This window comes from Achromobacter sp. 46006, from assembly GCF_059761975.1.
Genome location: NZ_JCBANN010000049.1, coordinates 1 through 41798, shown reverse-complemented (window position 1 = coordinate 41798; position 41798 = coordinate 1). Strand labels below are relative to the sequence as shown.

At 68.1% G+C, this 41798-nt stretch carries 41 protein-coding genes; 16 read left to right on the top strand and 25 right to left on the bottom strand.

Going from position 1 to position 41798, the window contains the following annotated elements:
* A partial coding sequence (locus AC6LKG_RS20095; protein ID WP_498167327.1) for a phosphate acyltransferase occupies positions 1 to 245 on the top strand: 245 nt, incomplete at its 5' end.
* Positions 246 to 388: 143 nt separating this feature from the next.
* Here AC6LKG_RS20095 and AC6LKG_RS20090 read toward each other — a convergent pair.
* From AC6LKG_RS20090 to AC6LKG_RS20080, 3 genes are all read right to left on the bottom strand, one after another.
* Positions 389 to 763 (bottom strand): hypothetical protein, encoded by a 375-nt coding sequence (locus AC6LKG_RS20090; protein ID WP_498167324.1) that lies wholly within the window; start codon positions 761 to 763, stop codon positions 389 to 391.
* A gap of 196 nt (positions 764 to 959) precedes the next feature.
* Entirely contained in the window at positions 960 to 1319 is a 360-nt protein-coding gene (locus AC6LKG_RS20085; protein ID WP_498167321.1) for a DUF4148 domain-containing protein, read from the bottom strand.
* Between the two features lie 331 nt (positions 1320 to 1650).
* Positions 1651 to 1866 (bottom strand): SlyX family protein, encoded by a 216-nt coding sequence (locus tag AC6LKG_RS20080; protein ID WP_006391018.1) that lies wholly within the window; start codon positions 1864 to 1866, stop codon positions 1651 to 1653.
* A 102-nt stretch (positions 1867 to 1968) separates the two neighbouring features.
* Here AC6LKG_RS20080 and AC6LKG_RS20075 point away from each other — a divergent pair, with 102 nt between their 5' ends.
* The 3 genes from AC6LKG_RS20075 (at position 1969) to AC6LKG_RS20065 (ending at position 6622) form a co-directional block, all read left to right on the top strand.
* Entirely contained in the window at positions 1969 to 4020 is a 2052-nt protein-coding gene (locus AC6LKG_RS20075; protein WP_498167331.1) for a TonB-dependent receptor domain-containing protein, read from the top strand.
* Positions 4021 to 4146: 126 nt separating this feature from the next.
* Positions 4147 to 5271, top strand: a complete 1125-nt coding sequence (locus tag AC6LKG_RS20070) for a hypothetical protein (RefSeq protein WP_498167320.1) — start codon at positions 4147 to 4149, stop codon at positions 5269 to 5271.
* A 196-nt stretch (positions 5272 to 5467) separates the two neighbouring features.
* Positions 5468 to 6622 (top strand): hypothetical protein, encoded by a 1155-nt coding sequence (locus tag AC6LKG_RS20065; RefSeq protein WP_498167317.1) that lies wholly within the window; start codon positions 5468 to 5470, stop codon positions 6620 to 6622.
* A 42-nt stretch (positions 6623 to 6664) separates the two neighbouring features.
* Here AC6LKG_RS20065 and AC6LKG_RS20060 read toward each other — a convergent pair whose 3' ends face one another.
* Complete coding sequence (locus AC6LKG_RS20060; RefSeq protein ID WP_498167314.1) at positions 6665 to 7273, bottom strand: nitrogen fixation protein NifQ; 609 nt, start codon at positions 7271 to 7273, stop codon at positions 6665 to 6667.
* A 181-nt stretch (positions 7274 to 7454) separates the two neighbouring features.
* Between AC6LKG_RS20060 and AC6LKG_RS20055 the strand changes: the two genes are divergently transcribed.
* Positions 7455 to 9992 carry an ankyrin repeat domain-containing protein gene (locus tag AC6LKG_RS20055; RefSeq protein ID WP_498167312.1) on the top strand — a complete coding sequence of 846 codons (2538 nt, stop codon included), beginning with the start codon at positions 7455 to 7457 and terminating at the stop codon, positions 9990 to 9992.
* 208 nt (positions 9993 to 10200) lie between these two features.
* On the opposite strand, the gene cyoD is transcribed toward AC6LKG_RS20055, so the two are convergent.
* From cyoD to AC6LKG_RS19995, 12 genes are all read right to left on the bottom strand, one after another.
* Entirely contained in the window at positions 10201 to 10551 is a 351-nt protein-coding gene (cyoD, locus tag AC6LKG_RS20050; protein ID WP_498167309.1) for a cytochrome o ubiquinol oxidase subunit IV, read from the bottom strand.
* Positions 10551 to 11165 (bottom strand): cytochrome o ubiquinol oxidase subunit III, encoded by a 615-nt coding sequence (gene cyoC / locus AC6LKG_RS20045; RefSeq protein ID WP_006387443.1) that lies wholly within the window; start codon positions 11163 to 11165, stop codon positions 10551 to 10553. Before cyoC ends, cyoD begins: the two co-directional genes overlap by 1 nt.
* Before the next feature lie 3 nt (positions 11166 to 11168).
* Entirely contained in the window at positions 11169 to 13145 is a 1977-nt protein-coding gene (cyoB, locus tag AC6LKG_RS20040; RefSeq protein WP_498167308.1) for a cytochrome o ubiquinol oxidase subunit I, read from the bottom strand.
* Entirely contained in the window at positions 13145 to 14056 is a 912-nt protein-coding gene (gene cyoA / locus AC6LKG_RS20035) for a ubiquinol oxidase subunit II (RefSeq protein WP_498167306.1), read from the bottom strand. Before cyoA ends, cyoB begins: the two co-directional genes overlap by 1 nt.
* 258 nt (positions 14057 to 14314) lie before the next feature.
* Entirely contained in the window at positions 14315 to 14869 is a 555-nt protein-coding gene (locus AC6LKG_RS20030; RefSeq protein WP_369815877.1) for a response regulator transcription factor, read from the bottom strand.
* A 1-nt stretch (position 14870) separates the two neighbouring features.
* Positions 14871 to 16073, bottom strand: coding sequence for an ATP-binding protein (locus AC6LKG_RS20025; RefSeq protein WP_498167303.1), 1203 nt, complete (start codon positions 16071 to 16073; stop codon positions 14871 to 14873).
* A 183-nt stretch (positions 16074 to 16256) separates the two neighbouring features.
* Complete coding sequence (locus tag AC6LKG_RS20020; RefSeq protein ID WP_498167301.1) at positions 16257 to 16640, bottom strand: DUF4148 domain-containing protein; 384 nt, start codon at positions 16638 to 16640, stop codon at positions 16257 to 16259.
* Between the two features lie 240 nt (positions 16641 to 16880).
* Complete coding sequence (locus tag AC6LKG_RS20015; RefSeq protein ID WP_498167298.1) at positions 16881 to 17372, bottom strand: copper chaperone PCu(A)C; 492 nt, start codon at positions 17370 to 17372, stop codon at positions 16881 to 16883.
* 28 nt (positions 17373 to 17400) lie between these two features.
* Entirely contained in the window at positions 17401 to 18018 is a 618-nt protein-coding gene (locus tag AC6LKG_RS20010; protein WP_498167295.1) for an SCO family protein, read from the bottom strand.
* Positions 18019 to 18077: 59 nt separating this feature from the next.
* Positions 18078 to 18509 (bottom strand): DUF2946 family protein, encoded by a 432-nt coding sequence (locus AC6LKG_RS20005; RefSeq protein ID WP_498167292.1) that lies wholly within the window; start codon positions 18507 to 18509, stop codon positions 18078 to 18080.
* A gap of 35 nt (positions 18510 to 18544) precedes the next feature.
* Entirely contained in the window at positions 18545 to 20062 is a 1518-nt protein-coding gene (locus tag AC6LKG_RS20000; RefSeq protein ID WP_498167289.1) for an acyl-CoA-binding protein, read from the bottom strand.
* A complete protein-coding gene (locus AC6LKG_RS19995; RefSeq protein ID WP_498167286.1) occupies positions 20052 to 21335 on the bottom strand; it encodes an MASE1 domain-containing protein in 1284 nt (427 codons plus the stop codon). Before AC6LKG_RS19995 ends, AC6LKG_RS20000 begins: the two co-directional genes overlap by 11 nt.
* Positions 21336 to 21608: 273 nt before the next feature.
* Here AC6LKG_RS19995 and AC6LKG_RS19990 point away from each other — a divergent pair, with 273 nt between their 5' ends.
* On the top strand, positions 21609 to 22292 hold the full coding sequence (locus tag AC6LKG_RS19990; RefSeq protein ID WP_498167284.1) for a peptidoglycan DD-metalloendopeptidase family protein: 684 nt from the start codon (positions 21609 to 21611) through the stop codon (positions 22290 to 22292).
* 132 nt (positions 22293 to 22424) lie between these two features.
* On the opposite strand, the gene AC6LKG_RS19985 is transcribed toward AC6LKG_RS19990, so the two are convergent.
* From AC6LKG_RS19985 to AC6LKG_RS19975, 3 genes are all read right to left on the bottom strand, one after another.
* Positions 22425 to 23186: an amino acid ABC transporter ATP-binding protein gene (locus tag AC6LKG_RS19985; protein ID WP_498167281.1), complete on the bottom strand. Its 762-nt coding sequence runs from the start codon at positions 23184 to 23186 to the stop codon at positions 22425 to 22427.
* Positions 23183 to 23863 (bottom strand): ABC transporter permease subunit, encoded by a 681-nt coding sequence (locus AC6LKG_RS19980; RefSeq protein WP_054429229.1) that lies wholly within the window; start codon positions 23861 to 23863, stop codon positions 23183 to 23185. Before AC6LKG_RS19980 ends, AC6LKG_RS19985 begins: the two co-directional genes overlap by 4 nt.
* 81 nt (positions 23864 to 23944) lie before the next feature.
* Positions 23945 to 24730 carry an amino acid ABC transporter substrate-binding protein gene (locus AC6LKG_RS19975; protein WP_498167278.1) on the bottom strand — a complete coding sequence of 262 codons (786 nt, stop codon included), beginning with the start codon at positions 24728 to 24730 and terminating at the stop codon, positions 23945 to 23947.
* A gap of 192 nt (positions 24731 to 24922) precedes the next feature.
* Here AC6LKG_RS19975 and AC6LKG_RS19970 point away from each other — a divergent pair, with 192 nt between their 5' ends.
* Together AC6LKG_RS19970 and trhA are read left to right on the top strand one after the other, a co-directional pair.
* The gene (locus AC6LKG_RS19970) at positions 24923 to 26011 is read left to right on the top strand and encodes a P1 family peptidase (RefSeq protein ID WP_498167275.1); all 1089 of its coding nucleotides are present in this window, start codon (positions 24923 to 24925) and stop codon (positions 26009 to 26011) included.
* A gap of 169 nt (positions 26012 to 26180) precedes the next feature.
* Positions 26181 to 26804 carry a PAQR family membrane homeostasis protein TrhA gene (gene trhA / locus AC6LKG_RS19965; protein WP_498167272.1) on the top strand — a complete coding sequence of 208 codons (624 nt, stop codon included), beginning with the start codon at positions 26181 to 26183 and terminating at the stop codon, positions 26802 to 26804.
* A 10-nt stretch (positions 26805 to 26814) separates the two neighbouring features.
* On the opposite strand, the gene AC6LKG_RS19960 is transcribed toward trhA, so the two are convergent.
* Positions 26815 to 27288: an Lrp/AsnC family transcriptional regulator gene (locus tag AC6LKG_RS19960; protein WP_498167269.1), complete on the bottom strand. Its 474-nt coding sequence runs from the start codon at positions 27286 to 27288 to the stop codon at positions 26815 to 26817.
* 138 nt (positions 27289 to 27426) lie between these two features.
* On the opposite strand from AC6LKG_RS19960, the gene kynU reads away from it, so the two are divergent.
* The gene (kynU, locus tag AC6LKG_RS19955) at positions 27427 to 28677 is read left to right on the top strand and encodes a kynureninase (protein ID WP_498167266.1); all 1251 of its coding nucleotides are present in this window, start codon (positions 27427 to 27429) and stop codon (positions 28675 to 28677) included.
* Between the two features lie 58 nt (positions 28678 to 28735).
* Positions 28736 to 30157 (top strand): amino acid permease, encoded by a 1422-nt coding sequence (locus tag AC6LKG_RS19950; protein ID WP_498167263.1) that lies wholly within the window; start codon positions 28736 to 28738, stop codon positions 30155 to 30157.
* On the opposite strand, the gene AC6LKG_RS19945 is transcribed toward AC6LKG_RS19950, so the two are convergent.
* A complete protein-coding gene (locus tag AC6LKG_RS19945; RefSeq protein WP_498167261.1) occupies positions 30152 to 31072 on the bottom strand; it encodes a LysR substrate-binding domain-containing protein in 921 nt (306 codons plus the stop codon). The two genes, AC6LKG_RS19950 and AC6LKG_RS19945, sit on opposite strands and share 6 nt — an antisense overlap.
* Before the next feature lie 109 nt (positions 31073 to 31181).
* Here AC6LKG_RS19945 and AC6LKG_RS19940 point away from each other — a divergent pair, with 109 nt between their 5' ends.
* Complete coding sequence (locus AC6LKG_RS19940) at positions 31182 to 32492, top strand: SLC13 family permease (RefSeq protein WP_498167259.1); 1311 nt, start codon at positions 31182 to 31184, stop codon at positions 32490 to 32492.
* Here the strand turns inward: AC6LKG_RS19940 and AC6LKG_RS19935 are convergent.
* The 4 genes from AC6LKG_RS19935 to AC6LKG_RS19920 form a co-directional block, all read right to left on the bottom strand.
* Positions 32464 to 32886, bottom strand: coding sequence for a VOC family protein (locus AC6LKG_RS19935; RefSeq protein ID WP_498167257.1), 423 nt, complete (start codon positions 32884 to 32886; stop codon positions 32464 to 32466). The genes AC6LKG_RS19940 and AC6LKG_RS19935 overlap by 29 nt on opposite strands.
* Positions 32887 to 32985: 99 nt before the next feature.
* The gene (locus tag AC6LKG_RS19930) at positions 32986 to 33678 is read right to left on the bottom strand and encodes a helix-turn-helix transcriptional regulator (protein ID WP_498167256.1); all 693 of its coding nucleotides are present in this window, start codon (positions 33676 to 33678) and stop codon (positions 32986 to 32988) included.
* Positions 33679 to 33858: 180 nt separating this feature from the next.
* The gene (locus AC6LKG_RS19925) at positions 33859 to 34722 is read right to left on the bottom strand and encodes a hypothetical protein (RefSeq protein ID WP_498167254.1); all 864 of its coding nucleotides are present in this window, start codon (positions 34720 to 34722) and stop codon (positions 33859 to 33861) included.
* Positions 34723 to 34922: 200 nt separating this feature from the next.
* Positions 34923 to 35390: a CopD family protein gene (locus AC6LKG_RS19920; protein ID WP_498167252.1), complete on the bottom strand. Its 468-nt coding sequence runs from the start codon at positions 35388 to 35390 to the stop codon at positions 34923 to 34925.
* Positions 35391 to 35557: 167 nt separating this feature from the next.
* On the opposite strand from AC6LKG_RS19920, the gene AC6LKG_RS19915 reads away from it, so the two are divergent.
* From AC6LKG_RS19915 to AC6LKG_RS19895, 5 genes are all read left to right on the top strand, one after another.
* A complete protein-coding gene (locus AC6LKG_RS19915) occupies positions 35558 to 36067 on the top strand; it encodes a sigma-70 family RNA polymerase sigma factor (RefSeq protein ID WP_498167250.1) in 510 nt (169 codons plus the stop codon).
* Positions 36046 to 37044: a FecR domain-containing protein gene (locus AC6LKG_RS19910; protein ID WP_498167248.1), complete on the top strand. Its 999-nt coding sequence runs from the start codon at positions 36046 to 36048 to the stop codon at positions 37042 to 37044. Before AC6LKG_RS19915 ends, AC6LKG_RS19910 begins: the two co-directional genes overlap by 22 nt.
* A gap of 112 nt (positions 37045 to 37156) precedes the next feature.
* Positions 37157 to 39775: a TonB-dependent hemoglobin/transferrin/lactoferrin family receptor gene (locus tag AC6LKG_RS19905; protein WP_498167246.1), complete on the top strand. Its 2619-nt coding sequence runs from the start codon at positions 37157 to 37159 to the stop codon at positions 39773 to 39775.
* An 80-nt stretch (positions 39776 to 39855) separates the two neighbouring features.
* Positions 39856 to 40902 carry a hemin-degrading factor gene (locus tag AC6LKG_RS19900; protein ID WP_498167329.1) on the top strand — a complete coding sequence of 349 codons (1047 nt, stop codon included), beginning with the start codon at positions 39856 to 39858 and terminating at the stop codon, positions 40900 to 40902.
* 10 nt (positions 40903 to 40912) lie between these two features.
* Positions 40913 to 41743 (top strand): heme/hemin ABC transporter substrate-binding protein, encoded by an 831-nt coding sequence (locus tag AC6LKG_RS19895; protein ID WP_498167243.1) that lies wholly within the window; start codon positions 40913 to 40915, stop codon positions 41741 to 41743.
* The last annotated feature ends 55 nt before the right edge of the window (positions 41744 to 41798 follow it).

The window sequence follows — 41798 nt, the reverse complement described above, 5'->3', positions numbered from 1 at the left end:
GCCTGCGCATCCTGCCGTCCTCCACGCTCAAGGGCGAGGCCAACCTGCTGGTGTGCCCGAACGTGGACGCGGGCAACATCGCCTACAACCTGCTCAAGACGGCGGCCGGCGGCAACGTGGCGGTCGGCCCGATCCTGCTGGGCGCCAACGCGCCGGTGCACATCCTGACCTCCAGCTCGACCGTGCGCCGCATCATCAACATGACGGCCATGACGGTGCTGGACGCCAACCGCGTCGAAGGCTGATGGCGCCTGCGGCTGGCGCCCCGGGGCGCCGGCCAGGTGACCAACCGGGGGCAAGCCGCACGGCGAGCCTCATGGCAAAACGCCCGTTTCATCCGAAGATGAAGCGGGCGTTTTTCATTGGCGGCCAGGGCCGGCGGCGAAGCTCAGTTCGCGCTGGCCTTCCAGGTGCCGTCGGGCTGCTTGCAGAACCAGAACTTCCAGGTTTCGGTGGTGCTGGTGCGGGCGAAATCGCCTTCCAGCAGGCGACAGGTGCGGTCGCCGGTGGTGCTGGTCTGCAGCGGCGTGATCTTGGCGGTGATCGGCGCGGCCTTGCGCTTGGGCGTGCTGGACCAGTTGACGCTCTGGCCGTCGGCGGTGTTGTTCAGCGCGTCCGCCACGGCCTGCCGGAACGCGGGTTTGTCGGCCTTGGAAATCTGGGTGATGAGGGCATTGTTCAGCATCACGGCGGGGGCCGCCAGGGCCGGTCCGGAAGCGGCGCCGGCGACGAGTGCGAATGCGATGAGGCGGATGGTTTTCATTGCGGGGTCCCTCGTTGTTGTCGGGGCTGCGCGGGCAGCCTTTTGATGGTCAGGTACCGATGGTACGCGAAGCCCCCGCGTCTTGTCTTGACCAGCCGGCGGCACACGCCGGCGCGTTTGCGCGCGCACAAAAAAAAGCCGCCCGGAGGGCGGCCAAGGTACAACAAGGGGAGGGGTAAATCAGTGCGGCGGGCGCTCAGTTGGCGCTGTGGTAGACGCCGGCGAACGGCATGTCGTTGGGCTCGACGCCCGAGACCAGGCCGGCGGTCTTGGCGGCGGCCAGGTCGGCGCGCACCTGGGCGCGCGTCAGGCCGGATTGGGGGGCGCCATACACGCCCTGGAAGGGCATGTCGTTGGGTTCGACGTCCGAGACCAGGCCGGCGGCCCTGGCGGCTGCCAGCTCGGCCTGCACTTGGGCGCGGGTCGGGCCGTCATAGGGAGTGCCATAGACGCCCTGGAAGGGCATGTCGTTGGGTTCGACGTCCTGTGCGGCGTAAGCGCCGGCGCTCAGGGCGGCCAGGGACAGCAGCAGAGCAGAGGCAAGGGTCTTTTTCATGGTGAATCTCCGATTTCAGAAGGCTGGGCGCGAATCCGGCGGCCTGTCCGTCGTGGTTCGTTGTTGTTTCCCGATGGCTCAATAGTGCGCGCAATCGGAATACGTATAAACCCTGATATCGGTAAAAGATTTTTCCATGAATGGAAAGAAGTTGAGATTAATCGAAATTAGCCTCAGCCTATGGAATTAATAGTCGCGCCTGGCCTGATGGCATCGTTGCCGGCAAAGTCCGGCCATCCCCGCCAAAGCGACGTCCATGCGCGCCGGCCGCGATTCCCCGGGCCGGTCGGCCTGGATTGCGTCGTGAGCTTGTCCCGATGCGGGACCCGGTTCAATAATGCGGCGGCAGTTCGTCGCGCAGGCTGCGGAACGGCGCCGCGCCCTCGGGGGCCTGCTGGCGCAGGTCGGCCACCTCGCGCTGCAGCCGGTCGATCTGCTGCTGCTGGCGCACGATGATCTGGTTGAGTTGTTCCAGCAGGTCGTCGGCGAAACTGGCCTTGACCTCCAGGTCGAGCAAGCGGCGTTCGATGTCTTGCGAATTTTCCATGCGGGTATTAGAACCCATTCCCCGGGCAAGGAGTCCTGAGTGAGCGACCAACGACCACGCCGCGCGCCCTTGGCCCGCCCCCTTCTGCGCAGCCTGCTCGGCATGGCGCCGGCGGTGGCGGCGTTGGCGCAGCCGGAGCCGTCGCCATTGGCGCCAGTGGTGGTGAGCGGCACCCGCGTCGGCATGCCGGTGCTGGAGACGCCGGCCTCGGTGGACATCGTCGAGGGCGCGGCGATGCGCCGCGCGCGGCCGGGCATCAACCTGTCCGAAGGCCTGGCGGGCGTGCCGGGGCTGCAGATCCAGAACCGCCAGAACTATGCCCAGGACCTGCAGATCTCCAGCCGCGGTTTCGGCGCGCGTTCCACCTTCGGGGTGCGCGGCGTGCGGCTGTACGTGGACGGCATTCCGGCGACCATGCCCGACGGTCAGGGCCAGACCTCGAACATCGACATCGGCTCGCTCGACCGGGTGGAGGTGCTGCGCGGGCCGTTCTCGGCGCTGTACGGCAATTCGTCCGGCGGCGTGATCCTGGCCTACACCGAAGACGGCGCGGTGCCGCCCGAAATCGGCGCCTCGGCCTGGGCTGGCGGCGACCGCACCTGGCGCTACGGCGCCAAGGCCGCCGGCACGTCCGGCGACATGGACTACGTGCTGGACCTGTCGCGCATGACCACCGACGGCTTTCGCGACCACAGCGCCGCGCGCAAGAACCTGGGCAACGCCAAGCTGGGCGTGCAACTGGGCGACGCCAGCCGCCTGACGATCGTGGCCAACCGTGTCGACCTGACGGCCCAGGACCCGCTCGGCCTGACCTATGCGCAATTCCAGGACGCGCCGCGTAGCGCCGAGCTGGCGGCCCAGTACGACACGCGCAAGACCGTGCGCCAGACCCAGGGCGGGCTGGTCTACGAACGCCACGTCGACGGCGCCAACACGCTGCGCCTGATGCTGTACTACGGCCAGCGCGACACCACGCAGTTCCAGGCCATCCCGCCCGCGGCGCAGGCGGCGCCGACGCAGGCGGGCGGCGTCATCGACCTGCGGCGTCGCTATGGCGGCGCCGATCTGCGCTGGACCTCCGAGCTTGGGCCGGCGGCGCGGCCGCTGACGCTGGTCGGCGGCTTCTCGTACGACACGATGCGCGAGACCCGCAAGGGTTACCAGAACTATATCGGCGACGGCGCCAGCCGCCAGCTTGGCGTGCGGGGCGAGTTGCGGCGCGATGAAACCAACACGGTCTACAACGCCGACCCCTATCTGCAGGCGTCATGGCGCGCGGCGCCGCGCTGGACGCTCGATGCCGGCCTGCGCTACAGCACGGTGGCGTTCCGCTCGCGCGATCATTACCTCGCGCCGGGCAATGGCGATGACAGCGGCAGCGCACGCTATCGCCGCGCGCTGCCGGTGGCCGCGGTGCGCTACCAGGCCGATCCGCGGACCTCGTTGTACGCCTCGTACGGACGCGGCTTCGAGACCCCGACGCTCAATGAGCTGTCGTACCGGCCCGGCGGCCAGCCGGGCCTGAATTTCGCGCTGGCGCCAGCGCTCGGCACCCACGTCGAGGTCGGCGCCAAGACCGACCTGGCGGGCGGCCAACTGATCGCGGCCATGTTCCGCGTGTCGACCGATGATGAAATCGTCGCGGCCGGCAGCACGGGCGGCCGCGCCACCTTCCGCAACGCCGGACGCACGCGCCGCGACGGCGTGGAACTGGGCTGGTCCAACCGCTTTGCCGGCCACTGGCGGGCGCAACTGGCCTACACCTGGCTCGATGCCCGCTATCGCGACGATGGCGGCGGCGCCATCCGCGCCGGCAACCGCATCCCGGGGATTGCGGGGCAGTCTGCGTATGCCTCGCTGGCCTGGTCGCCGCCGCAGGGCTGGCAGGCTGGCATCGAGGCCCGCTACCTGAGCCGCCTGTATGCCGACGATGCCAACGATGCGGCCGCGCCGGGCTATGTGGTGGCCGCACTGTCCACGGGCTACGTGAAGCGGGTGGGGGCGTGGGAATTGAGCGCCTATGCGCGGGTCGACAACTTGTTCGACCGGCGCTATGCCGGGTCGGTCATCGTCAATGAGAGCAATGGCCGCTACTACGAGCCGGCGCCGGGACGCGGTCTTGGCATGGGGGTAGGGGCGACGTATCGCTTCTGAAAGCCTGGACGCCCCGCGCCGGCCGCGGGCGCGCATCGCCTGAAATGTCAGACCATGCCCGCATCGACGCCGCGACCGCCGCAGATAGAATCCGTAGGTCATTTTGGATAGGCGGAGTCGTGGATCGTGCAATGGCAGAAAGGGGCCAGACGAGCGCTGGCGCGGGTATTGATGCTGGTCGCGTTGGCGCCGGCGTTCGCCTACGGCCAGGCAACCCCTGCCAACGGCTGCTTTTCCCCGGCGGGCGCCAACGCGGTCCGATTGGAAATTCCGCCGTCGGTCACGTTCGATCTGGACAGGCAGTTGATCAACGGCGAATGGCTCTACCGAAGCCGCGTCTACGAATTCAACTATCGCTGCGTCCGGAACCGGGGAGGGTTGGCCCAGGTGGGATTGCGGACGCTGGCCGACTTCAGCTTGATCAGGCGAGCGCTGCGAGACACTGGCGTCCGACTGGACCTCATCATCAACGGCGACGTCAACAGATTTTGGAATCCCGACCCGTTCATCCTGGGCGGCAATGAAGACTATTTCTTTGGCGACCCGTATGCCGAAGATACCGGCGAGCGCACCCTTACCGTCTCGATGCTGCTGATCGTGGACAGGCAGGTCACCAGCCCGTTGCGCGTCTTCATGCCGTCGAGCACCGCCTTCAAACTGGTCAACGATCCTTGGGGCACCGCCGATCCGGGGATTTTCATCACCACTTCCTCGACGCGCTTCCAATATGTGCCGCGGTGCATTGGCGAGCTTGCCGTGGACAGCGTCGTGCCATTCGATACGGTGCTCAACACCGTCACTCAAAACGACAGGCTGCCGCAGACCAAGCCCTTCCAGGTGATCACACGCGTCAACCCGGCATGTCCCAATATTGATTCATTGATCCAACCAGCGGGCGCCAATGCAGATGATGTTTTCCACTTGCCTCTGGCGGTGTCGTTCGAGCCGCAGGGCGGCGAACGCATGGATTCCATGCAGCAAACGGTTTTCCTGAAGAATGCCGACGGCAAGGAAAACGGGTTGAAGTTGCGTATCACCAATGCCGCCGGCAATTATGTCCAGTTCGGCGCGCTGTTCGTCGATCGGCTGGGCATGCCTATTTCGCTGTCGGTGAACAACATCGCCGCGCCGCTGTTGAACACGACCTCGGTCACGCAGGCGTACACCGCGCACCTTGAGCGCGAACCGGCGATCGGGCTGTCGGTCGGCAAATACAACACCCAGGTGCTGGTCAAGGCAAGCTGGTACTGACCGGACTGGCCTGCAACGAGAGCAATGGCCGCTACGACGAGTCGGCGTCGGGACGGGCCGCAGCCTGTGACTGGGGCGGCTTGTCCCTATTGATGCCGCGAGCAGGTGTCAGACGTCGCGACACGCGCTCAATGTCAAAAATGTCGGACGGTTTGCCGGGGCAACAATCGGGCGTTGATCGATAGAATCGTTTCTTTTGGATCAGCCGGGAGCATTCATCGTGGCGGCAAAAAATAGGCGGGTCCGCGCCTGGCTTGCAGGCGTATTCACCGCCCTTTTACTCTTGCCTGGGGTAGGTCACACGCAAGCCACGGGGCGTGGATGCAGGTTGCTCGATGGCGGCAACATCGTAACGTTCAACCTGCCACCCTCGATCAGTTTCGGGCTCGACCAACAGTTCATTCCGGGCTTTCCCATTTACATCAGCAGTCCCTATGAATTCAGGTACCGCTGCACCAACATTCCCAACTTAAGGCGGCAGGCGGCCATTTCGATCCTGGGCGATTTCGGCCCGGTCCTGCAGGCCTTGCGAAATGCATCGTTGAGGCTGACGATCGTCTATGACAATATCGAAAAGGGGCAGTGGAGTCCGGATCCCGCGGCGCCAACCTTTGCGCCTTATTTCAGCGTCGATACCCCCTATGAGGGCGACTCAGGGGAGCGCCTTGGGCGCATCTTCCTGCTCCTGTACGCTGAAAGCCGCGTGACCAGGCCCTTGCGCGTGTTCTTGCCGCCCTCGTTCGCGTTCAAATTGATTGCCGACGAAACTGCCGGGGGCGATCCGGGCATCTTCCTCAATTCCAGCGCCTCGCGCTTCCAGTTCATCCCCTCCTGCGTAGGCTCGGTCAACGTCGACAACACGGTCACCTTCGACACCGTGCTGACCACGGCCAATTACAACGGCAAGTTGCCGCAGGCCAAGCCGTTCAATGTGACGACCCGCATGAATAGTCCCGCCTGCCCGGGATTGGAGGGGTTGACCAGCCCGCCATCCACCAGCAACCCCCTGGACGAGTTGTATCTACGCACGGCGGTGGCGTTCGTGCCACAAAGCGGTGAGCGTACCGATCTTCTGGATCAGACGATCTATCTGAAGAATGCCGACGGCCAGGAAAACGGCCTGAAGCTGACCATCACCAATCAGGCCAATCAGACGGTTACGCTTGGTGCGCTTCCTGCCGATGACCATGGCACATTCCCCTCCCGCTACAACGCCAATCTTGGGGGGCTCCTGCATGGCACCACGTTGTCGCAGACGCAGACGTATACCGCGCACCTGGAGCGAACCACCGCCGAATTGAAAACCGGCAAGTTCAGCACCCAGGTGCTGGTCAAGGTGACCTGGTTCTGATCGGCCGCGCCCGAAGGTTGCCTGGCGCGGTGCGAGAGCGGCTCAGCGCGCGGTTCCCGCGCCGTAGCAGAACCCATGGTCCTCGCAGTCCGCGCAGCCGGGCGCGGCGGTCACGGGCAGGCCGGCATATTCAAAGGCGGAATAGGCCAGGAATTTCTTCCATCGCAGGTTGTGGGTATTGCGCGCCACCAAACCTGGGTAATGCCGCGTCAGCAACGCGGTGACGTCTTCGCGGCCCCTCAGCCCAAGGTCGCGCCACAGGTGGTCCGGACGCAGGCAGGCGTGCGCCAGCACGCTGGTGACCAGCGGTGTAATGGCCGAGGCCGGGGTGCCGTAGACGCGCAACAGTGCGCGCAGCAGCAGGGTGAAACCTGGTTGTGGGTCGGCCATGCCGCTTGCGGCATAGGCGGGGTATTGCGCGCCCAGTTCGGCCAATGCCGGTTCCGCGCTGTCGAGCGCGCCGGGAAACAGGCTGTCCAGTGCCCGCGCCAGTTCGGCCGGCGCCAGGCCGCTGCGGGCCAGGTTGCGCTGCGTGAGGCTCTTGGCGATCACCGTGGCGAAAAAAACGGCGTCGGCATCGCCGGGGGGCGCATGGCGGAGCAGGCTGCGGGCCAGCGTTGCGGGGTCGGGGGAGGCGGGCTGGGCGGCCATGGTTGAAGTCCGGGCGGCGCAAAAGGGATGGCGCAAAAGGATCGAACGGATGCACAAATCGTTATTAGTCGAACTATATAACGAATGGGCGATTGACGGCGGCAGCCGGCGCCCACCTTGGCGCGTCACATCCGCCCTCGGGGGTATCATCGTGCCGCCTCCCACTATCAGGCCTGTCCGGATGTCCCGTTCCCTATCGCCCGCCATGACCCATCGCCTTTGCGCCGCCTTGCTGGCGCTGGCCGGCTTGTTCGCCGGCGCCGCGCCGCCAGCAGCGGCCAGCGACATTGGCGCGTTCATTGAGGCGGCGCGGCTGGGCCGCTACCCGCTGCGCGAACCCGAGCGCCGTGTCTGGGGCACCGAAAACGCTCGCGATGCCTTGCTGGTGGGGCAACTGGAGAACCGCCTGTTCCTGTACCGCTATCTGCGGCCGGGCGGCGTGGGTTCGCCGTCCGAGCTGGCTTTCCGCTCGCAGCCCATGGTGATCGACCCGGCGACCTGGCGCGCCGAGCGCGCGGAAGACGTCAATGTGACGGCGCCGCGCGAAGGCCAGGTTTTCTATTGGGTGACCTACACCTATCCCGGCGCCGGCGACGGGCGGGCCGACGGCTTCCTGGTAGAGGCGTCGGGGGCCGTGATCCGCGTGCAGGCGGACGCCGCCCGGGTGGTGGCGACGGCCGAGCAGCCCTGGGACGAGGTGCGTCGCGCCCAGGCGCTGGCCACGCTCAAGCCGGCGCTGCTGGCGTATCCGAGCCGACTGCCGACGTTTCCCTCGGACGTTCGTTTCGAGACGCGGACGGCGGCCGAAGTGCCAGCGGCGTTTCGCGCATTGCACCAGGCGGCGCGCGCCATCCCGCGCGCCAAGGCGGCCGAATTCGGCCGCGCGCTGGCGAACCTGCGGCGCTTCGTGCTGGAACACGACTACCGCGAGATCGACGCGGCGGGCAAGGACGCCGAGGTGCTGACCGCCCTGAACGACTACGGATTCTGGCTGGGCCAGTCGGGCCAGAGCGGCGAGCTGGCCGAGGCGGAGCGGGTGCTCGATGAGGTGCTGCGTCGCGACCCGGCGCGCACGCCGGCTTACCTGAACCGCGCCGATGTGCGGATCAAGTTGCGTGACCGGCAGCGGGACCGGCGCGACTATTACGAGACGCTGGCGCGGGAGGACTTCCGCCAATACTGCTCGCGCCGCCTGGCGGCGGGCGAAGCGATGCCGGCGAACATAGCCGCCCGTATCGGCGCCGCCCTGGACGCCAAAGTTCTGGATGCCGCGGCATGCCGACCGCGGTTGGTGATTTTCGAGGCCATCCGCGCGGGCGACCTGGACGCGCTGCGCGCCGAACTACGCGGCGGCCTGGACCCGAGCGGCGTCAATGAATACGGCGTGTCGGCGCTCAGCGCCGCCACCTACGAGCGCCAGCTCGAAATGGTACAGGCGCTGCTGGCGGCTGGCGCCAAGATCGACGGCCCCAATAGTGGCGCGCCGCTGCTGGCTACCGCCTTGTCGCCGGCGGGGGGCGGCCGCCCAGCGGCCGAGCGCTACGCATTGGCCGACGCCTTGATCGCGGCGGGCGCTTCGCTGGAGGCGCCGGACGTGAATGGCACGCCGCTGCTGTTGTGGCGGGTGTCGTACTCCGCCTCGGACAAGGATACGCTCGACTATCTGCTGGCCAAGGGCGCCAACCCGAATGGCCGCGACAAGAGCGGTCGCTCGGTGCTGCACGCGGCCATGGGCAGCCCATCGAAGCTCTGGTTCGCCGACAAGCTGCTGGCCAAGGGCGCGGATATCAACGCTGTCTATATCCGCATGTACTACGGCGACCAGGCCATGTGGGAAACGCCGCTGCTGGAGGCGTTGCGCGAGTCGCCGGCTGGCGAGCTCACGTCGCGGCAGGCCGCGGTTCCGGTGTCCGAGCGCGTGGCGTACGCGCTGGCGCGCGGCGCCGACCCCACGGTGGGCGGTTATGGGCCCAAGAGTGGCGAGCGGCGCGCCGGGCTGGATGAAGCGCTGAGCCTGGCGGCGCGGCAGATGTCGCCCGAGCTGATAGACCGCCTGACGCAGGCCGCCGCCGGCAAGCCGCGCGCGCCGTTGACGGTGGCGCCGCTGTCGAGTTTGCTGCGGCAATGGAACGAGATAGAGAACCGCGCCGATGCCCAAGGCAATGGTCCGCAATGGGACGGCCTGCGCGCGCGCCTGCGCGCCACCGCCGAACGGCTGCTGGCGGCGGGCGTGCCGCTGGCGTATGACGGCAACCCCTCCGGCCTGACCCGCCGCGATGTCGCGCCGCTGTCACTGCCCTGGCTGCCCGACGATCTGTACCTGGCGTGGCTGCGGGCGGGCGCCAACCCGTCGGATCGCAGCGACGGCGACCTGCGGCTGCGCGGCGTGGTCGATGCCGACGCCCTGCCGCTGGTCATCATGCTGCGGCTGGGCAACGACGCCAAGGCGCGCATGCTGCTGGAGCACGACGCCGGCCTGTACGCCACGCCGGCGCGCTGCGGCATGGCCGTGGCCGACATGCTGGCCTGGAGCCTGAGCGACAACGGGCCGCTCGGGCCGGGGGCCGCGCGGGCCTTGCTGCAGGTACTGGATGGCGCGGCCAGGGCGCCGGCCTGCGACCTGGCCCAGGGCGCTCGGGTGCGGCCGTTCGTCGGGGTTAGCGCGCGTGAACTGGCGCAGCGCGTCGGCGTGACCTTGACGGTGAAGGCGCCAGGCTGACCCACAGGCCACGCCCGGCCAGCTTGCCTGCGCCACGCCCGCGGCCAGCAGCAGGCCCGGCAGCGAACAGACGCGGGTGCCGGGGCGCGTGAAGGGATCCTCGCCCTTGCGCTTGAAGAAACCGACGTGGCGGACGCCGCCGATAGCGCGGGCATGAAAAAAAACAGGCGCCTCGCGGCGCCTGTCTGTCGTCATCGGATGACGGGTCTTACATGGGGTGGCCCATGTTGACGTTCATGTTGTACAGCACCCAGGCCGAACCCCCGACGATGATGGCGATGATCATCACGGTGAAGACGAACGTGGCCAGGTTGTCGCGGGCCGATTTCGAGGCGCCCATGTGCAGGAAGTACACCAACTGCACCAGCAGTTGGAGCACGCACAGCGCCACCACGCCGATGATGGTGATGGTGTGGGACAGCGCGCCGCTCATCACCAGGCCGAACGAGCCGAAGGTGAGCAGGAGCGAAAGCACGAAACCGATGATGTAGGACTTCACGGTGCCGTGGTCGGCGGCGTGATCGTCGTGGCCGTGTGCGGCCGCAGCGGAGTGCGACATCAGAGGGCTCCCAGAAGATAGACGAAGGTGAAGACGCAGATCCAGACGATGTCCAGGAAGTGCCAGAACAGGCTCAGGCACGCCAGACGACGCTTGTTGATCGAGTCCAGGCCATGGCGGCGGATCATGTCGATCATGACGACGATCCAGATCAGGCCGAACGTCACGTGCAGGCCGTGCGTGCCGATCAGCGTGAAGAACGCCGACAGGTAGGCGCTGCGGCCGGGGCCCGCGCCTTCGGTGATCAGGTGATGGAATTCATAGACTTCCATCGCGATGAAGCCCGCGCCGAACAGGAACGTGACCATCAACCAGCCGATTGCGCGGCTCTTGTTGTTGGCGTGGACGTTCAGGTTGGCCATGCCGAAGGTGAAGCTCGAGAACAGCAGCAACAGGGTTTCGACCAGCACGAACTTCAGGTCGAACAGTTCCTTGCCGGTGGGGCCGCCCGCGGTGGCGTTGGCCAGCACCGCGAACGTCGCGAACAGCACTGAAAAGATCAGCAAGTCGCTCATGAGGTAGACCCAGAAACCGAAAACGGTCTTGGATCCATCGTCATGGTGCGCGTGATCGTCGTGACCCGCGTGGGGGTGAGTGGCTACGGCTTGAATCATGGCTCAGGCGGCCTTCTGCATTTTTTCAAAGTGGGCGTTTTCGATGCGTTCGACTTCCGCGGCCGGGACCCAGTAGTCGACGTCGCGGTCATAGGCGCGGACGATGAACGAACCGATCATGCCGACGAAACCGACGATCGACAGCCACCAGATGTGCCAGATCAGGGCAAAGCACATGACCAGGCCGAACGCGCCGATGAAGACGCCGGCGGCGGTGTTCTTCGGCATGTGGATGTCTTCGTACTTGGCCGGGCGCTTGTAGGCCTTGCCGTTCTGCTTGTCTTCCCAGAACTGGTCCAGTTCGTCGACGTGAGGAACGTGGGCGAAGTTGTAGAAAGGCGCGGGCGACGAGATCGACCATTCCAGGGTGCGGCCATCCCAGGGATCGCCGGTGATGTCCTGGTTCTGCTTGCGCTGGCGCACGGACACGAACACTTGCTGCAGCAGGAACCAGATGCCCAGCATGATCAGCGCGGCGCCGGCCAGCGCGACCAGCAGGTAGGGCTGCCATTCGGGGTTGTCGTAGTGGTTCAGGCGGCGCGTCATGCCCTTGAAGCCCAGGATGTACAGGGGCATGAAGGCCAGGAAGAAGCCGACGAACCAGCAGTAGAACGAGTAGCGGCCCAGGCGTTCGTTCAGCTTGAAGCCGAAGGCCTTGGGGAACCAGTAGGTCATGCCGGCGATACACCCGAACACCACGCCACCGATGATGGTGTTGTGGAAGTGGGCGATCAGGAACAGGCTGTTGTGCAGCACGAACGACACGCCGGGGATGGCCAGCATCACGCCGGTCATGCCGCCGATGACGAACACCAGCATGAAGCCCAGCGTCCACAGCACCGGCGTGGTGATGCGCAGGCGACCGCGGTAGATGGTGAACAGCCAGTTGAAGATCTTCGCGCCCGTCGGGATCGAGATGATCATTGTGGCAATGCCGAAGAACGCGTTGACGTTGGCCCCCGCGCCCATGGTGAAGAAGTGGTGCAGCCAGACCAGGAACGACAGCACGCCGATGGCGGCCGTGGCGTAGACCATGGACTTGTAGCCGAACAGGGTCTTGCGGGCGAACGTGGCGACCACTTCGGAGTACACGCCGAAGGCCGGCAGCACCAGGATGTAGACCTCGGGGTGGCCCCAGATCCAGATCAGGTTCACGTACATCATGACGTTGCCGCCCATGTCGTTCGTGAAGAAGTGCGTGCCCAGGTAGCGGTCCATCGTCAGCAGCGCCAGCGTGGCGGCCAGCACCGGGAAGGCGGCCACGATCAGGACGTTGGTGACCAGCGAGGTCCAGGTGAAGATCGGCATCTTCATCAGGGTCATGCCCGGCGCGCGCATGCGCAGGATGGTGACGATGAAGTTGATGCCGCTTAGTGTTGTTCCCAACCCGGATATCTGCAACGCCCAGATGTAGTAATCCACCCCGACACTTGGGCTGTAGTCGAGCCCGGACAGCGGCGGATAGGCGAGCCAGCCGGTCGCGGCGAATTCACCGACGAACAGCGAGATCATCATCAGCGCGACGCCGGCGCCGAACAGCCAGAAGCTCAGCGAGTTCAGGAACGGGTAGGCCACGTCGCGGGCGCCGATCTGCAGCGGCACCACGATGTTCATCAGCCCGGTGATGAAGGGCATCGCCATGAAGAAAATCATGATGACGCCGTGGGCGGTGAAGATCTGGTCGTAGTGGTGCGGTGGCAGGAAGCCGGCCGAGTCGGACGAGGCCACGGCCAACTGGGTGCGCATCATGATGGCGTCGGCGAAGCCGCGCAGCAGCATGATCAGCGCGACGATGATGTACATCACGCCGATGCGCTTGTGGTCGACGGAGGTGAGCCATTCCGTCCAGAGGTACTTCCACTTGCGGAAGTAGGTGATGGCGCCGAAGACCGCTAGGCCTCCCAGGCACACGGCGGCCAGCGTGACCATGACGATGGGTTCATGGTACGGAATGGCCTCGAGGGTGAGTTTCCCGAGCATTATTGAGTCAATCCTGCAACAAGATTATTCGACGTGGGGGTGCACGTGGCGTCTTCGACGCCGGCCATCTTGGACATGGTGCTGCCCAGGATGTAGTCGAACATGGACGGCGGCACCGAGGCGTACTTGGCGACCGGGTTGTGTTCGCTGCGCTTGGTCAGTTCCTGGTAGACCGCCGGGGTCAGGGCGGTGCCGGAAGCCTTGGCTTCCTTGACCCAGTTGTCGAAACCTTCCTGCGACGTGGCGATGGCCTTGAAGCGCATGCCGGAGAAGCCGGCGCCGCTGTAGTTGGCCGAGATGCCGGCGTAGGTGCCGGGTTCGCGCGCGTTCAGGTGCAGCTTGGTCTCCATGCCGGCCATCGAGTAGATCTGGCTGCCAAGCTGGGGAATGAAGAACGAGTTCATGACCGAGGCCGAGGTGATCCGGAAATTGACCGGGACGTCGACCGGGAAGGCGATCTCGTTGACCGTGGCGATGTCGTACTCGGGGTAGATGAACAGCCACTTCCAATCCAGCGACACCACCTCGATGGTGACCGGCTTGTGCTCGGAGACGAGCGGCTTGTAGGGATCGAGCGCGTGGGTGGAGCGCCAGGTGATCACGGCCAGGATCGCCACGATGATACACGGGATGGTCCAGACCACGATTTCGATCGCCGTGGAGTGGGCCCACTTGGGCTGGTAGTCGGCTTTGGTATTGGATGCGCGGTATTTCCAGGCAAACGTCAGGACCATGATGATGACCGGGATCACCACCAGGAGCATCAGACCGGTTGCCGTGAACAGCAGGGTCTTTTCCTGAGCGCCAATGTCTCCCTTGGGGGAGAGGATTTCCATGTTGCAGCCGCCAAGCAGCATGACCGCGCCGACGCCAAAAATGCGCGTAAGGGTCGCAAGGAGGGGGTGTTTCACGTACAGCCTTGGATGGAAGGTGGGAAATGCTGCGGAGCAGCAGACTGGAATGCTGCTAGGCAGCAACGTCCATCCTATCGGTTTGACCTGGGTCAAGCGTGCGACGAATGGTCGCATTGCCCTGGGCGCTTTTGCCCTCAATGCGGCTGGTTAAGGGTTTTCCCAGGCGGGAGAAGGCTTTACGGTGAAGGCTGGGGTGCGACGATATGTCGCACCTGCACAAGACGAGATTGTTGCGAAGTGTGGCGTCCGCGCCAATCAGTCGACCAGGACCTCGCGTTCCGGCCCCGGTTTCTTGGCCAGCTTGCGCTGCAGGGAACGCCGGTGCATGCCCAGCAGGCGGGCGGCGGCCGAGACGTTGCCACCGGTTTCGTGCAGGGCCTGGTGGATATGCTCCCATTCCAGGCGGTGCAGCGGCGTCATGGTGCTTTCGATCGTAACGCTTTCCGGCTTCACCAGGCCCAGGGTGCGCAGGATCATCGGCGCGGTGGCGGGCTTGGGCAGGTAGTCGTCGGCGCCGCGCTTGATGGCCTCGACGGCGGTGGCCACGCTGGCGTAGCCGGTGACCAGCAGGATACGCATGTCGGCGCGCAAGGCGCGCAGGGGGCGGATCAGGGTCAGGCCGGAGTCCTCGCCCAGCCGCAGGTCGACCAGCGCGAAGGCCGGGCGGATCTCTTCGGCCACGCGCAGCGCCTCGGCGATGCCGGTGGCGGTTCGGGTTTCGAGGCCGCGGCGCGACAGGCTGCGCTGCAGGGTGCGCACGTAGAGCTCGTCGTCGTCGATCAGCAGGCCAAGGTCGGTGGGATTCAACATATCAGGTCCCGGGAGTGCCGAGAGGCAAATAAAAACGGATGCGGGTGCCGCCGCCATCGGCGGCCGTCATGGTCATTTCGCCGCCCAACTGTTCGACGGTGGCGTGCGACAGGGCCAGGCCGACGCCCAGGCCGCCCGGCTTGCCGCTGTTGAACAGGCTGGTGGCCGGCAGCAGCGTATGGTCGGGGTCGAAGCCGCCGCCATAGTCGCGCACTTCGCCGCGCAGGGCGCCGTAGCCGTATTCCAGATGCAGGTCCACGCGCGGCTCGTTGGCGGCTTCGCCGGCATCGGCAGCGTTGTTCAGCAGGGCCTGCAGCAGGTGGGCGATGGCCGGATCGACCCGCAGGCTGGCGGGCAGCGTGCCCGACCGGCGCAGGTCGATGGTCGGCCGGATCAGGCGCCATTGCCCCACCACGCGCACCAGGTCCACGGCGGTTGGGACCGCCAGATTGCGAATCCGTTCCCGGCACAGGGCCAGCAGTTGGCTGAGCGTGGCGACGTCCTGCTTGAGGTCGGGCTCCTTGACCTCGGCGGCGATCTCGTCGGCCAGCAGGGTCATGGTGGCCAGCGGGGTGTTCAGTTCGTGCGCCATGGCGGCGGCGTGGGTGGCCAGGGCGACGATGCCCTCGTTGCGGGTGAAGCGCTCGCGCAGCCGCGCCAGTTCGCGCTCGCGCGCCCGCAGGTCGGCCGCCAGGCGGGTAGTGAACACCAGCACCACCACCACGGAAATCAGGAAGTTGGCGCCCAGCCCCCATAGCAGCAGGGTGTGGGTGTTGAGGTCGCCGCGCAGCGGCTGGCCGAATAGGGCGGCGGCAAAGTAGCCGGAGATGCCCGCCAGGGCCGCCGCCAGCGCCCAGTTGCGCGGCAATGCCAGGGCGGCCAGGGCGGTGAGGATCAGGAACATCATGCCGAACGGATTGCTCAGGCCGCCGCTCCAGCCGACCATCCAGGCCAGCACCGCCATGTCCACCAGCAGGTGGCCGAAGGCGGTGGCGTGGGACAGGTCGCGGCTGTGGCGCAGCCGCAGGCTGGCGTAGACGTTGAAGCCGATCAGCACGCCCACGCCGATCCACAGCGGTTCCAGCGGCAGGGCCAGGCCTAGCACGGCGCTGGCCACCAGGATGGTGGCGGCCTGGCCCGCGATGGCGAGCCAGCGCAGGCTGCAGAGGGTACGCAGGAAGGAGAAGGCGGAACTACCGGGCATTATCCAGACACAGGGTTGCCGGTCTATCGCCGGCGGATAGGGCGCCCGGCTGCGCGGAACGCTGGCATCCGGGGCGGCGTGGGGCGCCGCGCTGCCGCCGGGCCCCGCGAGGCCGCCGGCGGCGGATGTGTGCAGGCATTGTATGAGGAATCAGGGCGCACCGCAGATTGCGGTGCGTCCCTGTTATTGGATGTCGGACGTGCCGCTATGGGCCATCGTGACGGGCGGGTAGCTTTCCTGGCCGGATGCCATCTGCCCTTGCATCTCGGCGATCCGCAGGTCCTGCCTGACCTGGGCGCGGCTTTCCCCCGGGCCGTTCGAGGCGATGGCGGGCGGGTAGTCTTCCTGGCCGAAGGAGTATTGCCCGTCGGCCTTGGACTGGGCGAGTTCGGCATTCACCTGGTCGGCGGTCTTGGCTGCGGGGGCCGGGTAGCTGACGCTCCAGTCGCCATAGAGGTTGCGCTTGTATTGCGCGGTGGGGACGGTGGTATGGGGGGGTTGGGCTTGCGCGGCCGTGGCGGCGGTCAGGCCGGCGCAGAGCAACAGAGTGACGGTCAAGGTCTTCATGAAACGCTCCTGGCAATCAAAGCAAACGGCCCGAGGACAGGCCGCGCCGTCGTCCCCGTTGCGGCATGGGGGCGATTTCCTGGGATGCGGCGGATGCGCGGAGAAACGGCGCGCCCGGTGTTATAGATTCGACCGGGCGCGCATCCTGGCGTTGCAGAAAACCAGGGTTGTCGTCCAAACAACTATTTCAAGCTTGAAATACAGGTGTCAAAGCGCTTGCGATGACGGGTTCGCCATCGATCAATGCCCGTGCTTGGCGGCCGGCGCCGCCCCGCCCGCCAGTGGGCGGGCCTCGGCCGTCACCGGCACGCGCCGCTGCTTGCCGTCGGCGTCCTGCACCAGCAGCGTCAGGGCCACGGGGTCGCCCACGGAGATCTGTTTTGCCAGGTCGATCAGCATGACGTGATAGCCCCCCGGCTTGAGTTCCACCGGCTTGCCGGCGGGCAGTTCGATGGCGGGCACCTGGCGCATCTTCATGACGTTGTCCTGCATCGCCATTTCGTGCACCTCGACGTGCTTGGCGGCGCTGGATTCGACGCCGACCAGGCGCGCCGGGGTGGCCGATGTCAGGCGCATGAAGACGCCGGTGGCGTGCTGGTCGGGCACGGTGGCGCGGACCCAGGCGTCCTCGACCTTGAGCGTGGCGTCCTGTGCCGTGGCCGGTGCGCTGGCCAGCAGCAGGACGCCCAGGGCGAAGGCGGAAGCAAGGGATTTGAAGGGGGTCGTGATCATTGGGAATTCCTTTGGATGTGGCGGGAGGTCAGAGCACGGTGCGCAGGTCGGCGGCGCATTCCTCGGCGCTCTGCTGGTGGCGCAGGGCCAGGCGCAACTTGCCCTGGGCATCGATGACGTAGGTCAGCGCGGTGTGGTCCATGGTGTAGGACGAGCCGGTCGGCACCTTCTGGTAGAACACCTTGAAGGATTGCGCGGCCGCGCGGGTCTGCTCGGCATCGCCGCGCAGACCCACGAACGCGGGGTCGAAGGCCTGCATGTAGGCGCGCAGGATGTCCGGCGTGTCGCGTTCCGGGTCCACGGTGATGAACAGCACTTGCAGCCCGGCGGCGTCGGCGCCCAGCAGGCTTTTGATTTCCAGCGCGCGGGTCAGCGCGGTGGGGCAGATATCGGGGCATTGGGTGAAGCCGAAGAACAGCATCACGGTCTTGCCGCGATAGTCGGCCAGTTGGCGCGGATTGCCTTGCGTGTCGCGCAACTGGAAATCGCCGGTGGGCATGCTGGACAGATCCATGCCATTGATCTTGGGGGCGTCGGGGCCGCAGCCGGCCAGGGGCAGCAGGGCCAGGGCCGACAGCAGGCGGCGCCGATGACGGTCGGGCGCCGACGGCGCGCCCGGGGGGGCGCGCAGGGGAAGAGCATGCATTGAAGCCTCGTTGCTTGACGGTTCGCACGGGCGCGGCGGAGCCGCGCGGGAGGGCGGAGTCAGGCCTTGCGAGGCGGGGCGCGCGAGCCCAGCGGCGGCCCTTGGGCCGGCTGCGTGGGGAGTCCGGCCGGAACGGCGGCGTGCAGGGGCGCGGGCCCGGCAGCGGCGAGCGCCAGCGGCGCGAGGAACGGGGCGGGGGCGGGCGTGAGGTGCGCCAGCAGCCCGAAAGGGCATTGCGCGCCGGTCTCGGCGCCGGAGTGGGAGCCGGCGTCGCGCTTGCCCGCTGGCGCCAGCGCCAGCCGCAGCGCGGACAGGTCGCCGGCGGCCGAGCAGAAGGTGACTTCGATGCGGCCATCGTGCAGCGCGCGGGCGTCGGGCATATACCCCTGCGGCACCGCGGCGCGCAGCAGCACCGCCACGAACGCCAGCCACAGCACGACCCGGACGCACAGGGCGCCGCGGGTTTGCGGGGGGCGGATCGGGGCGGACATGGCGCGATTGTAGGCCCAGTGATGGCGGGCGCGCTTCAGGTGTCGGGATCCAGGCGTCGGACCAGGGCGATATAGCGGCGCCGGGCCTGGTCCGCGGGCAGGCCGGCCAGCAGGCGCCAGGCGGCCAGTTCGATCTGGTTGCGCAACGAGGCGTCTGGGCTGTCCTGTGGCGGAGCATCGCCCCGCCGCGCCTGTTGCTCGTAGGCATACAGGCGGATGGCAACGCTCAGGGAGGGGGGCTGCGGCAGGGCGCGCAATTCGATCACCGCGGCTTCGAACGAGTCCTGCAGCGCGTCGGCCGGGATGGCCAGGGTGTCCGGGTCCATGGCGTCGCCCTCGGGTTCCAGGCCGCTGGCGACGGCCAGCCGCCGCCACAGGGCATCGACGGCGGCCGGCTCGGCAGCCTGCGACGTGATCCTGGCGATGCTGTTGTTGCGCAGGCGCAGCGTGTGGGTGGCGGCGCCATGGCCGAGGGCGGCGCCGTCGCGCACCTGAAAAGCCAGCGGCAGCGCGAAGCCGCGCCCGGCCGGCGCCGGCGGGCCGACGCTGGCGACCGTGAAGGTATTGCGCGAATAGTCCATCACCCGCGAGAACAGGTCGATCAATCCGCCGCGCCCCTGGTAGACGCCGCTCAGGGGATTGTCGCCGCCTTCCTGCCAGACGACGTCTTCCGCGAACAGCGGGAACAGGGCTTCGAAGCGGCCCGCCAGCATCGCCTCGCGGTATTGGCCCAGCAGGTGTTCGACCTGGTCCGCGTTCATGGCGGCGGCGCGGCCCGCCCGCGCGGGGGCGGGGGATCTGTCCATGAACTGCAGGACGTCGGCGGCGACCCGGTCGCGGTCGTTGTCCACGCAGATCATGTGATAGCTGTTGTCCAGCAGCACCAGCCGGCTGTCGGGGATGGCGCCGGCCAGGAAGCGGGCCGATCGCACCGAGGTCAGTTCGTCCTCGTGGGCGTGGATGATCAGGCTGGGGCAGGCGATGGCGTCGAGGCCGCGCCGCACCATCCGGCGCAGGCGATCGACCTCGCGGATGCACGCCAGCGGCACCCAGCGGTAATGGAAATTCTCGCCGCGCTCGAACTTGGCCTTGACGATGGAGCGCACCAATTCATTCTTGATGCCGTAGGGTTCTTCTTCCTCGACCCGCATGCGCGCCGCCAGGCCGGGGATGCGGTAGACCAGCCTGCGCAGGCCGCGGTACCAGGGCGTGCTCCAGCCGTCGATGAAGACGGGCGCGGCCAGGCTCACCAGCTTGCCCTGGCGGTGATCGACGCGTTTGCACAGCTCCACCGCCAGCAGCGCGCCCAGGCACATGCCGATCACGTGCAGGGTGTCGTGGCGCGCGGCCACTTCGCGGTAGCGGGCGACGACGGCCTCGATCCAGTCCTCGGCGCGCACCGGCAGCAGGTCTTCGGGCGTGGTGCCGTGGCCGGGCAGCGTCAGCGTGTGCGTTTCGATGCCGGCGCGCTTGAGGATCTTGTGCAGCGAGCCCAGGTCGTATTGGGTGCCGCCCAGTCCATGGATGAGCAGGGCGCCCGTGCTAGCGGACATCTGCCTGCTCGATGTCGCCGAGACGCCACATGCCCGCCACCACGGCCACGCTGCCGTCGAAATCCGCCAGCGGCGAGCCGCGGTCGCTGACCACGCGCCAGCCGCCGTCGGCATGCGCCACGCGGAACAGCAATGGCGTGCGGTCCTGGGCGCCGGCTCGGCGCGCGGCCCAGTGCAGCGTCAGGCGCGCGCGGTCGTCGGGATGCGCCTGGGCCAGCAGGGCATCCAGGCTGGCCAGCGCGGCGGCCTGCCTGCCGAAGGCGCCCTGCACGTCGCCGGCCAGTTCGAGCGAACCGTCGAACGGGCTGTAGCGGTACATCAGTTGGTGGCTGCCCGCCAGCGCCAGGTCGAAGCGGCCGCGCCATTGCTCGGCATTCTCGAGTTCCTGCGCGCGGGCGCCGCGCAGGGTGTTGACCAGCAGGATCAGCAGCGCGGTGACCACCAGGTAGACCTGGGTGGCCAGTAGTACGTGCCAGGGATCTGCGGCCTCGATAAAGGGGCCTTCGCCCTGCGCGCTCTGGTACAGCGCCATCAGGGTCAAGGTGACGACCGCGAGGGTGCCGCCCAGCGGCCCCCATACCAGGGCCGCCAGCACCGCGAACACCAACGGCAGATAGGTCAGTTCGAAGGTGACGACATAGGGCAGATTCCTGATCATGTCGCCGTCGAAGGTCATGAAGGTCGACACGATCAGGCCCGCATAGGCGCTCACGCCCAGCACCAGGTCGCGCATGCGCGGACCGCCCGAGCGGCGCGGACGGAATTGGGCCCAGACCGTCAGGGCCGGCGCCAGGATCAGGATGCCGGCCAGGTAGGCCGCGACCCAGGTGCGCAGCCGGACCAGGGCGTCGCTGGCCTGCGTCAGCCAGAGCCAGCCGCCGCCCAGCAGCGCCGAAAGCGCGGCGCCGGCCACCGCGCCGGCCAGCAGTGCCGCCACCAGCCCCAGTCCGCCTTCGCGCGGCGCCAGGCGCCGGACCGTCCAGGCCGCCAGCAGACTGGACAGGCTGGCGTTGATGGCGAAGACCAGCGCCGTGGCGGGCTGGCCGCGGGTGAAGCTGGTGAGCGCCAGTTGGGCGCAGAAGAAGGCGGCCAGCAGCAGCGGCCAGTTGCGGCGCCGGGTCAGCAGGTAGGCGCCCACGGCCACGCCTGGCGGCAGCCAGACGAACACGGCGTGGCTGACCGGATCGTTGAGCAGGCGCGAGAACACCCCGCACAGCAGGTACGGGATGGCCCATAGCAGGCAGTACAGGTTTCTTCGCGGTGCTTGGGGCATTCCCATATGGTTCCTTGCAGGCGCAGTGGCACGGGGCGAGCGGGGGCTCGCGGCGATCAGCGGGTTATACACGGCCTGGCCCGGTCCGCGAAAGTTGGCGCGGACGCACGCCTTTCGAAAATCTTGGTACCCTTGGACGCAGTCGATCCCACTCCGTTCCAGGCTTCAGTGCTTTCCTTGCCCGCCCAGACCCTGTCCCTTCCCGCTTCCGCCGCCGTTTCCGGGTTCGCCCGGGCATGCCCGCCCGCCAGCGGCATCCTCCGGCGGGTCCGGTTGGCGTTGCTGATCGTGGTGCTGGCATTGCTGACGGCCTGCGGCACCACGCCCAAGGTCCAGCCCGGCTATTACCGGGTGCAGTCGGGCGATACGCTGACCCAGATCGCCCGCAAGCACGGCACCAGCGTATCCAACCTGGCGCGCTGGAACAAGTTGACGAACACCAATGCCATCGAGGTTGGCCAGATGCTGCGGGTGGCGCCGCCTGCCGGCCAGGCCAGCGGTTCGGCGCGGCCCAAGTCGCGTCCCAAGGCCTCGGGCGGATCACGGGCGTCGGCGAGTTCCATGGGCAAGCGGCGCACCGCGCCGCCGGGGGCGATCTCGCTGGTGTGGCCGGCGCAGGGCAAGGTGACGCGCGGCTATGACGGGTCGGGCTCGAACGGCATCGTCATCTCCAACGCCCTGGGCACGCCGGTGGTGGCCGCCGCCGCCGGGACCGTCGCCTATTCCGGCAGCGGCCTGCGCGGCTATGGGCATCTGGTGATCGTCAAGCACAACGCCAGCTTCCTCAGCATCTATGCGCATAACCACAAGCTGCTGGTCAAGGAAGGCCAGCGGGTGAGCCAGGGCCAGAAAATCGCCGAAATGGGCAACAGCGACAGCAAGCAGGTCGGGCTGTATTTCGAGCTGCGCTACGACGGCCAGGCGGTCGATCCGGCGGGCTCGTTGCCCGGAAAGTAGAAAGAGCCCCCACGCGGCGCGCGCGTTGCGCGCTTGCTGCCCCCCGAGGGGGCTGCCCGGCCTTCGGGCGGCCGGGCGGCCGGGCGGCTATTTTTTTGCGGCGGTGTTGGAAGAAGGGGCGGGCGCGCCGCCTCAACCGATTTGGCTGGTGTCCTGCGTCAGGGTCGAGATGAATGCCGCGGTGCGCGGGTCGCGCGGCCGGGTGAAGAGGTCGCGCGAGGCGCCGGCTTCGACCACGTTGCCATCGAGCAGGAACACCGCTTCGCGCGAGACGCTGGCGGCCAGGCGCAGGTCGTGCGTGGCCATGAGCATGGTCATGCCTTCGGCGGCCAACTGGCGCAGTACGTCCACCACCTCGGCCGCCAGGCCGGGGTCGAGCGCCGAGGTCGGCTCGTCGCACAGCAATACGCGGGGGGCGGGCGCCAGGGCGCGGGCGATGGCCACGCGCTGCTGCTGGCCGCCCGACAGGTTGGCGGGCCAGGCCTCGGCCTTATCCAGCATGTTGACCTTGCGCAGCAGTTCCTCGGCGCGCGCGCGGGCCCGGTCGGCGGGCCATTTCTGCACGGTCACCAACCCTTCCATCACATTGCCGATGACGGTCTGGTGCGGGAACAACTGGAAGTTCTGGAACACCATGCCGGTCTGCATGCGCACCCGCTGCACCTGGTCGCGCGTGAGCTTTTCGCCGGGCTCGAACTCGATCCGCTCGGGGCCGATCTCGAGGGTACCGCGATCGGGCACTTCCAGCAGGTTGACGCAGCGCAGCAGCGTGCTCTTGCCGCTGCCGGACGGGCCGATCAGGGCGGTGACGCTGCCTTCGGCGATGGCCACGTCGACCTGCTTGAGCACCAGGTTGCCGCCAAAGGACTTCTCGATCTTTTCCAGGCGGATCATCGGTTCTTCTCGGAAAACACCGCGTGCTGGCCGAAGCGCCGTTCCAGGCGCACCTGGGCGGCGGACAGCACCGAACTGAACACCAGGTAGATCAGCGCGGCCTCGGTGTACAGGATCAGCGGTTCATACGTGACGGCGGCGATGCGCTGGGCCGCCTGGAAGATCTCGGGCACCGTCAGCACGGCGGCCAGCGAGGTGTCCTTGACCAGGGCGATGAAGGAATTCGACAGCGGCGGCACCGCCACCCGCGCGGCCTGCGGCAGCACGGTGCGGCGCAGCGCCTGGGCGCGCGTCATGCTCAGCGAATAGGCCGCTTCCCACTGGCCGCGGGAGATCGACTCGATGGCGCCGCGGATCACTTCGGAGTTGTAGGCGCCGACGTTCAGGGTGAAGCCGATCAGCGCCGCCGGCAGCGGGTCGAGCACCACGCCGACGCTGGGCAGGCCGTAGAAGATCACGAACAACTGCACCAGCAGCGGCGTGCCGCGAATCAGCCAGACGTAGAAGCGCACCAGCGCCACCAGCGGCGCCGGCCCGAACAGCCGGATCAGCGCCACCACGAAGGCCAGCGCCAGGCCGAGCGCGAACGACATCAGCGTCAGCGGCACGGTGAACACCAGCCCGGCGTGCAGCAGCGGCCAGAACGAGTCCGCCATCAGTTGCACCCAGGCTGGCACCGCCAGGGCGTCAAGCTGGGCCAGGACCCAGTCGGGCAGGACGTTGTGCAGCCAGTCGGGAAGCGTCATGGCGTAGGCGGCTTATTGCTGTGCCGACAGGTCCGTGCCGAAGTACTTGACCGAGATGGTCTTGTAGGTGCCGTCGGCCTTGATGTCGGCCAGCGCCTTGTTGATGGCGGCCACCAGTTCGGGGTTGTTCTTGCGCAGCAGCACGCCGGAATTGCTGAACTCGGCGGCCTTGTCGGTGGCGGCGATCCTGACCTTGGCGTTGGGCTTGTGCTTCTTGAAGTCCAGGAACGACAGGTTGTCGTTGACGGTGGCCTCGACGCGGCCCGAGGTCAGCAGGTCGATGGCTTCGTTGAAGCCCTGCACCGCGACCACTTCCGCGCCGTGGCTCTGCGCCAGCTTGCCGAAGTTGCTGGTGAGCGTGTTGGCGGATTTTTTGCCCTTCAGGTCGGCGAACGACTTGATGGTGGTGTTGTCGTCGCGCACGATCAGCACCGCGGCCGACGAGATGTAGGGATCGGAGAAGTCGTACTTGGCGCGGCGCGCGTCGGTGATGCCGACCTGGTTGATGACGGCATCGTAGCGCTTGGCGTCGAGCCCGGCGATCAGGCCGTCCCACTTGCCTTCGATGAATTCGGCCTTGACGCCCAGGCGCTTGGCGATGGCGCGTCCAATATCGACGTCAAAACCGGTAAGCTGCCCGGATGCGTCGTGGTAGGTGAAGGGAGCGTAGGTGCCTTCGGTGCCGATCTTGAACACGCCGGCGGACTTGATCTGGTCCAGCCCCGACTGGGCGTGGGCGGCGGACAGGGCGGCGGCCTGGACCAGGCCGGCGATGAACAACGAGCGCAAGAGTTTCATGGCAATGCTCCACGGATGAGAGATCACTGCGGAAGGGCCGCGCGGATCGTGCCGCCTTCCGGTGTAGCCGCACTCTAACAACGCGCCTATTTTTCCACAAAGCATAAGGAATAGTAAAAATATAGCGGCAAGTCATATGCGGTATTCGCGCCCCGGGCCGCCCGGCCCGGGGTTCATCCAGGTGGTATCCAGATGGAGACAGGCGTGCAACTACAGTGGAACAGGCGGGCTTTCATGATGGCGGCGGCGGGTGTCGCGGCGTCCGCAAGTGTCATGCCGGCGCAAGGCGCCAGCGGCTTGCGGCGGGTGCCCGGCGGCGGCAGCATCACCGACGTGGCCGGCCTGAAGGTCGGGCACTACACCGACACCCGGCGGCCCACCGGCTGCACCGTCATCATCGCCGAAGCGGGCGCCACCGGCGGCGTGGACGTGCGCGGCGCGGCGCCGGGCACGCGCGAGACCGACCTGCTCAACCCCGTCAACATGGTGGAAAAAGTGCATGCGGTGATGCTGGCCGGCGGCAGCGCCTTCGGCCTGGAGGCGGCTACCGGCGTCATGCGCTACCTGGAAGAACGCAAGATCGGCTTCGACGTGGGCGTGGCGCACGTGCCGATCGTGCCGGCCGCCATCCTGTTCGACCTGGGCGTGGGCGACGCCTCGATCCGGCCCGATGCCGCGGCCGGCTACCAGGCCTGCAAGGCGGCCAGCGCCAAGCCGCCGCAGGAGGGCAACGTCGGCGCCGGCGCCGGGGCGACGGTCGGCAAGCTGTACGGCGCCAAGCGCGCCATGAAGGGCGGCCTGGGCAGCGCCTCGCTGACCGTGGCCGGCGTCACGGTGGGCGCGATCGTCGCGGTCAATGCGGTGGGTGACGTGGTCGATCCGGCCACCGGCCACGTGCTGGCCGGCGCCCGCACCGCCGATGGCAAGATGCTGCTGGACACGCGCGCCGCGATCCTGGCCGGCGACCTGCCGACCTCGATGCGCGAAGGCGCGGCCACCACCATCGGCCTGGTGGCGACCGACGTCAAGCTGACCAAGGCGCAGGCGCAGAAGATGGCGCAGAGCGCGCACGACGGCCTGGCCCGCACCATCAACCCGATCCACACCATGCTCGACGGCGACACCGTGTTCGCGCTGGGCACGGGCGTTTCCAACAAGCCCGCCAACATGATGCTGCTGGGCGTGATGGCGGCCGAGGCGATGGCGATCGCGGTGCAGCGCGCCATCCTGGCGGCGCGCGCGCTGGAAGGCTATCCGGCGGCGGTGGATTTCATCGCCTGAGCCGCCTGCGGTTCGCGGCGCCGCGTGCCCGAGGGGCGCGGCGCCTCAAGCCGCCGCTTTCCCAGTCGCGCCTGGCGGCGCATCTCCCGGACGCCTGACCCCAGGCTGTCACATGGCGCCGGCATGATCGCAAGCGTCGGCGTCACGCCTGCGCGCGGGAGAGGGCAGCATGTACAAGGGAGAGCGCTTCAACGGGGCCACGCACCTGGCCGGCCTGGCCTTGGCGGTGGCGGCTTCCGGGGCCCTGATCGCGCGGGCCGCTGAATTGAAAGCCGAGTGGCGCCAGACCGCGGCCTGCGCCGTGTTCGCGGCATCCATGATCTCCGTCTATGCCTCCTCGGTGCTGTATCACTGCTCGCGCGGACGCCGCAAGGCGCTGTGGGCCAAGGCCGACCACTGCGCCATCTACCTGCTGATCGCCGGCACCTACACGCCGCTGGCGTTCGTGCCGCCCGAACTCGGTTGGGGCGCCGCCATGGCGGTGGCGATCTGGCTGCTGGCGCTGTACGGCATCGGCCGCGAGCTGTGGTGGGCGCGCGGGGCCGCGCCGGCCCTGCCGCTGTACCTGGCGATGGGATGGCTGGGCGTGATGTGCGCCGCGCCCATCGCCGGCGCGTTGTCGGGCGCCGGGCTGGCGTGGCTGCTGGCGGGGGCCGCGCTCTACACGGTGGGCACGGTGTTCTACGCCAACGACAAGCGCTGGCGCCATGCCCACGGCATCTGGCATCTGTTCGTCATGGGCGGGTCGGCCTGCCACTTCGTCACGGTATTCGGCTTCCTGCGCCACGCCTGAGCGCGGGCCGTCAGCGCCAGGCCGCCAGCGGCAGCATGCCGCCGCGGTTCTTCACTTTGCGCATGACGATATGCGAACACAGGTCGCGCACCCCGGCGATCTTGCTGAGTTTGTCTTCCACGAACTGCGAGAAAGCCGTCAGGTTGCGGGTGCGCACTGTCAGGATGTAGTTGGAAGCGCCGGTGACGATGCTGGCCTCGGTGATTTCGTCGTACAAGGCGATGCCGGCCAGGAATTCCTCGTGCCAGCCGATGCGGGACTGGTCCAGCGACACATGCACGACGGCTTCCAGCTCAAAGCCCAGCCGCTCGGCGTCGAGCACGGCGCGGTAGCCGCGGATCAGCCCGCTTTCCTCCAGCGCCCGCACCCGCCGCAGGCAGGCCGACGGCGACAGCGCCACCTGCTCCGCCAGATCCTGGTTACTGAGCTGGCTATTCTCCTGCAGGCGGTAGAGGATGCGGTGGTCGATGGCGTCCAGTTCCATGGTGCAATCCAATTCGAAAAAATGGTCTATGACGCAATTTAATGCGAAATCCTAGGGATAGCCACGCCTTGTTTTGCAACTATTCGGCTCGATCGCGCTGCTAGTATGTAGCCAGCATATTGCCCGAAGGAGCTGTGAATGCATACCCGCGAAAGCTGTGTCGCCGCCGACCGGCAGGACCCCCTGGCGCCGCTGAAGGCACGTTTCGACCTGCCGCCTGGCGTGCTCTATATGGATGGCAACTCGCTGGGCGTGATGCCGCGCGCGGCCGCCGCCCGTGCCGCCGAGGTCATCACCCAGGAATGGGGCACGGGCCTGATCCGCAGCTGGAACACCGCCGGCTGGTTCGAACTGCCGTCGCGGCTGGGCGACAAGCTGGCCGGCCTGCTCGGCGCGAAAGCGGGCGAACTGGTCATCACCGACACCACCTCGCTGAACATCTTCAAGGCCCTGGCGGCCAGCCTGCGCATCCAGCAGAAGCGCCAGCCCACGCGCCGCGTGATCCTGTCCGAACGCGACAACTTCCCCACCGACCTGTACATGATCCAGGGCATGATCGACCTGCTGCAGCAGGGCTACGAGATGCGCCTGATCGACGACGAACTGCCGCTGGAGCGGGCGCTGGACGCGGACGTGGCGGTGGTGCTGCTGTCGCACGTCAACTACCGCAGCGGCCAGATGCACGACATGGCGGCGGTCACGCGCCAGGCGCACGAGCGCGGCGCGCTGGTCATCTGGGACCTGGCGCACGCCGCCGGCGCGGTGCCGGTGGACCTGAACGGCGCCGACGCCGACTACGCCGTGGGCTGCACCTATAAGTACCTGAACGGCGGCCCGGGCTCGCCGGCCTTCATCTGGGTCGCGCCGCGCCACATTCCCGACTTCTGGCAGCCGCTGTCGGGCTGGTGGGGCCACCAGCGGCCGTTCGACATGACGGTCGCCTACGAGCCGGCCGGCGGCATCCGCCGCTACCTTTGCGGCACCCAGCCGATCGTGTCGCTGGCCATGGTCGAATGCGGCCTGGACGTGGCGCGCGAGGCCGACATGGCCGAGGTGCGCAGGAAGTCGCTGGCGCTGGGCGACCTGTTCATCGCCCTGGTCGAGGAACGCTGCGCCGGCCATCCGCTGACGCTGGTGACACCGCGCGACCATGCCCAGCGCGGCAGCCACGTGAGCCTGCGCCACCCGAACGGCTACGAGGTCATGCAGGCGCTGATCGCGCGCGGCCTGATCGGCGACTACCGCGAGCCCGAGGTGCTGCGCTTCGGCCTGACGCCGCTGTACTTCGGCTACGCCGACGTCTGGGACGCGGTCGAGATCCTGAAAGACGTGCTCGACAGCAAGGCCTGGGACAAGCCCGAGTTCAAGCAGCGTTCGGCCGTGACCTGACCTGCCGCGCACCGGCCCAAGCGACATCCAACAAGAGAGCGCAGTACCGGAGGAGACAATGCAACAACAAGGATTCGGCAGGATCGCCGAACGCGAGCAGGGGCTCAAGCGCCGCCTGACGTCCGGCCAGATGAGCATGATCGCGATCGGCGGGGCCATCGGCACCGGCCTGTTCCTGGGCAGCAAGTTCGCGATCGGCTTCGCCGGCCCCAGCGTCGTCATCAGCTACGCCATCGGCGGGCTCATCACGCTGCTGCTGATGGGCTGCCTGGCCGAGATGACGGTGGCGCATTCCACCTCGGGCTCGTTCGGCGCCTACGCCGAGCACTACATCGGCCCGCTGGCCGGCTTCCTGGTGCGCTATGCGTACTGGTCGTGCGTGGTGCTCGCGGTGGGCACCGAGGTCACCGCGGTGGCCGAGTACATGAAGTTCTGGTTCCCGTCGGTGCCCGGCTGGCAATGGGTCTGCCTGTTCTCGGCGGCGCTGATCTTCATCAACGCCATGAGCGTGAAGGCGTTCGGCACCATCGAGTACTGGTTCTCGACCATCAAGATCAGCGCCATCGTGGCGTTCATCATCCTGGGCGCCTACGTGGTCTGGGGCAATCCGCAATACGGCGCGGCGCAGTACACGGCGCACGGCGGCTTCTTCCCCAACGGCGCGTGGGGCATGTGGATCGCGGTGGTCATCTCGATCTTCAGCTACCTGAGCGTGGAGATGATCGCGGTGGCGGCGGGCGAGGCCGAGGACCCCGAGCGCGCGGTGAAGCAGGCGTTCCGCGCCACCATCGTGCGGCTGGTGGTGTTCTACCTGCTGACGCTGGCGTTGATCCTGGCCATCGTGCCGTGGGACCAGGCCGGCAAGGGCGGCAGCCCGTTCGTGACGGTGATGGAAGCGGTGCAGGTGCCGTACGCGGCCGGCGTCATCAACTTCATCGTGCTGGTGGCGGCGCTGTCGGCCATGAACAGCCAGTTGTACATCACCACCCGCATGATGTTCAGCCTGTCGCGCGCCGGCCACGCGCCGGCGGCGCTGGGCAGGCTGACGCGCAGCGGCACGCCGCTGAACGCGCTGCTGCTGTCGACCAGCGGCATCGCCATCGCCACCGTGCTGAACGTGCTGTATCCGGAGACCTCGTTCACGCTGATGATGGCGATCTCGATGTTCGGCGCGCTGTTCACGTGGATGATGATCTTCGTCACGCACTACTTCTTCCGCCGCCGCTGGGCGCGCGAAGGCGGCGCGGCGCTGTCGTTCCGCATGCCGGGCTTTCCGCTGCTGACGCTGCTGGGCGCGGGCGCGATGCTGGCGATCCTGGTCACGACCTACTTCACCGGCGTGTTCAAGATGACGCTGGTGTTCGGCGTGCCGTTCCTGCTGGTGCTGGCCGCGCTGTACCTGCTGCTGTTCCGCAAGTCCGCCGAGGCGGTGGCGCTGCAGGCGCGGCAGCAGCGTTCCTGGCGGCCGCGCAGTTCATGACGGATCTGTATTCGGCGGCATGACCGCCGCCGCGTCGGCCAGCAGGTGGTCGAGCAGGCGGCGGGCGCGGGCGCTGAGGGCATCGCGCGATGACACGCACAGCAGCAGCTCGCGCGCGGCCCAGGCGTCGGACAGCGCCACCGGCGTCACGCGGAGCAACTGGCGCATGCTGTTGGCCGTGGTTGCGGGCACGATGCCCACGCCCACGCCGGCCTCGACCAAACGGCACATGGCGTCGAAGCTACGCAACTGCACCCGCAGCTTGATGGGTTTGCCGACCACCAGCGCCTGACGCGCCAGGAAGCGTTGCAGCGCGCTGCTGCGGTCGAGTCCGACGAAGTCCTCGTCCAGCACGTCGCGGAACGCGATTTCGGCCCGCTTCGCCAGCGCGTGGCCGGCCGGCACGACCAACACGAAGCGGTCGGCGCGGTAGGCGTGGGTCTGCAGGGCGCCGGTGTCGACCGTGCCGGCGACGATGCCGATATCGGCAGAGCCGTCGGCGATGCACTCGACGATCTCGTCGCTCAGCATTTCCTGCAACTCGACGTTGATGCGCGGATGCGCCGCCAGGAAGCCGCTGAGCGCTTCGGGCAGGAAGGCGGTCAGCGCGTTGGTGTTGGACAGCAGGCGCACCGAGCCGCCGAACTCGCCGGAGAAATCGGCCAGGTCGTCGCGCAGGCGGTCGGCCTGGGCCAGCATGATGCGGGCATGGGCGGCCAGCTTCAGGCCGGCCGGGGTTGGGATGACGCCCTGGCGGCGGCGCTCCAGCAGCGGCGCGCCGAGCGAGGCTTCGAGGTTGCGGATGCGGGCGCTGGCGGCGGCCAGCGCCAGGTTGGCGCGGGCGGCGCCGTGGGTAATGCTGCCGGCCTGCACCACGTGCAGGAACAGCGCCAGGTCGGTCAGGTCGAAACGCATGGCGGCGAGCCTACGCGAGGCGCGCAGGCAGCCTCTGCGAATCGCGCATTTCCAGCGCGGGACAGGGTCCGTACACTGCGCCGATCCTTGTTCTCGTGGTGGTTTGCCCATGCATCTTGTCGCCTCCGGTTTTCCGATTCTACCCGCGCTGATCACCGCGACCACGATCGCGTTGTGGGCCTTTTCACGGCTGCCTGAGTACCTGACGGCGCTGCTGTTCTTCAGCGCGGCCATGATCTTCGCAGCCGCGCCGCGCGAAGTGGTGTTCTCCGGTTTTTCGTCGGCGGCGTTCTGGCTGGTGCTGAGCGGCTACGTGCTGGGCCTGGCGCTGAAGTACACGGGCCTGGCCGACCGCATGGCGGGCGCGCTGTCGCGGCGCCTGTCGGGTTCGTATCCGCGGGTGGTGGCCGGCGTGGTCGCGCTGACCTACCTGTTGGCGTTCGTGATGCCGTCGAACATGGGCCGCATCGCGCTGCTGATGCCGATCGTGCTGGCCTACGCCGACCAGATCGGGCTGGTCGCGGGGCGGCGCGGGCGTATCGGGCTGGCGTTGGCGGTGGGCTTTGGCACCTTCCAGCTTTCCACCTCCATCCTGCCGGCCAACGTGCCGAACCTGGTGATGGCCGGCAGCATCGAATCGAGCTATGGCCTGCAGTTGGGATATTTGCCGTATCTGTGGCTGCATGCGCCGGTGCTGGGCCTCCTGAAAGGCGTGGTGCTGGTGGCCTGCATCGCCTGGCTGTTCCGCGATACGCCCGAGGCCGCGCCGCCCGCTGCGCCGCCCCAGCCCCTGTCGGCGCCGGAAAAGCGCCTGGCGGCGCTGTTGGGGTTGACGTTGCTGGGGTGGGTGACGGACGGCTGGCATGGCGTGTCGCCGGCCTGGATCGGCCTGGCCTCGGCCTGTTTGTGCCTCTTGCCCAAGGTGGGTTTTGTCAGCGGCGAGCAGTTCGGCAAGGAGGTGAATTTCCGCACCGCGATCTATGTGGCGGGCATCCTGGGGTTGGCGGCGATGGCGGCCGACAGCGGCCTGGGCGGCATCATCGGCCGCGCCCTGCTGGCCTGGCTGCCGCTGTCGCCCGAGGCGCCGATGCGGAGTTTCTTTTCGCTGGTGGGCTTGTCGGCGGCATTGAACTTCGTGGTCACGGCCAACGGCGTGCCGGCCCTGTATACGCCGCTGGCCGAGACGCTGACGCAGGCCTCGGGCTTTTCGCTGATGACGGTGCTGATGGCGCAGGTGGCGGGCTATGCCACCGTCATCATGCCGTACCAGGCCTCGCCCATCGTGGTCGCGATGGGCATGGGCCAGGTGCCGGCGCGCAGCGGCCTGGCATTGAGCCTGCTGACCGCGCTGGTGTCGTTCGTGGCGCTGGTGCCGCTGGACTACCTGTGGTTCAGGCTCCTGGGAATGCTGGGATCGTGACGAGTTCGTCTTCGACGGCGGCGGGTTCTGGCGCCGGGGCGAACACGCGCAGGCGGTGGCCGTCGGGGTCGAGCGCCACGAAGGTGCGGCCGAAGTCCATGTTGGTGGGGGCCTGCAGGATCGGCAGGCCGCGCAGGCTCCAGTCGAGGTGGCGCTGGTTGAGCGCGTCGGCGTCGGGCACGGTGAAGGCCAGTTCGGTGCAGCCGCCGCGGCCGGCGGCGGCCGGTTCCACTGTGTGGCGCGACCACAGGCCCAGCATCAGGCCGGAGTCGAGCGCGAACAGCGCGAAAGTGGGCGAGCTCTCGACCGGCGAGCGGTTCAGCAGCGCACTGTAGAACGCCGCGCTGGCCTCGGGTTTGTCGACGTAGAAGATGACGAAGTTCTTGGCGGACATGATGCGCTCCTGGTTGAATGAGCGCTCATCTTAGAGAGGCATGCTGTCAGATTTTGTCAGTAGTCTGCACGCCGATGTCGCACCCTGCTGGCGGCGGCGTCAGCAGCCGCCGCACTGGGCCGCGTTGAGGGCGCGCCATTCCTTGAGCAGGGCGTGGCGGCGGCGCGGGTAGCGCGGCCCGGCGTCGAGCGTGGCGATACGGTCGGTGCGGAAATGGCGGTAGTCCTGGCGCAGTTCGCACCAGGCCATGACGATCCGTACGCTGTCGAAAAACCCCAGCGCGAATGGCCAGATGACGCGCTGCGAGTCGGCGCCCTTGTCGTCGCGGTAGGTGATGGCAATCTTCTGTTCGCCGCGTATTGCCTGGCGGATCTGGGACAGGTCGACCCGGTCGACCACCGCCCAACTGCTGGGGCCGACCAGCAACGGGATGGCGTCGAGTTCGTCGCGCAGTTCCTGGGGCAGGACCGCGCTGATCTTGGCCAGCGCGTTGGCGGCGGCCTGGCCCAGGCGGGGGTCGGACCGCCCGGCGACCCAGCGCGTGCCCAGCACCAGCGCTTCGATCTCTTCGGTGCTGAACATCAGCGGCGGCAGCATGAAGCCAGGCCGCAGCACGTAGCCGACGCCGGGCTCGCCCTGGATCTCGGCGCCCTGGGCCTGCAGCGTGGCGATATCGCGGTACAGCGTGCGCAGGCTGATCCCCAGGTCGGCCGCCAGGCGCTGGCCGCTGATGGGCAGGCGATGGCGCCGCAGGGTCTGCAGCAGGTCCAGGAGTCGTTCGGCGCGGGACATGGGACGGGGCAAGGGGGCGGGACGCGTAATGCTGCCACGGAATGGCAGCAGCGGAAAGCCGCCTGCCCGTCAATGCGACCGGCATGCCGCATGACCGGCCGGCCGCCGGCGACATGGCGGCCGGCCCGCGCCGGATACGGAAGCGGCCCGTGCCCGCCGCTTTTCCGGGGGATATGCCTGTCAGCGGCTGACCGGCTTGCCGCTGGCCACCTCGATGGCCGAGCCGTCTTCCAGGCTGACGCGGTAGATTTCGCGCAGCACGTTGCCGGCAAAGCCGATTTCGACGATGGACACATCCTTGAAGGTGGTGGCGATGCCGTCGGGCAGCGCGGCGTTGAACTTGGCGGCTTCCTGCTTCATGGCGTCGGCCAGGCGTTCGTCATACCGCGCCATGCTGTAGACCAGCGTGGTGTGCGGATTGTGGGCGCGCACTTCCTTGCCGTCGCGCATGACGTTGACCCCGCTCACGCCGACCGTCTTGACCAGATCGCGGCCGGCCTCGGACATCTTGGCGTAGACCGGGCCGGTCACGCGCGGCAGCGGGCCGTCGCGCAGCGGCGCCAGGGCGGCGGTGGCCACGGTGTTGTAGGCCATCATGGCCTCGAAGCCGGGGCCGCTCTTGACCACGCCCAGGTCCAGCCACCAGGGGTGGCCCGCGCCCTTGGCGGCCTCGGTCGGATAGAAACCCTTGAGCGTGATGGCCAGCGGCGCCGGCGGCTTGGGCAGCGCTTGCAGCATGCGCCGCGGCGTGGCCGGGTCGGCGCTGTGGATGTGGACCACCGTGACGTGGGGCATGTTGGGCGTGTCGGCCTCGGTCTTCAGGCCCAGCGCCAGCAGGTCCTGCTTGAGCGTGCCGTTGACCTTGGCGTCCAGTGCCGCGTTGACGTCCTTGGGCAGGCGGTACACCACGCCGTAGGTGGCCTTGTGCGGGCGGAACGCGGCTTGTTCCAGCGCGCTGTTATCGACAGGGGCGGCGGCGTGGGCGGCCGCGAGGGTGGCGAGGGACAGGCCGAGGGCGGCCAGGGGCAGGATGCGCTTGATCATGGATTTTCCTTTTATCTGAGACCCGCGAGAGTCCAGCCCAGTGTGGCCACGCCGGATGTAAGGCGTATTGCACCAGTCCGAAAAAATCCGATAAGCGCCGCGGTCCCGCCGATAGCTGGGCGCGGTCCGCGCCACGCGCCGGGCTTGCCGCCGTGCGGGTCCCGGGGCCTGTGGGAGGCTCCCTTTCGTGTGAACAAGTCCTAGAGCAGGAAGACCGCCGTGATGCTGGCCAGCCCCAGCAATAGATTGACGCCGACCCAGCGGCGGATGCCGGCCATGGCCTGGCCGCCGCGCGGCCATTCGGATGCCGCCACCGCTGCCCGCAGGCGTGGATAGAGCACCGCGCGGATGTAGCCGTAGATCACCGTCATGACCAGCCCGCCCGCGGCCATCACGGTCCAGCCGCGGGGCATGAAGAAAGCGCCGCCCGTGCTGCTCGCCTGGGCCGCCTCCTGGCCGATCATCGCCGCGCCCGTGGCCAGGATCAGCACGATGGCGGCCAGCACGGCATTCAGGAAGGGGCCGAGCACCGCTTGCATCAGCCGCAGCCGTTGCGGCGGTTCCAACTGTGCGGCGGCCGGCCGCAGGAAACAGTGGGCGAACAGCATGCCGCCGACCCAGAGAATCACGGCCAGCAGATGGATGAGCTTGAAGGCGCTGTAGGACATGGCATCGAACCGTCGACGTTGCGGAAACCGGCGCGGGCCGGGGCCGGCCGCGATTCGGCCGAATGCGTCCCCATCATATCGCCAAGGCGCGGATTGACCTTGCGCCCAGTTTCCATTTAGAATGAGATTGATTTGTATTTGTGATCAAAAGTGTTCGGGAGTCCACCGTGTCCAACCTTGCGCCAGCCTCCGGCGACGCTGTCCACTTGCTTTATCGCGCGCACCACGGCTGGCTGCACAACTGGTTGCGTGCGAAGCTGGGCAATCCGTGCGATGCCGCCGACCTGGCCCAGGACACCTTCGTGCGCGTGCTGCGCCATCGCCACGAGCTCGATGCGTTGCGCGAGCCGCGCGCCTACCTGACCACCATCGCCAAGCGCCTGGTGCTGAACCTGTACCGGCGCCGCTCGCTCGAACAGGCCTATCTCGAGGCGCTGGCCGCCATGCCCGAGGCGCTGGCGCCGTCGCCGGAACAACGCCTGCTGATCCTGGAAGCCCTGCAGGAAATCGACGCCATGCTGGCGGGCCTGTCGCGGCCGGCGCGCCAGGCGTTCCTGATGGCGCAGATCGAAGGCCTCGGCCACGTCGAGATCGCCGCGCGCCTGAACGTGTCGACGCGTTCGGTGCACCGCTACGTCGCCAAGGGGTACGAACAATGCATCATGGCGGTGATGTGAGCGCACCGTGGGCGGCGGGCGAACTGCCCGGCGTCGACCGCAAGGTCGCGCGCGAGGCCGCGCGCTGGCTGATGCGCCTGAGTTCCGGGCGGGCCACCGATGCCGACGTGCATGCCTGCGAGCAGTGGCGCGCCAGCAAGGCCGAACACGAAAACGCCTGGCAGCGCGCGCAGCGCGTCAACCAGCGCCTGGGGCTGATTCCGGCCACGCTGGGCATGGCGGCGTTGAACCGGCCCGAGTCCGCCGGCCGCCGCGCGGCCGTCAAGACGCTGGCGGCCTTGGTGGTGGCGGGGCCGGCGGGATGGGCCGCCTGGCGCGCCAGCCCCTTCGAATGGACCGCCGGCTACCGCAACGCCACCGGTGAACAGCGCCAGGTGGCGCTGAGCGACGGTTCCTCGCTTTGCCTGAATACCGCCAGCGCCGTCGATGTGCTGTACGACGGCAGGGCGCGGCTGGTGCGCCTGCGTGCCGGCGAGATCGCGGTCCATGCGCTGGCCGAGGCCGGTGCCCGGTCCCGGCCCTTCGTGGTGCGTACGCGGCGCGGCGACATCCGGACGCAGGCGGCGCGATTCTGCGTGCAGGACGCGGGCGCGGCCTGCCGGGTCAGCGTGCAGGAGGGCCGCGTGATGTTGGGCCGAGCCGATACCTGGGTGGCGCTGGCGGCGGGCGAGCAGGCCTGGCTGCGCGACGATGCGCCGCCGCGTCCCGAGCCAGCCGATCCGCATGCCGCCGACTGGACGCGCGGCGTGCTGCACGTCAGCGCCTGGCGCCTGGACGCCTTCGCGGCCGAGCTGGGCCGCTATCGGCCGGGAGTGCTGCGCTGCGACCCTGAGGTGGCCGGACTGCGGATTTCCGGCGCATTCCAATTGCACGACACCGACGCGGTGCTGGCGGCCCTGCCGTCCACGCTGCCGGTGCAGGTGCGCTATCGCAGCGCATATTGGGTGACGATCCTGCCGCGTGCGGGCCAGGCTTGAATCGTCGCTGTTACAAAAAAGCCGAGAAGGAGTTGTCCGGTTCGCATTTGCGCAGGGTCATGGTCAGTAGAGGCAGACGAATGCCGATACCCGTTGGATCGAAAGGACGACCATGGCTCACTTCCCCGCCAGCCGCGCGCGCGGCTATTCACTCAATCGAGAGGCTCCATGCCGACTGACCCGCCTGGCCCTGGCCCTGCGTATCGCCACCGTGCTGGCTGCCCCAGCCATTGCGCTATGGCCGGCCGCCGCCGTGCTGGCGCAGACCGCGCCGGCCGAGCAGGCGCGCGGCTACCGCATCCCGGCCGGCGCGCTGGCCGAGAACCTGTCGCGCTTCGCCGACGATGCCGGCGTCACGGTGCTGTTCGACGCAGCGCTGGTGGGCCAGCGGCGTGGCGCCGGCCTGAACGGGGAGTACGCCGTGGCTGACGGCTTCGCCCGCCTGCTGGCCGGCAGCGGCCTGGCCGCGCGCGAGCGCAGCCCGGGCGTGTTCGTGCTGCAGGCCTTGCCGGCTGGCGGCGTGACGCAACTGACGCCGGTCACGGTCGAGGGCGAGGGCGCGGCGGTCACGCCGGCGTGGGAGACCCGCAGCGACCGCAGGCGCCTGGACGACGCGCAGGTGCGCGGCTGGGGCGATCTGGGCAAGCGCCTGGAACCGGGCGTGAACTTCAACCGCCAGAACAACAGCATCAACATTCGCGGGCTCGACCAGGATCGCGTGCTGACGCGGGTGGATGGCATCCGCCTGCCGTGGCTCGATGACGGCGCGCGCGGCGTCAAGGGCGGGCTGGAGGCGGTGGACTTCAATTCCCTGTCGCGCCTGGACATCGTGCGTGGCGTCGACGCCAGCGCGGGCGGGTCGGGCGCCATCTCCGGCATGGCCGACCTGTACACGCTCGATCCCTCGGACCTGCTGAGCGATGGCAAGACCTTCGGCGCGCTGGCCAAGACCGACTACGACACCGCCGACAGCAGCTGGGGCGCCAACGCCGCGCTGGCCGGGCAGATCCACAGCAATACCTTCTGGCTGGTGCAGGCGGGCGTGCGCAACGGCCACGCGCTGGACAACCGCGGCGACGTCGGCGGCTACGGCCCGCGCCGCAGCGAGCCGACGCCCGAAGACTACGACCAGCGCAGTTTCCTGCTCAAGCTGCAACAACGCGTGGAGGGTGGCCATCGCTTTGGCCTGACCGGCGAATACTTCAAGCGCAAGGCCACCCAGGACAGCATGTTCGAGCAGGGCCCCGGCACCAGCTACCTGATCGGCGAGAACACCACCAGAAAGGAAACCGAGCGCGAGCGGGTGTCGTTCGATTATTCCTACAAGGCGCCGGGCGAGGGGGGCTGGATCGACAGCGCCACGGCGGTGGTGTATTGGCAGCGCATGCAGCTCGACAGCGCGCTGGATGGCGAGCGCAGCCGGGATTCGCGCGCCAACGCCATTCCCGGCGATCCATACTTCTATGGATATCCCAGCGGCGCCTATGGCCGCAACAACTCCATCCGCCAGACCCTGTTCGGCGCCAACGCCGAGCTGACCAGGCGGCTGGCGGGCGACGCGGTGTCGCAACTGTGGACCGTGGGCGGCGAGTGGTACGGCAACAAGACCGAGCAGAACTCCAGCGGCTACGACAATTGCCCGGCGGTGCCGCCGGGCACACGGGCGCCGTTCGGCCCGCGCACCTGCGACATGCTGCACACCAACCAGGCCGACGTGCCGCTGTCCAAGGGCAGCCAGTGGGCGCTGTGGGTGTCGGACGAATTCAGCTTTGGCGATGGCCGCTACACCGTCATGCCGGCGCTGCGCTACGACCACTACGAGCAAAAGCCCAGGTCCACCGAAAGCTACGCCAGCAACCGCAATGGCGGCGTGCTGCCGCCCGCCAACAGCGGCGGGCGCTTCTCGCCCAAGCTTCTGGCTACCTGGAAGGCGGCCGACGAATTGAGCCTGTATGCGCAGTACGCCTATGGCTTCAAGGCGCCCAGCGCGACGCAGCTCTACACCAACTACGGCGGTCCCGGCACCTATCTGCGGGTCGGCAATCCCTACCTGAAGCCGGAAACCAGCAAGGGCTGGGAACTGGGCGCCAAGCTGGGTTCCGATTCGCTCGGCGGCGCGCTATCGTTCTTCGATAACCGCTACCAGAATTTCATCGACAGCAACGTGTCGCTGGATGCCAACTCGCCGCAATGGCAGCCGGGCTGGGCCGGGCAGTATCCACTGGGCATCACCGGCAACGTCAACCGCGCCAAGGTGCGCATCTACGGCGCCGAGGCCAGCGCGCACTGGAAGTTCTCGCCGGGCTGGCGCACCTGGGGTTCGCTGGCGTGGGCCGTGGGCAAGGATGAAGGCACCGGCCAGTACCTGAACTCGGTGGCGCCGCTGAAGGCGGTGCTGGGCGTGGGCTATGGCCGCGACGTGTGGGGCGTGGACGCGCTGCTGACGACCGCCCTGCGCCGCAACAAGGTCGAATACCCGGAAGCCGGCGCCAAGACGCCCAATCGCGACTTCCAGGCGCCCGGCTACGGCGTGGTGGACCTGATGGGCTACTGGCGGCCGACGGCGGTCAAGGGCCTGCAGGTGCAGGCGGGCGTGTTCAACCTGTTCGACAAGAAGTACTGGGAGGCCATCAACGTGCCGACCGCCGGCGCCACGGCGCTGCCGCGGCCGGTGGACTGGTACACGGAGCCGGGGCGCAGCCTGCGCGTCTCGCTGACTTATCAATACTGACCCGCGCTGCCGCCGCTGCGCGACAGCGGCGGCAGTCCTGATTTTCCATTCCGGCCGGAGAGACCGCAATGAACCAAGAAGTGAAGCATCCTGATTTCGCTACCCGCGCCGCCGAGCTGCGCGCCCGCAACGACGCGCTGGCGGCGTCCAGGCCCGGCCTGCGCGCCCGCAACCTGGCCCAGGAACTCGGCGTGTCCGAGGCCGAATGGGTCGCGGCCGGCTGTGGCGGCGTCAAGGCGACCGAACTGCATGGCCAGCCGCAGGAGATCTTCCGCGAACTGGGCACGCTGGGCCCGGTGATGGCCCTGACGCGCAACGACTGGTGCGTGCATGAGCGCCACGGCGCCTACCTGGACATCCAGGCCGATGGACCGGTCGGCCTGGTGCTCGGACCCGATATCGACCTGCGGGTGTTCTTCTCGTGCTGGAAGTCTGCCTGGGCGGTCGAGCAGGACGGCCGCCACAGCCTGCAATTCTTCGACGGCGCGGGCGTGGCTGTGCACAAGGTCTACCGCACCGAAGCGACCGACGTCGCCGCGTACGATGCGCTGGTGGCCAGGTTCGCCGCTGCCTCGCGCTGGCCCGAGACCGCGCCCTATGCGCCGGCCGCCGACGCGCCGCGGGTCGAGGACAGCGCCCAGTGGCGCCAGGCCTGGCTCGGCATGCAGGACACGCACGAATTCTTCCCGTTGCTGCGCAAGTTCAAGGTGTCGCGCCTGGCGGCGCTGGCCGCCGCCGGCGAAGACCTGGCGCAGACGGTGCCAGTGGAGTCGGTCGAGCGCATGCTGGAGTCGGCGGCGGCCAGCGGCCTGTCGATCATGTGCTTCGTGGGCAACCGCGGCATGATCCAGATCCATACCGGCCCGGTGCGGCAGTTGCGCCGCACCGGGCCCTGGTTCAACGTGCTGGACCCGGCCTTCAATTTGCACCTGGACACCACCGCCATCGCGTCGGCCTGGGTGGTGAACAAACCCACCAGCGATGGCTGGGTGACGTCGCTGGAACTGTATTCGTCCAGCGGCGACCTGATCGCGCAGTTCTTCGGCGAGCGCAAGCCGGGCAAGCCGGAGCTGGCGGGCTGGCGTGAATTGATGTCGGGCCTGTGCCGCGTGCCGTTGGCCGCTTGAGGATGATGCAATGAAGACATGGCTGGCGGTGGCAGCTTGGATGCTGGTGGCGGGGGCGCAGGCGGCGCCGCCCGAGCGCGTGGTGACCCTGGGCGGCAGCGTGACGGAGATCGTGTACGGCCTGGGGCAGGGCGGCCGGCTGGTCGGCGACGACCAGTCCAGCCTGTATCCGGAGGCCGCGACCAAGTTGCCGCGCGTCGGCTATTACCGCGCGGTGCCGGTCGAGGGCGTGCTGGCGCTCAATCCCGACCTGGTGCTGGCCTCGGAACAGGCCGGGCCGCCCGAGGCGCTCAAGCGCCTGGGCGAAGTCGGCGTGCGGCTGGTGAGCGTGCCGGATGCGCCGTCGGTCGATTCGCTCAAGGCGCGCATCCGTGCCGTGGCCGGCGCGCTGGATGTGGCGCCGGCCGGCGAACGGATGGTGCGGGACGTGACGCGCGAGCTGGCCAAGGCCGAGGCCATGCCGGCCACGCGCGCGCGGGCGCTGCTGCTGATCAACCGCAGCGGTACGCCGCAGGGTGCGGGCCGCGGCACCGCGGCGGCCGAAGTCATGCACCTGGCCGGGCTGGACAATGTGCTGGATGGGCAGCAGGGCTACAAGCCGCTGTCGCCCGAAGCCATCGGCGCGCTGGCGCCCGATCTGATCATCATCACGCGCGAATCGCTGCTGGCCAGCGGCGGCCTGGAGGGCTTTGCGCGCCTGCCCGGCATCGCCGTGACGCAGGCCGCGGCGAAGCAGCGCATCATTGTCATGGACGACCTGCTGATCCTGGGGATGGGGCCGCGCCTGCCGCAGGCGCTGATCCAGCTCAAGCGGGAGGCGGCGCATGTCATGGCGCGCTAACCCGCCGCTGGCGCTGGCGTTGCTGGCGGTGGCGCTGGTGGCGGCGGTGCTGGCG

Excerpts from the sequence above, each read along its gene's own strand:
- AC6LKG_RS20090 (WP_498167324.1), bottom strand. The coding sequence starts at position 763 with ATGAAAACCATCCGCCTCATCGCATTCGCACTCGTCGCCGGCGCCGCT.
- AC6LKG_RS20085 (WP_498167321.1), bottom strand. The coding sequence starts at position 1,319 with ATGAAAAAGACCCTTGCCTCTGCTCTGCTGCTGTCCCTGGCCGCCCTG.
- AC6LKG_RS20080 (WP_006391018.1), bottom strand. The coding sequence starts at position 1,866 with ATGGAAAATTCGCAAGACATCGAACGCCGCTTGCTCGACCTGGAGGTC.
- AC6LKG_RS20075 (WP_498167331.1), top strand. The coding sequence starts at position 1,969 with ATGGCGCCGGCGGTGGCGGCGTTGGCGCAGCCGGAGCCGTCGCCATTG.
- AC6LKG_RS20060 (WP_498167314.1), bottom strand. The coding sequence starts at position 7,273 with ATGGCCGCCCAGCCCGCCTCCCCCGACCCCGCAACGCTGGCCCGCAGC.
- AC6LKG_RS20055 (WP_498167312.1), top strand. The coding sequence starts at position 7,455 with ATGTCCCGTTCCCTATCGCCCGCCATGACCCATCGCCTTTGCGCCGCC.
- cyoD (WP_498167309.1), bottom strand. The coding sequence starts at position 10,551 with ATGTCGCACTCCGCTGCGGCCGCACACGGCCACGACGATCACGCCGCC.
- cyoC (WP_006387443.1), bottom strand. The coding sequence starts at position 11,165 with ATGATTCAAGCCGTAGCCACTCACCCCCACGCGGGTCACGACGATCAC.
- cyoB (WP_498167308.1), bottom strand. The coding sequence starts at position 13,145 with ATGCTCGGGAAACTCACCCTCGAGGCCATTCCGTACCATGAACCCATC.
- AC6LKG_RS20030 (WP_369815877.1), bottom strand. The coding sequence starts at position 14,869 with ATGTTGAATCCCACCGACCTTGGCCTGCTGATCGACGACGACGAGCTC.
- AC6LKG_RS20025 (WP_498167303.1), bottom strand. The coding sequence starts at position 16,073 with ATGCCCGGTAGTTCCGCCTTCTCCTTCCTGCGTACCCTCTGCAGCCTG.
- AC6LKG_RS20020 (WP_498167301.1), bottom strand. The coding sequence starts at position 16,640 with ATGAAGACCTTGACCGTCACTCTGTTGCTCTGCGCCGGCCTGACCGCC.
- AC6LKG_RS20015 (WP_498167298.1), bottom strand. The coding sequence starts at position 17,372 with ATGATCACGACCCCCTTCAAATCCCTTGCTTCCGCCTTCGCCCTGGGC.
- AC6LKG_RS20010 (WP_498167295.1), bottom strand. The coding sequence starts at position 18,018 with ATGCATGCTCTTCCCCTGCGCGCCCCCCCGGGCGCGCCGTCGGCGCCC.
- AC6LKG_RS20005 (WP_498167292.1), bottom strand. The coding sequence starts at position 18,509 with ATGTCCGCCCCGATCCGCCCCCCGCAAACCCGCGGCGCCCTGTGCGTC.
- AC6LKG_RS20000 (WP_498167289.1), bottom strand. The coding sequence starts at position 20,062 with ATGTCCGCTAGCACGGGCGCCCTGCTCATCCATGGACTGGGCGGCACC.
- AC6LKG_RS19995 (WP_498167286.1), bottom strand. The coding sequence starts at position 21,335 with ATGCCCCAAGCACCGCGAAGAAACCTGTACTGCCTGCTATGGGCCATC.
- AC6LKG_RS19985 (WP_498167281.1), bottom strand. The coding sequence starts at position 23,186 with ATGATCCGCCTGGAAAAGATCGAGAAGTCCTTTGGCGGCAACCTGGTG.
- AC6LKG_RS19975 (WP_498167278.1), bottom strand. The coding sequence starts at position 24,730 with ATGAAACTCTTGCGCTCGTTGTTCATCGCCGGCCTGGTCCAGGCCGCC.
- AC6LKG_RS19970 (WP_498167275.1), top strand. The coding sequence starts at position 24,923 with ATGGAGACAGGCGTGCAACTACAGTGGAACAGGCGGGCTTTCATGATG.
- trhA (WP_498167272.1), top strand. The coding sequence starts at position 26,181 with ATGTACAAGGGAGAGCGCTTCAACGGGGCCACGCACCTGGCCGGCCTG.
- AC6LKG_RS19960 (WP_498167269.1), bottom strand. The coding sequence starts at position 27,288 with ATGGAACTGGACGCCATCGACCACCGCATCCTCTACCGCCTGCAGGAG.
- kynU (WP_498167266.1), top strand. The coding sequence starts at position 27,427 with ATGCATACCCGCGAAAGCTGTGTCGCCGCCGACCGGCAGGACCCCCTG.
- AC6LKG_RS19950 (WP_498167263.1), top strand. The coding sequence starts at position 28,736 with ATGCAACAACAAGGATTCGGCAGGATCGCCGAACGCGAGCAGGGGCTC.
- AC6LKG_RS19945 (WP_498167261.1), bottom strand. The coding sequence starts at position 31,072 with ATGCGTTTCGACCTGACCGACCTGGCGCTGTTCCTGCACGTGGTGCAG.
- AC6LKG_RS19940 (WP_498167259.1), top strand. The coding sequence starts at position 31,182 with ATGCATCTTGTCGCCTCCGGTTTTCCGATTCTACCCGCGCTGATCACC.
- AC6LKG_RS19935 (WP_498167257.1), bottom strand. The coding sequence starts at position 32,886 with ATGTCCGCCAAGAACTTCGTCATCTTCTACGTCGACAAACCCGAGGCC.
- AC6LKG_RS19930 (WP_498167256.1), bottom strand. The coding sequence starts at position 33,678 with ATGTCCCGCGCCGAACGACTCCTGGACCTGCTGCAGACCCTGCGGCGC.
- AC6LKG_RS19925 (WP_498167254.1), bottom strand. The coding sequence starts at position 34,722 with ATGATCAAGCGCATCCTGCCCCTGGCCGCCCTCGGCCTGTCCCTCGCC.
- AC6LKG_RS19920 (WP_498167252.1), bottom strand. The coding sequence starts at position 35,390 with ATGTCCTACAGCGCCTTCAAGCTCATCCATCTGCTGGCCGTGATTCTC.
- AC6LKG_RS19910 (WP_498167248.1), top strand. The coding sequence starts at position 36,046 with ATGCATCATGGCGGTGATGTGAGCGCACCGTGGGCGGCGGGCGAACTG.
- AC6LKG_RS19905 (WP_498167246.1), top strand. The coding sequence starts at position 37,157 with ATGGCTCACTTCCCCGCCAGCCGCGCGCGCGGCTATTCACTCAATCGA.
- AC6LKG_RS19895 (WP_498167243.1), top strand. The coding sequence starts at position 40,913 with ATGAAGACATGGCTGGCGGTGGCAGCTTGGATGCTGGTGGCGGGGGCG.